Source organism: Gemmatimonadetes bacterium SCN 70-22 (assembly GCA_001724275.1).
Classification (GTDB): domain Bacteria; phylum Gemmatimonadota; class Gemmatimonadetes; order Gemmatimonadales; family Gemmatimonadaceae; genus SCN-70-22.
The window spans coordinates 1-57,671 of the sequence record MEDZ01000076.1; the positions used below are offsets into that span (position 1 = coordinate 1).

At 70.2% G+C, this 57,671-nt stretch carries 42 protein-coding genes (1 of these 42 running past the window's edge); 27 read left to right on the forward strand and 15 right to left on the reverse strand.

The window, feature by feature from the left end:
* From ABS52_19060 to ABS52_19070, 3 genes are all read right to left on the reverse strand, one after another.
* The coding region (locus ABS52_19060; GenBank protein ID ODS99973.1) for a hypothetical protein at nt 1-1,032 on the reverse strand (1,032 nt) is incomplete at its 3' end.
* Between the two features lie 10 nt (nt 1,033-1,042).
* Nucleotides 1,043-1,849 (reverse strand): hypothetical protein, encoded by an 807-nt coding sequence (locus ABS52_19065; protein ODS99974.1) that lies wholly within the window; start codon nt 1,847-1,849, stop codon nt 1,043-1,045.
* A gap of 96 nt (nt 1,850-1,945) precedes the next feature.
* A complete protein-coding gene (locus tag ABS52_19070) occupies nt 1,946-3,451 on the reverse strand; it encodes a hypothetical protein (GenBank protein ID ODS99975.1) in 1,506 nt (501 codons plus the stop codon).
* A gap of 472 nt (nt 3,452-3,923) precedes the next feature.
* Between ABS52_19070 and ABS52_19075 the strand changes: the two genes are divergently transcribed.
* The 11 genes from ABS52_19075 (at nt 3,924) to ABS52_19125 (ending at nt 16,565) form a co-directional block, all read left to right on the forward strand.
* The gene (locus tag ABS52_19075; protein ODS99976.1) at nt 3,924-4,712 is read left to right on the forward strand and encodes a hypothetical protein; all 789 of its coding nucleotides are present in this window, start codon (nt 3,924-3,926) and stop codon (nt 4,710-4,712) included.
* 83 nt (nt 4,713-4,795) lie between these two features.
* A complete protein-coding gene (locus ABS52_19080; protein ODT00033.1) occupies nt 4,796-6,013 on the forward strand; it encodes a hypothetical protein in 1,218 nt (405 codons plus the stop codon).
* 3 nt (nt 6,014-6,016) lie between these two features.
* Nucleotides 6,017-6,787, forward strand: coding sequence for a glucose-1-phosphate cytidylyltransferase (locus tag ABS52_19085; protein ODS99977.1), 771 nt, complete (start codon nt 6,017-6,019; stop codon nt 6,785-6,787).
* Nucleotides 6,769-7,806: a sugar dehydratase gene (locus ABS52_19090; protein ID ODS99978.1), complete on the forward strand. Its 1,038-nt coding sequence runs from the start codon at nt 6,769-6,771 to the stop codon at nt 7,804-7,806. Before ABS52_19085 ends, ABS52_19090 begins: the two co-directional genes overlap by 19 nt.
* Before the next feature lie 14 nt (nt 7,807-7,820).
* Complete coding sequence (locus ABS52_19095) at nt 7,821-9,209, forward strand: hypothetical protein (protein ODT00034.1); 1,389 nt, start codon at nt 7,821-7,823, stop codon at nt 9,207-9,209.
* Between the two features lie 40 nt (nt 9,210-9,249).
* Nucleotides 9,250-10,833, forward strand: a complete 1,584-nt coding sequence (locus ABS52_19100) for a hypothetical protein (GenBank protein ID ODS99979.1) — start codon at nt 9,250-9,252, stop codon at nt 10,831-10,833.
* Nucleotides 10,830-11,789 (forward strand): glycosyl transferase, encoded by a 960-nt coding sequence (locus ABS52_19105; GenBank protein ID ODS99980.1) that lies wholly within the window; start codon nt 10,830-10,832, stop codon nt 11,787-11,789. Before ABS52_19100 ends, ABS52_19105 begins: the two co-directional genes overlap by 4 nt.
* The gene (locus ABS52_19110) at nt 11,786-12,796 is read left to right on the forward strand and encodes a hypothetical protein (GenBank protein ID ODS99981.1); all 1,011 of its coding nucleotides are present in this window, start codon (nt 11,786-11,788) and stop codon (nt 12,794-12,796) included. Before ABS52_19105 ends, ABS52_19110 begins: the two co-directional genes overlap by 4 nt.
* Nucleotides 12,797-12,811: 15 nt before the next feature.
* Nucleotides 12,812-14,446: a hypothetical protein gene (locus ABS52_19115; GenBank protein ODS99982.1), complete on the forward strand. Its 1,635-nt coding sequence runs from the start codon at nt 12,812-12,814 to the stop codon at nt 14,444-14,446.
* Between the two features lie 11 nt (nt 14,447-14,457).
* Nucleotides 14,458-15,168 carry a hypothetical protein gene (locus ABS52_19120; protein ID ODS99983.1) on the forward strand — a complete coding sequence of 237 codons (711 nt, stop codon included), beginning with the start codon at nt 14,458-14,460 and terminating at the stop codon, nt 15,166-15,168.
* A 2-nt stretch (nt 15,169-15,170) separates the two neighbouring features.
* Nucleotides 15,171-16,565, forward strand: a complete 1,395-nt coding sequence (locus tag ABS52_19125) for an amine oxidase (protein ID ODS99984.1) — start codon at nt 15,171-15,173, stop codon at nt 16,563-16,565.
* Here ABS52_19125 and ABS52_19130 read toward each other — a convergent pair.
* Genes ABS52_19130 through ABS52_19150 form a run of 5 tightly spaced genes read right to left on the reverse strand, consistent with a single transcriptional unit; the run spans nt 16,562 to nt 23,391 of the window.
* Entirely contained in the window at nt 16,562-17,569 is a 1,008-nt protein-coding gene (locus ABS52_19130; protein ID ODS99985.1) for a hypothetical protein, read from the reverse strand. The two genes, ABS52_19125 and ABS52_19130, sit on opposite strands and share 4 nt — an antisense overlap.
* Nucleotides 17,566-18,642 (reverse strand): hypothetical protein, encoded by a 1,077-nt coding sequence (locus ABS52_19135; protein ODS99986.1) that lies wholly within the window; start codon nt 18,640-18,642, stop codon nt 17,566-17,568. Before ABS52_19135 ends, ABS52_19130 begins: the two co-directional genes overlap by 4 nt.
* Nucleotides 18,639-19,490, reverse strand: coding sequence for a hypothetical protein (locus ABS52_19140; GenBank protein ID ODS99987.1), 852 nt, complete (start codon nt 19,488-19,490; stop codon nt 18,639-18,641). Before ABS52_19140 ends, ABS52_19135 begins: the two co-directional genes overlap by 4 nt.
* 41 nt (nt 19,491-19,531) lie before the next feature.
* Nucleotides 19,532-21,826 carry a hypothetical protein gene (locus ABS52_19145; GenBank protein ODS99988.1) on the reverse strand — a complete coding sequence of 765 codons (2,295 nt, stop codon included), beginning with the start codon at nt 21,824-21,826 and terminating at the stop codon, nt 19,532-19,534.
* Nucleotides 21,823-23,391, reverse strand: a complete 1,569-nt coding sequence (locus tag ABS52_19150) for a hypothetical protein (GenBank protein ID ODS99989.1) — start codon at nt 23,389-23,391, stop codon at nt 21,823-21,825. Before ABS52_19150 ends, ABS52_19145 begins: the two co-directional genes overlap by 4 nt.
* A 200-nt stretch (nt 23,392-23,591) precedes the next feature.
* Between ABS52_19150 and ABS52_19155 the strand changes: the two genes are divergently transcribed.
* The 6 genes from ABS52_19155 (at nt 23,592) to ABS52_19180 (ending at nt 32,474) form a co-directional block, all read left to right on the forward strand.
* Entirely contained in the window at nt 23,592-25,745 is a 2,154-nt protein-coding gene (locus tag ABS52_19155; GenBank protein ODS99990.1) for a hypothetical protein, read from the forward strand.
* Entirely contained in the window at nt 25,742-27,487 is a 1,746-nt protein-coding gene (locus ABS52_19160; protein ID ODS99991.1) for a hypothetical protein, read from the forward strand. Before ABS52_19155 ends, ABS52_19160 begins: the two co-directional genes overlap by 4 nt.
* 25 nt (nt 27,488-27,512) lie before the next feature.
* Nucleotides 27,513-28,364 (forward strand): hypothetical protein, encoded by an 852-nt coding sequence (locus ABS52_19165; protein ID ODS99992.1) that lies wholly within the window; start codon nt 27,513-27,515, stop codon nt 28,362-28,364.
* Complete coding sequence (locus tag ABS52_19170; GenBank protein ID ODS99993.1) at nt 28,352-30,289, forward strand: asparagine synthase (glutamine-hydrolyzing); 1,938 nt, start codon at nt 28,352-28,354, stop codon at nt 30,287-30,289. The genes ABS52_19165 and ABS52_19170 overlap by 13 nt, the downstream gene beginning before the upstream one ends.
* A 109-nt stretch (nt 30,290-30,398) precedes the next feature.
* Nucleotides 30,399-31,379, forward strand: coding sequence for a hypothetical protein (locus ABS52_19175; protein ID ODS99994.1), 981 nt, complete (start codon nt 30,399-30,401; stop codon nt 31,377-31,379).
* Nucleotides 31,380-31,409: 30 nt separating this feature from the next.
* Nucleotides 31,410-32,474: a UDP-N-acetylglucosamine 2-epimerase gene (locus tag ABS52_19180; protein ID ODT00035.1), complete on the forward strand. Its 1,065-nt coding sequence runs from the start codon at nt 31,410-31,412 to the stop codon at nt 32,472-32,474.
* A 485-nt stretch (nt 32,475-32,959) separates the two neighbouring features.
* Here ABS52_19180 and ABS52_19185 read toward each other — a convergent pair whose 3' ends face one another.
* On the reverse strand, nt 32,960-34,861 hold the full coding sequence (locus tag ABS52_19185; protein ID ODS99995.1) for a hypothetical protein: 1,902 nt from the start codon (nt 34,859-34,861) through the stop codon (nt 32,960-32,962).
* A complete protein-coding gene (locus ABS52_19190; GenBank protein ID ODS99996.1) occupies nt 34,858-35,781 on the reverse strand; it encodes a hypothetical protein in 924 nt (307 codons plus the stop codon). Before ABS52_19190 ends, ABS52_19185 begins: the two co-directional genes overlap by 4 nt.
* Nucleotides 35,782-36,029: 248 nt before the next feature.
* Between ABS52_19190 and ABS52_19195 the strand changes: the two genes are divergently transcribed.
* Together ABS52_19195 and ABS52_19200 are read left to right on the forward strand one after the other, a co-directional pair.
* Complete coding sequence (locus ABS52_19195; GenBank protein ODS99997.1) at nt 36,030-37,928, forward strand: hypothetical protein; 1,899 nt, start codon at nt 36,030-36,032, stop codon at nt 37,926-37,928.
* A complete protein-coding gene (locus tag ABS52_19200) occupies nt 37,928-39,691 on the forward strand; it encodes a hypothetical protein (GenBank protein ODS99998.1) in 1,764 nt (587 codons plus the stop codon). Before ABS52_19195 ends, ABS52_19200 begins: the two co-directional genes overlap by 1 nt.
* A gap of 8 nt (nt 39,692-39,699) precedes the next feature.
* Here ABS52_19200 and ABS52_19205 read toward each other — a convergent pair whose 3' ends face one another.
* The 4 genes from ABS52_19205 to ABS52_19220 form a co-directional block, all read right to left on the reverse strand.
* Nucleotides 39,700-41,541, reverse strand: a complete 1,842-nt coding sequence (locus ABS52_19205) for a hypothetical protein (GenBank protein ID ODS99999.1) — start codon at nt 41,539-41,541, stop codon at nt 39,700-39,702.
* The gene (locus ABS52_19210; GenBank protein ODT00023.1) at nt 41,538-43,355 is read right to left on the reverse strand and encodes a hypothetical protein; all 1,818 of its coding nucleotides are present in this window, start codon (nt 43,353-43,355) and stop codon (nt 41,538-41,540) included. The genes ABS52_19205 and ABS52_19210 overlap by 4 nt, the downstream gene beginning before the upstream one ends.
* A gap of 12 nt (nt 43,356-43,367) precedes the next feature.
* Complete coding sequence (locus ABS52_19215; GenBank protein ID ODT00024.1) at nt 43,368-43,622, reverse strand: acyl carrier protein; 255 nt, start codon at nt 43,620-43,622, stop codon at nt 43,368-43,370.
* 167 nt (nt 43,623-43,789) lie between these two features.
* Nucleotides 43,790-45,676 carry a phosphodiesterase gene (locus ABS52_19220; GenBank protein ODT00025.1) on the reverse strand — a complete coding sequence of 629 codons (1,887 nt, stop codon included), beginning with the start codon at nt 45,674-45,676 and terminating at the stop codon, nt 43,790-43,792.
* A gap of 1,071 nt (nt 45,677-46,747) precedes the next feature.
* Here ABS52_19220 and ABS52_19225 point away from each other — a divergent pair.
* The 8 genes from ABS52_19225 (at nt 46,748) to ABS52_19260 (ending at nt 56,617) form a co-directional block, all read left to right on the forward strand.
* Nucleotides 46,748-47,899 (forward strand): sulfate adenylyltransferase, encoded by a 1,152-nt coding sequence (locus tag ABS52_19225; GenBank protein ID ODT00036.1) that lies wholly within the window; start codon nt 46,748-46,750, stop codon nt 47,897-47,899.
* A gap of 3 nt (nt 47,900-47,902) precedes the next feature.
* Nucleotides 47,903-48,769, forward strand: a complete 867-nt coding sequence (locus ABS52_19230; protein ODT00026.1) for a hypothetical protein — start codon at nt 47,903-47,905, stop codon at nt 48,767-48,769.
* 176 nt (nt 48,770-48,945) lie between these two features.
* On the forward strand, nt 48,946-50,310 hold the full coding sequence (locus ABS52_19235) for a hypothetical protein (GenBank protein ODT00037.1): 1,365 nt from the start codon (nt 48,946-48,948) through the stop codon (nt 50,308-50,310).
* Entirely contained in the window at nt 50,307-50,912 is a 606-nt protein-coding gene (locus tag ABS52_19240) for an adenylyl-sulfate kinase (GenBank protein ODT00027.1), read from the forward strand. The genes ABS52_19235 and ABS52_19240 overlap by 4 nt, the downstream gene beginning before the upstream one ends.
* Nucleotides 50,912-52,312, forward strand: coding sequence for a hypothetical protein (locus ABS52_19245; protein ODT00028.1), 1,401 nt, complete (start codon nt 50,912-50,914; stop codon nt 52,310-52,312). The genes ABS52_19240 and ABS52_19245 overlap by 1 nt, the downstream gene beginning before the upstream one ends.
* Before the next feature lie 177 nt (nt 52,313-52,489).
* Nucleotides 52,490-53,821 carry a hypothetical protein gene (locus tag ABS52_19250; protein ODT00029.1) on the forward strand — a complete coding sequence of 444 codons (1,332 nt, stop codon included), beginning with the start codon at nt 52,490-52,492 and terminating at the stop codon, nt 53,819-53,821.
* A gap of 52 nt (nt 53,822-53,873) precedes the next feature.
* A complete protein-coding gene (locus ABS52_19255) occupies nt 53,874-55,235 on the forward strand; it encodes a hypothetical protein (protein ODT00030.1) in 1,362 nt (453 codons plus the stop codon).
* A gap of 71 nt (nt 55,236-55,306) precedes the next feature.
* Nucleotides 55,307-56,617 carry a hypothetical protein gene (locus tag ABS52_19260; GenBank protein ID ODT00031.1) on the forward strand — a complete coding sequence of 437 codons (1,311 nt, stop codon included), beginning with the start codon at nt 55,307-55,309 and terminating at the stop codon, nt 56,615-56,617.
* Here the strand turns inward: ABS52_19260 and ABS52_19265 are convergent.
* Nucleotides 56,541-57,671: the 3' portion of an asparagine synthase (glutamine-hydrolyzing) gene (locus tag ABS52_19265; GenBank protein ODT00032.1), read on the reverse strand. The gene runs 801 nt beyond the window's last position; the window shows 1,131 of its 1,932 coding nt (coding positions 802-1,932); the start codon falls outside the window, past its right edge; the stop codon is at nt 56,541-56,543. The genes ABS52_19260 and ABS52_19265 overlap by 77 nt on opposite strands.

Genomic DNA, 57,671 nt, shown 5'->3' on the forward strand with positions numbered 1-57,671 from the left:
GAGGGGCTCGCCCGCTGGCGACGCCAGGGGCGTCGAGGCGGTGACGTGCCCCGGGCGCTCCCCCGCTCCGGCAGCGGCCACGGTCTCCGCGGAGGCTCCTCCGAGCATCGCCGTCAGCGCGCGCGGAGTGGGGAGGTAATCGGCGACGCGCGGGTGCGGGGCAGCGTCGGAGTCGTTGACGAACGAGGCGAGCTGGCCGGCGGTGACGGGCAGGCGCGCCCCCAGCACCACCTCCGCCGCGGCCAGCGCGGCACGCACCGGGGCGAGCGGGATGGGAAACGGGGTGCGCGGCGGGAGACCGCGGGCGGCGCGCATGCGCGCGAGAAGCTCGTTCAGCGTGCACCGATCCCCCCCTCCGAGCTCGAGCGTCGTTCCCGAGGGGGGCGGCGAAGCGGTGAGCGCCAGGAGGAAGTCCACCACGTCATCGACGTGAATCGGCTGCACGCGCACCGCCCCGCTCCCGGGGACGACGGGGAGGGGAGCGCTGGCGATGCGCTCCAACCCATCCTGCACCGGGCTCCCCGGGCCGAAGACCATCGTCGGGCGGACGATCGTGAAGGGGACGCCGCACGCGGCGACGACGCGTTCGGCGTCGCGCTTGGCCTCGGCGTAGTGGTACCAGCGGCGATTGGCGAAGCCGGCGGCGATGGAGCTCACGAAGACCAGGTGCGACGCGCTCGCCGCGCGGGCGCCCTCGGCGATCCGCCGCGTCCCCTCGACGTTGACGCGTCGCATCATCGCCGCGGACATCCGCCCGGTGGCAGCCGCCAGGTGCAATACCACGCTCGCGGCCGGGATCGCGTCGGCCGGGATGTCGGCGGTGGCCAGGTCGACCGGCACCACGCGCCAATGCGGCGGTAGCGGGGCGAGCGGCGCCAGCGATGCCGGCTCCCGGGACAGGAGCGTCACCTCGCGCGTGGGGGCGCCGGGCGCAACGCGCAGCGCGCGGTCGCGCAGGGCGGCGACGAGCCGGCGCCCCACGAAGCCGCTCGCGCCCGTGACGACGAGCGGCGGGAGCGCCACGTCCGTCACGGGAGAAGGCTCAGGGGGTGAGGCGCTTGCCCAGCGCGCGCGCCGGGACGGGACGCGCCGAGACGAGCTCGCGCCACAGCTTCCACCGAAGGCGAAGGACCCCCTTGATGTCGTCCCACGCCGTCTTGACGATCTTGACGCGGCTGTCGTCGTCCTCGATCCAGACCACCGGAATGTCGGCAATGCGGTACCCGCGCTTCTCGGCGAGCACCAGCAGCTCGGTGTCGAAGAACCAGCTTTGGTCCTTCACTTCGGGGACGAGTTCGGCCATCGCGGCGCGACTGATCGCCTTGAAGCCGCACTGCGCATCGCTGAACGACGTCCAGAGGACGGCCTTGACGAACAGGTTGTAGCTGCGCGAGATGAACTCCCGCTTGGCCGACCGGATGGTGTTCGATTCGGGGAGGAGGCGGGAGCCGGTGGCGAGGTCGAATCCATCCGCAACGATGCCGTGCACCATCTTGGGGAGGGCGCGCAGCTCCGTGGAGAGGTCGACGTCCATGTAGCACATGACGTCGGCGTCGCTCTGGCTCCAGGCGTGGCGCAACGCGCGCCCGCGCCCCCGTTGGGGGAGCTGCAGGAAGCGAACGTCGTCGTGGGCGGCGACGAGTTCGCGCGCCACCCGATCGGTGCCGTCGGTCGAACCGTTGTCGACGACCACCACGCGCCAGCGGCAAGGAAGCGACTCCGACAGGAAGTGCCGCAGCGTCGCCACGCTCCGGGCCAGGACGTGGGCCTCGTTCAACACCGGGATCATGACGTCGACCATGAGCGAGCGGTCCCAATCACCAACCCGCTCTGGACGATAGACCGGCATGACGATGCTCCGATGGTGGACGAGGGGGCGGGGATGGGCCCCGCCGGGCACGGTCACGCCATGCAGAGGGCGTGCCGCAAGAAGTGACGTGGGGCGTCAGCGACTCGAGGTGTCCGCGCTCGCTCGCCACGGGCGATCGAACTTCCAGATCCCGTAAATGATGGCGGCGGTGAACACCATTACCGGAAGCGCGGACGGGCGGCCGCTCAGCCAGGGGGCGTACTGGGCGGACATCTTCCCCAGCGTATTGAGCCAGGGGAGCTGGAATCCCTCCACGAAGACGCGGATGACGTTCTGGTGCACGCCGTACTGGTTGCGAACCATGGCCATCGACCACGAGACGGTCACGGCGAGGACGACGACGCCGTACGCGGCCGCCCTCGGCAGGCGCAACAGCACCGCCGCCGCGGGGAGAAAGAGGAACGGGACCACCGGCATCAGGTACCGGATCCCCGTGCTCCATTGCAGGCGGGTGTACGCGATCGCGCTGAAGAACAGGAGGTAGGCCACCGCGACCGCGAGACAGACGAGCAACTCTCGCCCCGGGAGGAAGCTCTTGCCGCTTCGAAGCACCCACGGGGCGCCGAGCGCGAGGACCAGGAGGGGGGCCGACACGACCAGCCCGAAGCTCGGATGGAACAGCAGGTCGAGCAGGAGGGCGAGGTTGGGACCGGTCACGCCCTGATAGCCCTGGTCGCTGTAGATCACGGGAGGCATCCAGTGCTGCGGGGGCAGGATGAAGCTGCCGAACGCCGACCACTGGTACCACCAGAGGATCAGGATCATCGGTACCGCGCCGGCCGTATAGAGCGCGCCGGCGCGGATCACCCCTCTCCAGTCCTTCGAGTCCCGAGCCTTCGCGAGGGCGTACAGTCCAAGAATTCCGAGTGAGAGCGCGCCGCTGTAGTCGCACAGGAAGCCGAAGCCGGCGAGCGCGCCGGCAAGTACCGTCCGGCGATCCTCGCTCATCTGCAGGCGCCCGCCCGGATTCCACAACAACAGGAAGGCCATGATGGCCACGATCCCGATCGCGAGGTTCTGGTTGAGATAGGCAGTGCGGAACAGGACCGGCGTCCCGAAGGCGTACAGCAGCGACAGGGCGAGCGCGTGCCGCTCCCCCACCCCGGCCCCTTCCAGCAATCGGTGCACGGCGACCACGCCCAGCGCCGAGAGCGGTGCCATGCAGAGCACCATGGTGATGATGCCGACCAGTCCGAACCGGACGTCGAGCCCCAGTGCGTAGGCCTGCTTGTAGAACCGCACGCGCGCCTCGCGCGGATCATTGTACACCGCGAGCGTGTCGTGCCCGCTCGCGCTGCGGGCGGCGAGGCTCCGCGCCACCACCCGGTCGACGAGGGGGCGAACCGCCGCATACGGAATGGCGGCAAGCATCGAGATCCCCGGGTTGGCACCATGGTGCACGCCGGGGTGTGGCGCCCGGTCGGGGTTCCTGAAGATGTCATCGTGCAACCCGAGGTACTTCCCGAGGTCGAAGGTCGCGTCCTCCGCCATGCTGACGACGAGATAGTGCTCGCGCACGAAGTCGGTCGCGAAGTGCAGGCAGAAGAGGACCCAGCACGTCAGGAAGAGGCGAGTACGCATGGGCGCGGCGGAGGGGACGAGTGGAGTACCTGGCGAGGAGGCCGGATGGGGTATCGTCGGCGTCCGCGATTCTGGACGGGACGACGAAACCGCCTCCGGGGCAATCACGGTGCCCGCGCGACCCGGAGCGACGGTCGCGCCATCCGGTCGGGGAGAATCGCACGCTCCCCGTGGGGAGTCGTCGGGGCGTCCTCCCCACGGCGCTTCCGACCTGTGGTTCGGCCGCTACACTTTCTGCGGGATCGGTCCGCGCCGGCGTTGGCCGAATGCGGCGGTGTCGCGACCGCGCGGGGGCGGTCTGGGCGTGGGCGTCCCGACATCGCGGGTCCGACGGGCACCGGCCTTGCGATGGACTCGGGCTCGACGGGGCGCATCGCACGCGCGGGTCCGGGGCAGGCCGCGCCGGAGCGCCGTGGCGTTTCTGCGCACCGAGTGCATCGTCTTGGGACGACAGATGACCGAACCTTCACACATGCCCCACGCCGAAGTCCTCCCCGACATCTCGTTCGTGATGCCCGCCTACAACGAGGAGGCGATCATCGCGCAGACGATCCGCCGGCTGGTCTCCGCCTTCGACCGTGCGGAGATCCGGCTGCAACTGGTCGTGGTGGACAATGGGTCGCGCGACCGGACGGGCGCGATCGTCGCGGGGCTCGCGCGCGAGATTCCCGGGATCGTGCCGCATCGCGTGGAGACCAACATCGGTTACGGGAATGGGGTGTTGTCGGGGCTCCCCCTGGCCACGGCGCCGTGGGTGGGGGTGATCCCTGCCGACGGCCAGGTGGATGCGGAGGATGCCGTGCGCCTGTACGAAGACGCCGTCGCCACCGGGATGCCGGTGCTGGCCAAGGCACGCCGTCGCTTCCGGATGGACGGGGTGTCGCGGAAGTTGGTGTCGATCGCATACAACGTGTACTTCCGGGTGCTCTTTCCCGGCGTCCAGTCGCTGGACATCAACGGCCTCCCCAAGCTCCTCCCCCGCGAGGTCGTGAACCGGATGCAGCTGACGTCGCGCCAGTGGCTCCTGGACCCGGAAATCATGATCAAGGCGCACTACATGGGGCTCCGGGTGCTGGAGTACAACTGCTTCGCGCGGGCGCGCGGCAACGGGCTGTCGCACGTGCGCGTCACGACGATGTGGGAGTTCTTCGCGGCGCTGCTGCGGTTCCGCTTCTCGGGGACGTTCGCCGAGTGGCGGCGGGAGATCGCCAAGGCGCCGGCGATGGGGACGCTGCCGACCTCGCCGTCGAGGGCGTCGTGAGCACGCCCCCGGTGGCGCCGGCCGGCGCACGCCCGGCACCTCGGTGGCAGGACGTCGCCGGGCGCGCACGCCCCGTGCACCGCGTGCGGCACGAGTGCCGGGCGTGCGGCGCCCCGACGCTGAAGCGCTTCCTCTCGCTCGGCGAGCAGCCGCTGGCCAACGCGTTCCTCCGCGGCCCCGAGGACGTGGCGAGCGAACCGCGCTTCCCGCTCGACGTCTACTGCTGCACGACGTGCGCGTTGGTGCAGCTGGCGGATGTGATCGACCCCGAGGTCCTGTTCGCGGAGTACATCTACCTCACGGGGACCTCGACGACCATCGCCGCGCACAACCGCCAGTACGCCGCGTCGGTGGTGCGCGAACTCTCGCTCACGCCCGATGACCTGGTGGTCGAGGTGGCGAGCAACGACGGATCGCTCCTGCGATGCTTCCGCGACCTCGGGGTGCGCGTGCTGGGGGTGGAGCCGGCGCGCAACATCGCGGCCGAGGCGGTGCGCCAGGGGATCCCGACCGAGGTGCGCTTCTTCGACGCCGGCGCGGGGGCGGCCGTGCGCGCCTCGCACGGCCGGGCGCGGGCGGTGATCGGCAACAACGTCCTGGCGCACGTCGACGACACCGCCGGGTTCCTCCGCGGGTGTGCCGACCTGATCGACGCCGACGGGGGGGTGGTGGTGGAGGTCCCCTATGCGCGCGAGATGCTGCAGGGGACGGAGTACGACACCGTCTACCACGAGCACCTGTGCTACTTCTCGGTCACGGCGCTGGCGCGGCTGGCCGAGCGCGTGGGACTGGGGATCCGGCGGGTCGACGAGGTCCCGGTGCACGGCGGGTCGATCCGGGTCTGGTTCGGCAAGGGGATCGCGCACGCGGAGCAGCCGCGCGCCATGATGCGCGAGGAGACGGAGAATGGCGTGAGCACGCTCGCCGCCTGGGAGGCCTTCGCCGAGCGGACCGCCGAGAACCGGCGTGCCCTCCGCCAGCTGCTCGAGGAGTTGCGCGCCGCCGGCAAGACGGTCGCCGGCTACGGGGCCCCGGCCAAGGGGAACACGCTCCTCAACTATTGCCAGGTCGACACCGGGCTCGTCCCCTTCACGGTGGACCGCAACCCGCTGAAGGTGGGGACGCTGACGCCGGGGATGCACCTCCCCGTCCGCCCCGTCGAGGCGTTGCGCGAGGAACCGGTGGACTACGTGCTGATCCTGGCCTGGAACTTCGCCGACGAGATCATGACGCAGCTGCAATTCCACCGGGAACGGGGCGGGCGGTTCATCGTCCCGATCCCCATGCCCCGCATCGTCTAGCCCATGCACGTCGTGATCCTGGCCGGCGGGCGCGGCACGCGCCTGGCCGAGGAGACCGCCGCACGCCCCAAGCCGATGGTCGAGATCGGCGGGCGCCCGATCCTCTGGCACCTCATGCGCTTCTACGCCGCACACGGGCACAAGGACTTCGTGGTGGCGTGCGGCTACAAGGGCGAGATGATCAAGCAGTACTTCCGCGACATCGCGACGCACGAGAGCGACTTCTTCGTCGACCTGCGCGACGGCTCGGTCGAGACGGTGAACGCCTCGCGCCTGGACTGGAAGGTGGGGCTGTTCGACACCGGGGTGAACGCGATGACGGGGGGGCGCCTCAAGCGCCTCGAGCCGCTGTTGCGCGACGACACCTTCATGTGCACGTACGGCGACGGCCTCTCGGACGTGGACATCGGGGCGCTCGTGCGCTTCCACCGCGCCCACGGGCGGCTGGCCACGGTGACCGCCGTGCGCCCCCCCGCCCGCTTCGGCGGGCTCGCCCTGGACGGCGACGCGGTGCAGGCCTTCACCGAGAAGCCGCAGGCCGAGGGCGGGTGGATCAACGGCGGCTTCTTCGTCTTCGAACCGGGGGTGCTCTCGTACCTGGCGGACGACAGCACGATCCTCGAGCGCGAGCCGCTGGAGCGGCTTGCGGCTGACGGACAGCTCATGGCCTTCCGCCATGATGGCTTCTTTCAACCCATGGACACGGTGCGCGAGCGCGACCTGCTGGAATCGCTCTGGGCGGGCGGGCACGCACCATGGAAGATCTGGCCGTGACCTTCTGGCGACATCGCCGCGTCTTCGTGACCGGCGCCACCGGCTTGCTGGGCTCCCACCTGGTGGCCGAGCTGCTGCGACGCGAGGCCGAGGTCGTGTGCCTCGTCCGCGACTGGGTTCCCGACAGCGAGGCGGTGAGCGCGGGGACGCTCTCGCGCTGCCGGCTGGTGCGGGGGGAGCTCGAGGACTACATGACGGCGCTGCGCGCGCTCAACGAGTACGAGATCGACACGGTCTTCCACCTCGGCGCGCAGACCATCGTCGGGACCGCCTCGCGCTCGCCGCTCTCCACCTTCGAGTCGAACATCAAGGGGACATGGGTCCTCCTCGAGGCGGCGCGGCAGCTCGGGAAGCGCATCGAGCGCGTGATCGTGGCGTCGAGCGACAAGGCGTACGGCGCGCACGACATCCTCCCCTACACCGAGGATGCGCCCCTGGTGGGTCGCTTCCCGTACGACGTCTCCAAGTCGTGCGCGGACCTCATCGCGCTCTCGTACTTCCACTCGTATCGCCTGCCGGTGGCCGTCACCCGCTGCGGGAACCTGTACGGCGGCGGCGACCTGAACTTCAACCGCCTCGTCCCGGGGACGATCCGGTCGGCGCTGCTCGACGGGTCGCCCGTGATCCGGAGCGACGGCTCGTTCGTGCGCGACTACTTCTTCGTGCGCGACGCGGTGGAGGCATATCTCGCCCTGGCCGAGCGCCTCCCGGAGGAGCGGTTCGTGGGCGAGGCCTTCAACTTCGGCACCGAGACGCCGCTCTCGGTGATCGAGATGGCGCAGGCGATCCTCACGGCCATGGGGAAGGGTGACGTGCCCCTGACGATCCTCAACCAGGCCACGAACGAGATCCCCCGGCAGTATCTCGACTGCGCCAAGGCGCGCCAGCGCATGCACTGGGCGCCGCGCTGGACGCTCGAGGCATCGCTCGTCGAGACGGTGCAGTGGTATGGCGACTGGATGGCGCGGCAGCGCGATCGCGCCGCAGGGCGCGGACACGTGCCGGAGGGGAACGCGTGAGCCGGCTCCCCCACATCGTCGTCCTCGGCGGCGGCCCCGCCGGGTGCGGTGCCGCCTACCAGCTGCGCCGCACGCAGAAGGCGACCGTCACGCTGCTGGAGAAGCAGGACGTGGTCGGCGGGAATGCCGCGAGCTTCCAGTGGGGAGGACAGTGGCTCGACTACGGGAGCCACCGGCTGCACCACACCGTCGCCCCCGAGATCCTGGCCGACATCCGGCAGATGCTCGGCGACGACTTCGGCGACTTCGCCCGCCATGGGCGGATCCGCCTGCGCGGGAAGTGGCTGCACTTCCCGATCCAGACCGTCGACCTCCTGAGACGGCTCGACAAGGGGTTCGCGCTGGGGATGGCGCGCGACATGGTCCTGACGAAGCTGTCGAGGCGGGACGAGGGGGACAGCTACGCCTCGGTCCTCCTGGCGAACCTCGGGCCGACGATGAGCCGGCACTTCTACTTTCCGTACGGGCGCAAGATGTGGGGGCGGGAGCCGGAGGAGCTGTCGGGGATCCAGGCCCGCAAGCGGGTATCGGCCGGGAGCTTCGGCAAGCTGATCCGGCGCCTCCTCAAGCCCGTCGGCGGGGGGAACTACTACTACATGCGCGAGGGGTACGGGCAGATCTCGCGCGCGTACGCCCGCCACGCCGAATCGTTAGGCGCGGAGGTCGCGCTGCGTTGGGGGGCGACGTCGATCACCCGCTCCCCCACGCCGGGCTACACCTGGACGGTGACGGCCGAGCGCGACGGCGAGATGCGGAGCATCGACTGCGACCATGTCTGGAGCACGATCCCGATCACGCTCCTCGCCAGGCTGATGCGGGCGCCCGCCGACTCGCCGGTGATGCAGGCGGCGACGCAGATCCACTACCGCGCCATGGTGCTGGTGTACGTCAAGCTCCCGGTGCCGCAGTTCACCACGACCGATGCGCACTATTTCCCCGAGGAGAACGTGCGCGTCACCCGCCTGTCGGAGCCCAAGAACTACTTCCGTTCGACGGAACCGCGCGACTCCACGGTGCTCTGCGGCGAGTACCCCTGCGCCATCGGCGATGCACTCTGGACGGCGAGCGACGCCGAGCTGGCGGGCATCATGGCGCGCGATGCGGCCACGGCGGGGATCCCCTTCCCCGCCGCCCCGACCGACGTCCTCGTCCGGCGCCTCCCCCAGGCGTACCCGATCTACCTGCGGGGGTACGAGGTTCCGTTAGGCACCCTGGACGACTGGGCCGCGTCGCAGCCGAACGTCCTCGTGTATGGGCGCCAGGGGTTGTTCGCGCACGACAACACGCACCACGCCCTGTACATGGCGTACTCCGCCGTCGACTGCCTGGAGGGGATGGCGTTCAACCAGGCGAAGTGGGCGGGGTATCGCGAGGTGTTCAAGTCGCATGTGGTCGAGGACTGACCGCACCGCCACGTCCCCGCCAGCCGCAGGGTGGTGGGGCGTGGCGACGGCCACGCTCGTCGCGCTCGTCGCCCGCCTCATCGGGGTGAACGGGGGACTGTGGATCGACGAGATCTACTCCCTCGTGCGGTCGTTCCGCGCCCCGCTCGGGGTGATCCTCACCGAGTACTGGGGCGACAACCACCACCCGCTGTACGCGGTGCTGGCGCACCTCAGCCGCGCCGCCTTCGGCGAGTCGGCGTGGTCGGTGCGGCTCCCGGCGGTGCTCTTCGGGGTCGCCGCCGTCCCGGCGCTGTACGCCCTGGGGCGCCTCGTGGCGAACCACCGCGAGGCGCTGCTCGCGTCGTTGCTCCTGGCGGTGAGCTACCACCACGTCTGGTTCTCGCAGAACGCGCGCGGCTACAGCGCGATCGCCTTCTTCGCCATCGTCACCATGTGGGCCATGCGGCGGGGGGCGGAGACGGGGCGCCTGCGCTACTTCGCCTGTTACGGCGTGGCGGCGGCGCTGGGCGCCTACACGCACCTCACGATGGTCCTCGTGGTCGCGGGGCACGCGCTGGGGGCGCTCGCCTACCTCGTCGCGCCGGGGGCGCGGGAGACGATCGGGACGTCCCGATCGCCGGGGGCCGCAGGGGCGGCAGGCGCGGAGGGGGGGGCCGGGGCGAACCAGGCGCCGGGCGCCGTCGACCGCCGTACCCTCCTGCGCGGCGGAGTGGTCGCCTTCACCCTCGCGGCGCTCCTCACCCTGGCGCTGTACGCCCCGATGCTGGGGGAGGTGGTCGACTTCTTCCTGCATCGCCCCTCGGGGCTGCGCGGGGTCTCGACGCCCGGGTGGGCGTTCATGGAGACGATTCGCGTCCTCGTCCTCGGACTGGGGGCGGGGCTGGCGCTCGTGGGCATCGTCGTGGTGGCGGCGGGCGTGGTGGTGGGGGGGAGCGGTCTCGCCTCGCTCTGGCGCCGGGAGCGCCTCTTCGTGTTGCTCCTGGCGGGGGCGTGCCTGGCAACGGTCGCCGGCGCCGCGGCCGCGCGCGGCACCATGTACCCGCGCTTCTTCTTCTTCGCCATCGGGCCGGCCATCATCATCGCGGTCCGCGGCGCGTTTGCCTCGTGCGGATGGTTGGCCGGGCGCCTCGGACGCGGGGCATGGGGCGATCGCATCGCACTCGCCGGCGTGGCGGCCGTGATCGCCCTTTCCGCCGCCTCGCTCGGCTTCAACTATCGCTATCCCAAGCAGGACTTCGAAGGGGCGATGCGCTACGTCGTGGCCGAGCGTGGCGCCGGCGACGCCGTGGTGTCGAGCGGGCTGTCCGCCGACCCCTACCGGATGCTCTTCGGGGAGTCATGGCCCGTCGTCTCGACCAGGGCCGAACTGGACTCCGTGCGGCGGCAGCACGCCCGCACCTGGGTCCTGTGGACCTTTCCCCGCTACCTGGAGCGGTCCGCCCCGGAAATCGATGCCGAGTTGAAGCGGGAGTGCCCGACGCCGCGCGTCTTTCGCGGGACGGTGGGGGGGGGCGACGTGATGGCTTGCTTCCTGCCTAGGCTAGAGCCGACGCCGGTGACCGGGGACACCGCCGTGGCCGGCGGCTCGCCGGTGCGTCAAGATCCCGCGAAACCGAAATGACGAAGCTCATCATCCAGATTCCCTGCTTCAACGAAGCCGCGACGCTCCCGCCGACGCTGCGGGACCTGCCACGGTCCATTCCGGGAATCGACGTGATCGAGTACCTGGTCGTCGACGACGGGAGCCGCGACGACACCGCGGCCGTGGCGCGGGCGCACGGCGTGCACCACGTGGTGCAGTTCGAGCGCAACCGCGGGTTGGCGGCCGCGTTCCGCGCCGGCCTCGAGGAGTCGTTGCGGCAGGGGGCGGACATCATCGTCAACACCGACGCCGACAATCAGTACCAGGCCGCCGACATCGCCACGCTGGTGAGGCCGATCGTCGAGGGGCGCGCGGAGCTGGTGGTGGGCGACCGCGGCGTGGGTGCGCTCCCCCACTTCTCGTACCTCAAGCGTCGCTTGCAGGTGTTGGGGAGCTGGGTGATCGGGCGCGCGGCCGAGCTGCGCACCCCCGATGCCACGAGCGGCTTCCGTGCCCTGTCGCGCGAGGCGGCGCTCAAGACCGTCGTGCTCAGTGACTACTCCTACACGCTGGAGTCGCTGATCCACGCCGGCTCGCGCAAGGCGGCGGTGGAGTCGGTGCGCATCGGGATCAACCCGCAGACCCGCCCGTCGCGCCTGATGAAGTCGATTCCGCACTACATCCGGAAGTCGGGGGTGACGATCGTGCGCGCCTACGCCATGTACCGGCCGCTGCGCGTCTTCAGCGCGCTCGGCACGCTCTTCATCCTTGCCGGGTGCATCCCGGGGATCCGTTTCCTCTGGTTCTACTTCACCGGGGAACGCGTCGGGCACGTCCAATCGCTGATCCTGGCGGCCATCCTCATCATCGTCGGGTTCCAGATCCTCCTGATCGGGCTCCTGGCGGACCTCATCGCGAACAACCGCAAGATGCTCGAGGAGACGCTTTACCGCGTGCGCAAGCTCGAGCTCGGGGGAGAGCGCCGGGAGCGATGACCGCTGCTGCCGAAGCACCCGCCGCGCGGCCGTTCCTGAAGCATCCCCTGGTGCGCCTGGGGGGGAGTGCGGCGATGCTCGCGCTCCTCTTCACCGCCCTTCCGTTCGGCGACATCGCCGCCGCCATTCGCAGCGTGCCGCCGGCCGTCTGGCCCGGGGCGTTGCTGCTGTACATGACGTTGCACCTGGTGGGCGTCGCCAAGTGGCGCCTGCTGGTGAACACCGCGGGGGCCGGGCTGTCGTTCCGGACCGCCGTTCGCGCCTACTACATGGGGCTGTTCGGGAACACCTTCCTCCCCTCGATCGTGGGGGGAGACGTGGTACGGGCGGGGGTGGCGCTCCGCGCGGCCCACTCGAAGAGCGGGCTGGTCCTCGGCTCCCTGGTCGACCGCCTGCTCGACATCGTCGGCCTGGCGGCGGTGGCGGGGATCGGGGCGCTCCTCTCGCCGCGCGCCCTGGACGGGCAGAGCCGCCGGATCTTCCTCACGTTAGGCACCCTCCTGGGCGCGGCCGCGATCGGGACGCTGATCGCGCTCGCCGTCATTCCCGTGCGCCGCTTCCCGTGGAAGGTGCGGCGCAAGCTCGTGCAGGTGCGGCGCGCCGTGCGGGCGACGATCCGGCGTCCGCAGGCGCTGGTGCAGGCGTTGGTGCTGGGGATGCTGCTCCAGTCGCTCCTCACGGTGCTCAACTGGTGGCTGGGGCGCGTGATCGGGATCGACATTCCGCTGTATGTCTGGCTCTTCGTGTGGCCGCTGGCCAAGATCGCCGGGCTCCTCCCGCTGACGCAGAACGGGATCGGGGTGCGCGAGGCGGCCCAGGCGGTGCTCTTCGCCCCCTTCGGCGTGTCGGCAGCGAAGGCGGTGGCGACCGGGCTCGTGTTCGAGGTCGTCATCATCAGCGGGGGACTCCTCGGCGGCGCGGTCGCCTTCCTGCTCAGCGGGAGCGGGCAGGAGCGCGCCGCGCTGCGGGTGCGGCCGGCCCCGGGGCACCCCACACACCTCGCGTAACGCGCCGTGCGACCCATGGACGCCCCATTGCGGCAGACGGCCGGCCTCGCGCCCCCCGGGGACGAGGCGGAGCCCCGTTGGTGGCTCCCGCTGTTCGCCGCCGGCGTCCTGATGCTTCGTATCGTTGGAGCTGACTTCGGGCGCTTCTACGAGGGCGATGACATCTCGATTGCCGCGGGTATCGCGGCCCTGGTGCGTGACGCCGCGGGCGACACGTACCGCTACGGCGTGCAGGTGGGCTACTACCACCTGCTGGCCTGGCTCTCGGCGCTGTCGGGCGGGCGCCTGATGAGCATCCCCGATCTCATGACGTGGGTGTCGGTGATTGCCGGCGCGATGATCCCGGTCGTCGCCACGCGTGCCTTTCGGCGCGACCTGTCGCGAGGCGAGCGGTGGATGGCCGGGGCCCTCCTCGTCGCGAATCCCGTCGTGTGGCAATCCAGCCAGTACGGCAACACCGCGACGCTCTCGGTGGCATTGACCCTGGCGACCATCGCCATCCTCTCCAATCGCCCCGGCGTGCTGGGTGAGGGCATCGCGATGGCGCTCCTTGCGGCGGCCATCCTGGTGCGGGCGGATGCGGTCCTGGCATCGGGTGCGATCTTCGTCATCCTGTGGCGCACACACCGTGCGTTCGTGCGGGCCGCCGCCCCGCTGGCCCTGTGCGGCGCGACCGTCGCGGCCACACTCGCGGCCCTTCTCCTCCTCGACCCGCGCATGGACGGCGTCCTGCAGTCGGTCGCCGAGCACGCCCAGAACCCGATCACCACGCGATTCGCCACGTTCCTCCTGTATGGAATGTCGCCCGTGCCGCTCCTCATGGCGTCGGCCGGCGCGCGTGACCTGCAGCGGTCCCGGGGGTGGATCCTGGCCATCCTGGGGGCGTGGATCGTCCCCTTCGTCGCGTTCTACTTCACCAACACCACCACTCCGCGCTACCTGATGCAGCTGATGCCGCCCCTCTGCATGGCGGCGGCGGTGGGGACGCTGGGCTCGCTGGCCAGCGAGGGCTGGGCGCGCCTCGCGACGCGCGTGGTGGTCATCCCCCTCACGTTCGCGCACCTGCTGGTCGGCCTCGGTGAATTCTCGCCGGCCACGCGGCGGGGGTGGCTGACCGAATCCATGATCTCGTCCGACGACGGACCGGCGTGGACGGGAGCGCTCCTGTACAAGACCTTCGTGCGGCGTCCCGATCGGGGGCGCGCCACGCTGCGACTGCGTCACTTCGCCCCCTGGAACGAGGTGGAGCGCTCGCTGCTGCAGGGCTTCGATTCCCTCGCCACGGGGAGTCGCCGGGGACGTCGCGTGACGATCGTGACGGCGGCGGGAACGGGGAACGAGCTGCACTTCTTCGCGCAGGTGGCCGGCGTGCACTTCCGCGACGCCATGCCCGGGCCCGAGTTCGGACGCCGCTGGCACCTGGAGCACGGGGGCACGTCGCTCACCACGGTGGGGATGTACCACCTGCAGGCGACGCACACCCCGGTCCCCGTCGCCGCGGGCGACGAGCTGTGGGGGATATTCGACTCGCGCGGCGCCGCCGATTCGCTCCTCCTCCCCGCCCTCCCCCCGGGCCTCCACGCGCGGCCGCTGCCCGACTGGCCGGGAGCCCTGCGGCTGTGGCGCTACTCCATCGAACGTGGGCCGTGACCCCTGACCAGATGCAACTCAGTGTCGTGATGCCGGCCTACAACGAGGCCGACGGGATCCATGCCGCGGTCGATGCCGTCAGGAGCAACATCCTCGACCGGATCCCGGGCTCCGAGCTGGTCGTGGTGAACGACGGCTCGCGCGACAACACGGGGGCCATCCTGGACGACATCGCCGGGCTCGACCCCCGGGTCCGGGCCGTCCACAAGGCCAACGGGGGGCACGGCCCCGCGATCATGACCGGGGTGGGGGCCGCCCGGGGGGAGTATGTCTTCCTCGTCGACAGCGACAACCAGATCCCGCGCGAGGAGTTCGCCCCCTTCTGGGCCGCGGTGCAGGGAGGGAAGGACGCGGCCTTCGGCGTGCGTCGCGTGCGCCACGACGCCGACCTGCGCAAGGTGCTGACGGTGGTGATCCGGCAGAGCCTGCGCCTGCTCTTCGGCGTGCAGCTGTACGACGCGAACGTGCCGTACAAGCTCCTCCGCCGCTCCCTGTGGGAAGACGCCCGGCGGCTGATTCCCGACGGGACGCTCGCCCCCTCGTTGTTCCTGGCGGTCTTCGCCGCCCGGCGCGGGTATGACATCGCCTTCATCGACGTCACCCACAAGGACCGGGAGACGGGGACCGTGTCCATCAGGCGATGGAAGCTGGTGAAGTTCTGCGCTCGCGCGTTGCGGCAGCTGCTCGACTTCCGCCGCGCCCTCGTCGCCGACGCCCGCTGACCATGCGCATCATCGTCCTGGGAGCCGGCCCCACCGGCATCGGCGCCGCCTGGCGCCTGGCCGAGCACGGACACCCCGATTGGCTCCTGATCGATGCCGCCGACCGCCCGGGCGGGCTGTCGATGTCGGTGGTGGACGATGCCGGGTTCACCTGGGACCTGGGCGGCCACGTCCTCTTCTCGCACTACCGGTACTTCGACCGGCTCATGGATCACGCGTTGGGCGACGCGTGGTGCGAGCACGAGCGCGAGGCGTGGGTCTGGATGCGCGAGCGCTGGATCCCGTACCCGTTCCAGAACAACGTCTGGCGCCTCCCCGACGACGACCTCGTACGCTGCCTCGAAGGGCTGGTCGACGCCCACCGGGCCCCGGCCACGGCGCCCCCCACCGACTTCGCCGAGTGGCTGCAACGCGCGTTCGGGCGCGGGCTGTGCGACGTCTTCATGCTCCCCTACAACTTCAAGGTCTGGGCGTACGAGCCCCACACCATGGGGACGACGTGGATGGGGGAGCGGGTGGCCACCGTCGACCTTGCGCGCGTGCTGCGCAACCTCGTGCTCCGACGCGATGACGTCAGCTGGGGACCCAATGCCACGTTCCGCTTCCCGCGGCGCGGAGGGACCGGCGCCATCTGGGAATCGCTCGTCCGCCAGCTCCCCCCGGAGCGACTCGCCCTGGGGCGCGCCGTCGTGGCGATCGACACCGCGGGACAGCGGCTGCACTTCCGCGACGGCTCCACGGAACGGTACGACGCGCTCATCAGCTCGGCGCCGCTGGCCGACACGCTGCGCATGGCCACCGACCTCCCCGCGCTGCGCCCGCTCGCCGACCGCTTCGTCCATTCCTCGAGCCACATCATCGGCGTCGGACTCGAGGGTACCCCGCCGGACGCGCTGCGCACCAAGTGCTGGATGTACTTCCCCGAGGGCGACACCCCGTTCTACCGGGTCACGGTCTTCTCCAACTACTCGGAGAACAACGTCGCCCATCCCGGCCGGCAGTGGTCGCTCATGGCCGAGGTGAGCGAGTCCCCGGCCAAGCCGGTCGATGCCGCACGCGTCGTCGCCGACGTCGTGGCCGGCTTCCGGCGCGTTGGCTTCATCGACGACGCGGCTCGCATCGTCACCCGCTGGCATCGTCGCCTCGCGTACGGGTACCCCACGCCGTGGCTCGGGCGCGATGCGGTGCTCGACGAGGTGCAGCCGGTGCTGGAGGCGCGCGGGATCCTGAGCCGCGGACGCTTCGGCGCATGGAAGTACGAGGTCTCCAACCAGGATCACTCGGCGATGCAGGGGGTGGAGACGGTCGACCGGCTCCTCCTTGGCACGCCGGAGTCGACCGTGACCGGGCAGATGAACGCCGAGCCGCCGGCGGTGGCGCCGGCGCTGCGTCGTTAGGCAGGGGCATCGGGGGCGGACGCCCCGGCGGCGCGCACGCGCGCCTCGGCCAGGCGCGCCACCGTCCGCGCCACCCCGCCGGCAAGGTCGTCGTCCGGCGCCCAGCGCGTGAGCTCGCGCAGCCGGCGCACCGACACCCCGTCGTGGTGCATCTCCTCCGCGCGGGCGGGCAGCGCGCCAAAGCGCAGCCGCCCGGCCGGGATGCCCACGACGCCCGCCGCCGTCTCGGCGAATTCGCGCACGCTGTGCATCACGCCGGTCGCGAGGTTCACCACCTCTCCTGGCTCGGCCTCGCTTACCGCCAGGCGCAAGAGTCCCTCCGCCACCTCCTCGACATACGCGAAGTCGCGGCGTTGCGTCCCCGCCGAGAGGGGAACCTCGGCGCCGGAGGCAGCGGCCGCCAGCAACGTCGGGAGCAGGCGCCCCTCGTGCTCACCGGGCCCGAACACGGTGAAGAGCCGCGCGGTGCACGCCTCGACCCCATGCTCCGCCGCCAGGTGCTGCAGGGCCAGCGTCCCCGCCAGCTTGCTTCGCCCATAGGCCGTGGTCGGCGCGCACGGCGACGACTCGTGCAACTCCCCGCCCGTGGTGCCGTACTCCAGCGCCGACCCCACGTGGACGAGCCGCACCCCCTCCCAGTCGTCGCGCGGCATCCCTCGCACCACGTGGCCGAGCACCTCGACGAAACGATGGTTGAGGAGGTCGCCTTCCGCCTCGTCGCGCTCGCCGCGATCCACCCCATAGCCGGCCAGGTTGAAGATGACCGACGGACGGAGCGCCGGGACCCACGAGGCGAGCGCGTCCAGGTCCGCAAGGTTGCGCCTGACGACCACCGTGCCAAGTTGCCAGCGCGCGAGTCGCTCGGCGCCCGCGATCGTCCGCACCGCGCAGATCAGGTGGGCCCCCTGCGCGCGCAGGGCGCGGGCCACCCAGTGGCCGACGAATCCCGATGCCCCGAGGACGAGGACGCGGGTGTAGAGGAAGGGCGAGGGAGGGCGCGTCATGTGCTCCGTGCTGTGCTCCGTGCGACGACCGCGAGCGTGGGTGCCACCTGCAGGACGACCCTGCGCACGCCCGGGAGCCGTCGCGCCAGGTGATAGGCGGCAATCGCGAGATCGATGTGCGGTGGCTGTCCCGCACGCTGCGCATCGGCGAAGCGAGGGAGGGCGATGCGGATCGTCTCGAGTCCGCCCTCCCGCAGTGCGTCCACGAGTTCGTGTGGGGAAAAGAGGCGCCGGCGCGGCATCACCTGCCCCGTGCGCTGTGCATGGCGCCGCAATGCCCCGAGCGAGCGCCACCCGCCAGCCAGGAGTCCGAGGTGGGGATCCGGGCCCAGCGAGTACCGGTTCGGCGTGGTCAGCGCCACGGGGCCGCCGGCACGCGTGACCCGCCGCATCTCCGCGATCCCGGCCTCGGGATCGGTGAGGTTCTCGAGCACCGATTCCCCCACCGTCGCCGCGAACCCGCCGTCGCGGAGCGGGAGACGCTCCGCGTTGGCGCAGAGCACCGGGAGGTCGATGCCGCGCTCGGCGGCGCGCTTGCGCGCCAGCACCAGCCATCGCAGCCCTGCATCGATCGCGAGCACCCGATGCCCCGCCGCCGCCATCACGACACCTAACGGCGCCGTGCCGCACCCCACCTCGAGGACGGTACCGGCGCGGTCGATCGTCGCGCCCAGCTCGCGCCAGGTCTCCAGGGTGGCGGTCGCGCGATCCGCCGCGGCGAGGACCCCATGGGTGAAGCGCACCACCTGGTCGTGCGTCACCTTGTCGTTCCCTTCGTAGTACGCGGCGTACAGCGCGGCGAACGACAGCGCGTCCTCCCGTGACGCAAGGGCCGTCGCCGCGGCCGCATCCTCGGCCAGGCCGAGATACGGATCGCCGATCGTCCGCAGGTCCGGGATGCCGCAGGTGACCGGCCATGTCGCCCCGCACCTCGTGCAGGCGAGCGCGCTCACCCCTGCATCGACGAGCGCGCCCTGGCACAGGGGGCACACCACGCCGAGTGCCCCCCAGTCCGCGGCGCGGCGCGGCTGCGCCGCCGTCGCGGGCGCGGTCCGCATCGAGTGTCCGATCATCGCCCCTCCCGCAGGTAGCCTTCGCGCTCCCCCGCCGACCAGGCGAGCGCCGCCCGCACGAGCGGCGGCCACGCGGAGCGCGGAACGCATGTCAGCAGGTGTCGTGCTCGCAGGCGCTGCACCACCCGCCCCACGATCACCAGCGGAAGGGCGTAGGTCGACATGACGAGGCGGACGCGCTGCATGGTCGACATCCCCGCGACCCGCGTCGCGGCGAAGATCCGCCCATGCGCTCGCCGTTCCGGGAGCCACGCGCCGATCGAGACCTCGCGATGTTGGAGGACGACGATGGCCGGGTCCAGCTTCACGCGTACCCCGTGCCGTTCGAGTGCCCAGTGCACCGTGGTCTCGTGGAACTCCTCGTTCCAGCTCCCGGCAACACCTTCCAGCGACTCGCGCGGGTAGGAGACGTTGCAGTCCGACGCATAGGCGGCGGGGCCGGGGCGCAGCGGCGACATGTAGCGTGTGTAGTCGAGGAGGTACGCCGCCCACGCCGCGCCATCGGCCGACGGCGCCTTGTCGATCGCCCCGCCCACGACGGCCTGGTTGGCCGCATGCGCCTCCCTGATGCGGGCGCACCAGTCGGGCGCCGGCGTGCAGTGGTCCTCGGTGCAGGCGACGACGGCGCCGGTCGTGGCGCGTACCCCCAGCGCGCGGAGTCGCGCGGGCGAGGCGCCGGTGTGCCCCGCGACCCACCGTACCCAGGGAAAGCGCTCTCGCAATTCGTCGCTTGGCCCCTCCTTGTCGCGGTGGGCGACGACCACCTCGGGGTCGTCGTCGGTGCGCTGAGGCGCGAGCGCGGCGAGCGACGCGGCGAGTCGATCGCCGCCGGCGAAGCGCACGATCACGACCGACAGCGAGGGCCGCGACGGGGCGTTGGCGGGCGATGTCACGTCCCGCCTCGCTGCGGCGCGTGCCCCGCCGCACTCCCCGCCGTACGCCCCGCCGTGCTCCCTGCCGCGCTCACCGCCGCGCTCACCGCCGCACTCCCAGCCGTGCTCCCTGCCGCGCCCGCCGCCGAGCTTGCCGCCGCGCTCACCGCCGCGCTCCCCTGCGCGCGCCCCGCGGCGCCCTGCGACAGCCCGCGTTGCAGCTGACGCTGCGCCTCGCGCTGCGCCTCGAGTTGCGCCTCGAGTTGCGCCTCGCGGCGACGGATGCTCGGAACCTCGTCCGAACTGGGGACGTCGGGCGCGAGCGAGCCCGGGGGGAGCGGCCCGGCGGCAATGCGGAATCCGTCCCCGGTCACGGTCGGACCATCGATGATGTAGACCGGGCGGTCCGGATAGGCGGCGACCGCCGCGCGACGCACGTCGGCGGAACGGTCCCAGGCGTAGACCGTTCGCGATGTGTCGGCAAGGTCGAGCGGGTTCTCCAGCGATGCCATGTGGTAGTCGGGATGGCGGCGCCCCCGCACCAGGACGAGCGCGCGTCCCCAGTGGTGCGACGCGGCGAATGCGCGCATGTCGCCGCTCATGAAGCGATAGCCGTGGTACTTGTCGACCGCCCGCCAGGGCATCCACGTCAGCATCGCACTCGCGCTGAGGGCGAGCATGGCGACCGTGGCGCGTGCGGCTGACGGGGTTGCCCGGCCGAAGAGCGCTCCGGGGGCGCGCGCCACGAGGACCAGGCACGGAACGACGATGAGGAACCAGTAGCGTGCCGCGAAGTCGGGGCCGCCCGAAAACCAGTAGAAGGCGTGAAGGCCGACGACCAGGGCGATGACGGCCAGCATCGCGACGTCGAGGGCGCGCAGTCGCCGCGAGCAGAGCAGGGCGACGATGAGGACGAGAGAGCCGCAGGCCCACCCCAGCAGCTCGTAGTCGAGCGCAGCGCCATTGAGGAGCGAGTTGAGCACGACGTCGCGCAACCCATGGCCGGGCCACGGATCGAGCCCTCCCCATCCCATTCCTCGGTTCGGGCCGAAGCCCATGTCGTTGGCGCCCGGGGCGTAGTACTTGTCGACGTACATCATGATCGGGAACCGCTTCGCCGATCCGGTGAGCGCCGCGTTGTACGGAAGCGTGAGTGCCGCCGTGGCGACGGTGACCACGGTGAGCACGGCGCTGGGAAGGAGCCGGAACCAGCGATGACGCGCACCGAGTGACCAGACCCCCATCACGAGGGCGACGGCCACCCCTTCCAGCGGACGGATGAGCCCGACGACACCAGTCGCCACCCCCGCCAGCGCCGCCGGGAGCAAGACCTGTCGCTCGCGCGCCAGCGCGATGCCGAGCGCCGCGGCCAGGGCGCACGCCAGCGTGGCGGTATGCGTCATCAGGCTCATCCCGAGGAAGAGGAACCAGGGAGAGACGGCGAGCAGGAGCGTCGCCAGCCGCGCGGTGCGCGGGGTGTCGAGCCGCCGCATGAGCGCGTGCACCAGGAGGATGCACACCCCGCTCAGGATCGGGTTCACCAGCCACGGCGCGCCGACACGGACGCCGAGCGCCAGGATGGCCGGCCACCCGGGCGGGACCGGCGAGAACATGCGCGTGTCGTCGAAGTAGACCAGGTCCACGTCGAATGCCGCCGGCACCGGAGGCGCCGGCAGCTGCAGCAATCCCCGGGCGAGGTAGCGCGCGTGGAAGAGATAGACGATCTCGTCGGGAAGGTGCGGAACCGCCTCGTAGGCGACGTAGGCCAGGAGGGTGCAGGCCGCCACCACGGCCAGCCCGCAGCTGACGGCAAACGGGTCGAGGAATCGCCCGGGGGAGGGACCGTCCTCGCCGCCCAGGAGGCGCGTGAGGCGACCGGCGACGCGGCCGGCTGCGGCGTCGCCGAGCGAGGCGGCCAGCAAGGTTGCCGTCGCCAGCGACAGGAGCTGCAGCGCCGTCGACAGGAGCAACTCGCCGGCGTAGGCACGGGGGTCGCGCGAGGCCACGGCGCTGAGCCCGGCCAGGAAGAGCCCACCCGCCAGGAGCATCCCCGCCGGGGCCAGCCCGCGCAGCCAGGCGAGCGCCGCCGCCCAGCGCCCGCGCATCCCCCACCCGACCGCCGCCAGCTGCACCAGCAGGACGGCGGTCGCGGCGGCGTGCGGCCAGTGGACCAGGCGCGCCAGCTGGTAGTGCGGGTACCAGACGTCCTTTCCGGAGAGGATCAGCGACAGCGAGGCCCCCTGCCCCGCGACCAGGAGGACGAACCACCCCAGGGGAGTCCCTCGGCGCGGGGCGGACGGACCGGCCGTCACGGCCCGCTCCCCGGGCGCGCGATCCAGTACGCCTCGACCTCTCGCGCCATCGCGGTCCCCTGCGCGCGCAGGCGCGCCAGCGCCGCCGCGTCCAGCAGCCGCCCCCGGGTCATGACCATCTCGACGCGCCGCGTGTTGCGGATGTCGCGCGTCGGATCGCCCTGGAGCACCACGAGGTCGGCGACGCGCCCCGGCGCCACCGTGCCTAACGAATCGGTGGCCGCGAGGTACTCCGCGGGACGCAGCGTGGCCGACTGCAGGGCCTGCAGCGGCGACAGTCCGGCCCGCACCAGCAGTTCCAGCTCGTCGTGCAGCGCGAGCCCGGGGGCGGCGTACAGGTTCGGCGTGTCGGACCCCGCCAGGATCGGGACCCCGGCGCGCGCCATGGCCCCGACGACCCATTGCTGCCGCGCGAAGATCCGCGACAGCGGGTGCCCCACGGGCTCTGGCTCGCGGGCCCACCCGCGCCACGCGTTTCGCGGCGGGCGCAACTCCAGCGGCGCCGGGGGGAGGCGTACCGCCGAATCGGCCGAACGGCCCAGGACCCCCATCAGCCGCAACGTCGGAACCTGGTACACGCCGGCCTTCGCCAGGCGCGCGAAGAGCGACTCGGCGCGTGCCTGGCTGAACGATGGCAGCAACAGTGCGTCCGGATACTCGCTGCGCTCCCACACGCCTGCCTTCCAGAGCGCCCGCGCCCACCACGGTCGTTCCCGGTATGCCCGGACCTTCCACCGCACCGATTCGTCGGCCGCGCACGACGCGAGGATGTCGTCCAGGTGCTCCACGACGCTCTGCCCCGCCTCCAGCTGTCGGGCGAGCGTCTCCCCCTCCGGAACGCTCCCTTCCAGGCGCAGGCCGTGCCGGCGACTGGCCGCCGCCAGGACGGGAATGAGCGCATCGTCGAGCGACAGCAGGTACACACCGGTCGCCCCCGCCGCCTGCAACGCCTGCACCGTGGCCTCCACGTCCTCCCGGGAGCGCAACGGGTGAGGGAGTCCGGGCGCGACCGGCGCCATCCCGATCTTGGGGCCGGTGTACACGATGCGCGGCCCCAGGCGCTCTCCGCGCTCGATGGCCGTGCGCCAGCGCCGAAGCACCGACACGTCCCCTGCCACATCGCGAACGCCGGTCACGCCGCTGGCCAGGAAGAGCGGGTGAAAGAGGCGCGCGTTCGAGTCGAGCGGGGCGCCGTCCCTCTCAGGGAGCGCCTGCTCCACGTGCATGTCCCAGAGGCCGGGGATGATGAAGCGTCCTTCCACCCCCACCACTCGCAGTCCGCCCGTGCGGCGCCAGGCGGCACGCGGCACCACCTCACGCACCCTCCCGCCCTTCACGACGACGACCTGGTCCGCGTGCCGGGCACCGGTCGCGACGTCGATGACGGTCGCCCCGACGAGCGCCATCGTCTCGCCCTCGGCCGCGTCCCGTTGCGCCGGCGCCGCGCTCCCCTGCGACCGTGCCTCACCCGAAACACTCGAGACGATCGCGAGCGCGCATGCCAGGCGCACGACGGCGTTCGAGGGGTGCGAGAGAGTGAGGAACCGGATCGGGAAGTGCGCCATTCCGTCGAGAGAATTCGTTGGGTGCACTCCTTGCAAGCGCCGTTCCTGTTGCCGGGGCCGCCGCCCCGGCGTCACCGCCTTGCCGCATCACCTCTCCCAACCTCGCGTCCGGCGTGGTCGTGCGAAGCGATGCCGGCGGCTCGCCCGAGTCCTACCTTGGGGGGCCCGCCCCGACCATCCGTCCACCTCCCGACTCCCGCATGGCGGCTCCCCGCGGCGCACCGATCACCATCGCCATCGACCCCGCCGCGCGCGAATCGCTGGACGAGGTTCGCTACGCCCTGCGCACGCTGGCGCATACGGCCGGATTCTCCACGCACATGGTCTGGTTCGCCAGCGGCATGACCCCCGACGTGTACTACGGCCCCGCGAAGGACGTCGACGCCGCCATTCGCATCCCGGCCGTCCCGTGGGCCTTCGCCACCGCGCCCAATCGGGAGCCGGTGCGTGCCCGCCGGGCCATGGGACTCCCCTTCCTCGAGTTCCCGGGGGAGACGTTCGGGGATGCACTCATCGACGACCGGCGACTCGCGTATCCCTCGGACGTCGCCTTCGCCGCCTACTGGCTCCTGACGGGAGCGGCCGAGCCGTCGTACCCGCGCTCGCGCTTCGACGACCTCGACCTCGACCGCTCCGTCCTCGTGCGCGACGCGCTGCTCTCGCAGCCGCTCGTCTCGCTGCATGCCGCGCAGTGGCGCGCGCGGCTCGACCCCGCCGGGACGCGCGCCCTGCCGTGGGCATGGGAGGAGGGGGAATCCCGCTTCGCCTTCGCCTTCACACACGATGTCGACTACCCGGAACTCATTCGCCCCATCGAGGTGCTTCGGGTCCTGAGGGATCGCGGGCGGCACGGCATTCCCCTCGCCGCGCGCGTCGCGAGCGGACGCAGCCACTTCTGGACCTTCAGGGAGTGGGTGGAACTCGCCGCCACGTACGGCACGCGCCCCTGCTTCTACTTCATGGCGCGGCAGGGGTCGCTGTGGCAATACGCCCGCGGCACCCCGGACGACTTCTACGACGTGCGTGCGCCTCGCTTCCAGCGCCTCTTTGCCGAGCTGCGCGACGCGGGATGCGAGATCGGGCTCCACGCCTCCTATCACGCGCACCGCAGCACCGACATGCTGCGCCGCGAGGTGCAACGCATCGCCGAGGCGGCCGGGGTCGAGTGCGCAGGGAACCGCCACCACTACTGGCACCTCGACCCCGACGATCCCAACGAGACGCTGCGCCGTCACGCGGAGGCGGGGCTGCGCTACGACTCGTCGCTGGGGCTGGAATACTACCCGGGCTTCCGTCGGGGGATCTGCCACCCATTCCGTCCCTTCCACCCGGCGCGTCGCGAGCTCCTTCCCATCGTGCAGCTCCCGCCGGCCTGGATGGACGACCACTTCGACCGCCGGCTCGCGAAGAACCGTATCGACGCCCCCGACGCGGCGGCGAGGGCGCTCCTCGATGCCGCCCGCGCCACGCAAGGGATCGTCGTGGTGGACTACCACTCGCGTGGGATGAACGGCGAGTTCTATCCGCGCTACGGCCCATGGCTCACCCGGTTCGCCCGAGCGAACTTCGATGCGTCCCTGCGCGGGATGACGCCGAGAGAGATCCACCAGGCCTTCCTCGCCCGCGAGCGCGCGCTCGAGGCGGTTGCGCGCGATGACACGATGCCGTCCAGTCCACCACGCGCGTCGTCCTCGGGGCCCACGCTTGAAATCACAGCCATGGAGACCGAAGACATCGCCGCGGTCGCCGCACTGCACCATTCGCTCTTCGGCGACCCGAGGATCAACGGTCACTCCATCGCGACGCTCGGCGCCGGCTTCCTGGCCGACGCATTCTACGCGCTGAACCTGGACAATCCGGGAATCCGGTGCCTCGTCGCCCGGCTCGATGGACGCGTGATCGGGTTCTCGGTGTACGCAATCGACAGGGATTCCGTCTTCCGCCATCTCGTCAGGCGGCACCCGCTCCGCCTCATGCTGGCATCGGCGCGCACGATACTCCGGCGACCGTCCACCATTGGCGCGTTCGTGAGCAATGCACGATACATGGGAAGCGAACGGCTCCCGTTCCTCGACGACGTGCCGGGGTGGTGGATCGTGGCCGGCGTCGAGCCCGAGGCCCGCACACCCGAGTTCGAGGCACGCATCGGCCGCAGGGTCGCCGCCCAACTCTTCGACAGCATGGAAGCGCACATGCGTTCGGTTCGATGCAACGCGTGGTACGGCGTCGTTCGCCCGGACAACCCCCAGATCAACGCCTTCCTTCAGCGTCGCGGCGCCCGGGACGTCGGAACAGCAAGGGCGCAAGGACTCACGATGCGCTACTACGTCAGACGCTACGGCGAGGACTCGTGACCCACGCTTCACATGACGGAGCGGCGGCCGGACGTGCGACGCTGTACCGGCGCGCGGTCCTCGAAGCCACACCACGCCTCCTGGGCCAGCTCGACCGGGAATCACTCTCCCCGACCTGGGGGAGCTTCGATCGCGACCATTGGGCGTGGAAGTTCCGCGACTTCCCGGTCAACATGCTGCAGTTCGGGCTGCTCCCGCTCTCCTGGCTCTATCAGCAGCCGTTCGAGGGCAATCCCTACGCAGGGAGTGCAGTGCTTTTCGGCTGGCTGACCGGGGGCACCGAGGCGGTCCTCACAAGACAGCACCGCAACGGTGCCTTCGATACCGTCGCCCCCAACTCGCAGGACCATGGCGTCACTCTCGCCATGGCCTATACGCTCGCCACAATCCTGCAGCGGCTTGGCGACGAACTACCGGCCACGCTGCGCGATCGTGTCACCGAGGCGGTGCGCCGCGCCTGCACCTTCGCGGCGCGCTCTCATGAAGACTACGCGTTCATCAGCAACCACCAGGCGCTCTTCGCCCTCGCCTGGCTGCGTGCTGGGGAATTGCTGGGCGACGACGCGCTGGTTGCCCGTGCCGAAGCCACGGTGGCCGAGATCATGCGCCAGCAGTCGGCCGACGGGTGGTATCGGGAGTACGGGGGGGCGGATCCGGGCTACGAATCGCTCGGCATCCAGTACCTCGCCCAGTACAGGACCCGGCGCCCGTCCAGTGCCCTCGATCGCTCCCTCGAGAAGGCGCTCCACTTCCACTCGCACTGCATCCACCCGGATGGGAGTGTCGGCGGTGGCTACGGTTCCCGCCACACATCGCTGTGGTACCCGGGAGGGTTCGAGCTGCTGGCTCGCGACTTCCCCATCGCCAGGGCCGCGGCGCGCTTCCTCCGAGAACGGCTCGATGCCGCGAACGTGGTGACCCCGGCCACGGTCGATGCGCACAACCTCGCGTCGCTGCTGAACGGCTATAGCGTGGCGGCCGACGCCAGCGCTGGAGCGCCCCAAGACGAGCCGGCCCCCCCCCTTCCCTGCGAGCGAGACGAAACGTGGCAGGTATTCCACGACTCGGGGATTGTTGTGGCTGGCAAGCCACAGTACTACGCGGTAACGAGCCTGAACAAGGGCGGTGTGCTGGCGGTCTTCGACCGAGCCGCGCAAACGCTTGTCTATGAGGACGGAGGGTATGTCGTCAGCTCCGGGGGCCGCACCTGGTCCTCGGCGCTCCTAGGGGGCGGCCGGGGCGAGGCCGGGCGGGAGCACGGCTCCAGCGTCGCCGTCAGTGCGCGCTTCGGACGGGCGGATCGGGAAGTCCTGACCCCCGCCAAATTCCTGCTCCTGCGACTCCTCAATCTGACGGTCTTCCGGAACGTCGCCCTTGGGGCGCTGGTCCGTCGCATGATAATTGCCAGACTCGTGACCGGCCGAACGGACGGCCCATTCCGTCTTTCGCGTCGCATCGACTTCGCCGAGGACAGGGTGGAGGTGCAGGATGAGGTACTCGCCGAGGAGCGTGACGCGATAACCGGGGTGTGGCGACCGAGCGCGTTCACCGCAATCCACATGGGGTCGGCGCGCTACTTCAGGGGACGCGACCTCATCGATGTCGAGGGGAGGAGGGCGGGCGAAGGGACCGACCTGGCGCAGCGCCTCGCAGCGACGGGACGAATCTCGCTGCGGCTCGTCATTTCGTGCATGGCAGGGCAAGCGGCGCGAGTCTCGCAGTCCGATACCGAAGTCGAGTAGCCGTTGCGCCTCCACCACTTTCGCGATGATCTACGTCCTGCTCCCAGCCTACAACGAGGAAGACGCCATCCGGCCGCTGGTCGAGAAGATCGGCAAGGCGATGGCGAAGCTGCAGGCCGACTATCAGGTCGTCGTCGTGAATGACGGGAGTCGGGACCGCACGCTCGAACGCTGCCTCGAATTGGCGCGGCACCATCCCCTCCACGTCATTTCCCACAAGCTCAATCGCGGCCTTGGCGAGACCATCCGCGACGGGATGGAATACATCGCCGAAGTGGGGAGCCGCAGCGACATCGTCGTGCGCATGGATTGCGACGATACACACGATCCGGAGTACATCATCGGCATGGTGGAGAAGCTCCGGGACGGGTGGGAGGTCGTGATCGCCTCGCGCTACGCGCCGGGCGGAGGCCAGATCGGAGTTGACTGGTACCGGCGAACCATCAGCCGCTGCGCAAACCTGCTGATGAAGACCTGCTTCCCGATGCGCGATATCTGGGAGTACACCAGCGGATTTCGCGCCTACCGTGTCGCATTGATCAAGGATGCGATCGCGATCTTCGGCAATCAGTTCATCGACCTCAAGGGGATGGGGTTCACCGGGACGGTGGAGAAGCTGGTGAAGTGCCGCATGCTCGGGGCGCGCGTCACCGAGCACGGCTTTGTCCTGCGCTATGACCAGAAGGTGGGACCAAGCAAGGTCATTACCTCGCTGACGACGCTGGGCTACCTGATGGTGATCGCGAAGTACATCGTGTACTGGGGCGACGTCGGGGCGCGTTGGAAGCTCGAGAGCGCGGAGCGCCAACGGGTGGCGTACGACGAGCGCGGAATGCCTCGCGAGACCGTGGAGCTGAAGAGCGCATGTGTGGCATAGCCGGGATCGTTTCGCATGACCTCGGAGCTGCGCCCGACTCCGAAATGCTCGGAGCGATGCTCGACGCCATCGCCCACCGCGGTCCGGACGGCGAGGGAATGCACCTCGACGGGCCGGCGGCACTGGGGCACAAGCGGCTCGCCATCATCGACCTCGAGACAGGGCGGCAGCCCATGTCCAACGAGGACGGCTCCATCTGGATCACCTTCAACGGCGAGATCTACAACTACGTGGAGCTGCGCCGCGAACTGGCGCGGCACCATCAGTTCCGCACGCATAGCGACACGGAGGTCATCCTCCACCTGTACGAGGAGCTGGGCGAGCGCTGCCTGGAGCGGCTGAACGGGATGTTCGCGTTCGCTATCTGGGACAGCCGCCGCCAGCGGCTGTTCGCGGCGCGCGACCGCATCGGGATCAAGCCGTTCTACTGGGCCATGACCGACCGGGCCCTCCTCTTCGCCAGCGAGCCCAAGGCGCTCCTGGCCACCGGCATGGTGAGCGCCGAGCCCGACAGCGTCGGACTCGAGGAGTACCTGACCTTCCAGTTCTGCCTGGGCGAGCGCACGCTCTTCCGCGACATCCGCAAGCTGGAACCGGGGCACTACCTCACGTTCCGTCCCGGACGCGATCGCGCACCTGCCGATGTCTGCTATTGGGACTACAACTACGAGCTCGACTTCCACCATACCGAGGACTACTACCGCGAGCAGCTGGTCGCCGTCCTGAACGATGCCATCCGCTTGCAGCTTCGCAGCGACGTCCCGGTGGGAGCCCACTGCTCCGGCGGCATCGACTCGTCCACCGTCGTCTCGCTGGCCGCCCGTCACTATCCGCACACCTTCAAGACGTTCACCGGAGCCTTCCGCGAGGGACCGCAGTACGACGAGACGCGCTATGCGCGGGCAGTGGCCGAGAACGTGAACGCCCACTACCACGAGGTGTGGCCCTCGGCACGGGAGTTCGCCGACACCCTCCCGTGGCTCATCTACATGATGGACGAGCCAGCGGCGGGCCCTGGCCTCTTCCCGCAGTACGCCGTCTCGAAGCTCGCGCGCGACCATGTGAAGGTCGTGCTCGGTGGCCAGGGAGGCGACGAGCTGTTCGGCGGCTATGCGCGCTACCTCGTCGCATACCTCGAGCAGGCGCTCAAGGGCGCGATCTACGGGACCGGGAGCGACCCGCGCTACGTGGTCACCTGGGACTCCATCGAGCCGTCACTGGGGATGCTGAAGCAGTACCGGCCGATGCTCCAGGGCTTCTTCAAGGACGGGTTGTTCGAGGAGATGGATCGGCGCTACTTCCGCCTCGTCTCGCGCATCGAGGATGCCGAGTCGCTCATCAGCGGCGACGTCTGGGGACCCACCGCGCACGATCGGATGTTCCAGTCGTACGCCCAGATCTTCAACAACCCCTCGACCAAGTCGTACTTCAACAAGATGACGAACTTCGACCTCAAGACGCTCCTGCCGGCGTTGCTCCAGGTCGAGGATCGCACCAGCATGTCGGTCTCGCTCGAGTCGCGCGTCCCGCTGCTGGATCACCGCATCGCCGAGTTGGTCACGCGCATGCCGCCCGCCATGCGCTTCAAGGGAGGCGATTCCAAGCGCATCTTCCGCGAGGCCGTCCAGCCCTTCATCCCCGACGTCGTCTTCTCGCGCCGCGACAAGATGGGCTTCCCGGTCCCGCTCACCGAGTGGCTCCACGGTCCCATTCGTGAATTCGTGGGCGACGTGCTGCTCAGCGACCGTGCGCGCCAGCGGGGCGTGTATCGCATAGGGGGGGTGGAACGGCTGCTCGCAGGAGAGGCCGCGTTCGGGCGGCAGTTGTGGGGGCTCCTGTCGCTCGAGCTCTGGTTCCGGGCCTTCGTGGATGGCGAGCAGCTCCCGCGCCGGCGCCTGGGGAGCGCCGCAGCCGTCGTCTCGTGAGCCCGATTGGTCCGACTTCAGACCGGTGCGCTCCCACCGGGGCGCACAAGTCCAGTGCCGGCATCAGGCAGTGCACGGCCGCCCTCCCGCTGGCTGCCGGAGGTGCGCCGTGGCGCTGTCGCTGACGGCCAGGCGGCGCGCGTGGTCGATTGGGCGTGCCGCGCTGGCGGTCGCACTGCTGACCCTGCTGGCGCGCGGAGGACTCATCGAGTGGCCCAAGTTGAAGGGGCTGGTGCTGCATTGGCCGTTGTCGCTCCTTGCCCTCGCCCTGTTGTTGCTGGGGCTGGCGATCGGGTCGTGGCGATTCTGCGTCCTCACCGCGGCGCGCGGCTTTCGCTTGACCCTCGCCAACTCGCTTCGCCTGACGCTGATGGGCAACGCCGCGAACTTCGTCCTGCCGACGATCGGGAGCGACCTGGTCCGCGTCTGGTTTGCGTCTGACGGGCACGCCGGGCACCGCACCGAGATCGCCACAATCTGCCTCCTGGATCGCGTGCTCGGCCTGATGGGACTGCTCCTCCTCCCCGTCGCCCTTGCGCCGTGCTTTCCCGGCATCGTGCGCACGAGCCCCGTCGTCCTTTCGATTCTCCTGGTCTCGGCGGCCGGCGCTGGCGCGCTGGCGGCGGCGATCCTGGTCGCCCTGTCGCGACGCGGGCTCGCGAGCGCCCCCGTCCGCTTCCTCCTCCGCACCTTCCCGCTCGGCGGATACCCCCGACGGGTCCTCGATACCATCCACGTGTACCGCCAGTACCCCGCCGCGCTCGTCTGGGGCGTCGTCTGGTCGGTCGTCTCGAACTTCTGCATGGCGGCCAGCATTGCCGCCCTGCAGCTGGCGGGAATTCCCGTGGCGGTCGCCATGCTCGGGGGATTCCTCGCCTCCCTCGCCTTCGTCCTCAACAACGTCCCCATCACGCCGGGGGGGATCGGTTTCACCGAGGCGGCCGTGGCGTCGCTCTACGGTCATGCCGGCCTGGGCGGCGGGGCGGAAGTGATGCTGCAGATGCGCATCCTCCTCCTCGTGCTGGCGCCGGTCGGCGTGATGCTCTACTTCCGCGGCATGCGAGCGTACTTGACGCCGGCGCGCGCCTGACGTCCCACCCCCCGGATGAAGCGCCCCCGCATGAAGGTCCTGACCGTCGTCGGTGCCCGCCCGCAGTTCATCAAGGCCTGGCCGGTGGGACGCGCCCTCCGCGAAGCCGGAATCGACGAGCACCTCGTCCACACGGGGCAGCACTACGACGAACGGATGTCGCAGGTGTTCTTCGAGGAAATGGGGATCCGCCGCCCGGACCAGAACCTCGACGTCGGCAGCGCCTCGCACGGCATGCAGACCGGGCGCATGCTCGAGGCGCTGGAACGCGTCATGATCGACCAGCGTCCCGACTGGGCACTCGTTTACGGAGACACCAACAGCACCCTGGCCGGCGCCCTGGCGGCGTGCAAGCTGGGGATCCCGATCGCCCACGTCGAGGCGGGGCTCCGGTCGTTCAATCGCAGCATGCCGGAGGAGCACAACCGGGTCCTGACCGATCACTGCTCCGAGCTCCTCCTCTGCCCGACGCAAACGGCGGTGGACAACCTCGCACGAGAGGGGGTGACGCGGCGGGTGCACCTGGTGGGCGACGTCATGTATGACGCCGTCCTCCACTTCGGCGCGATGGCGCGCGAGCGCTCGCGCATCCTCGAGGAATGCCGCGCGGGTGACGGCGGCTACTACCTCGCCACGATCCATCGCGCGTACAACACCGACGGCGGCGAGCGCCTGCTGGCCCTGCTGCGCGCCCTGGACGAGCTCGACGCGCCGGTCGTCCTCCCCCTCCACCCGCGGACGCGCGCTCGGCTCACGGAGCACGCTCCGCGCACCGCATTCTCGCGCCTTCGCCTGATCGATCCGGTCGGCTACCTGGACATGCTGCGCCTCGAGCAGGGGGCGCGCGCCATCATCACCGACTCGGGTGGCGTCCAGAAGGAGGCGTACTTCTTCGGCGTCCCGTGCTTCACCCTGCGCCCGGAGACGGAGTGGGTCGAAACACTGGCCAGCGGGTGGAACACCCTGGTAGGTGACGACGCATCGGCACTCCGCCGCATCGTACCGGAATTCCGACGCCCGTCGACCCAGCAACCTCCGCTATATGGCACCGGAGACGCAGCCCAGCGAATCGCCGCGCTTCTGCTGGACCGATAGCGCTCTGCAGCGATCCGCGAGGTAGCGAGCTTCGCGGCACGCCGGGCGCATTTCGACCTGCACTACGCGGACTTCGAGCAGCGCGATGCCATGCAAGCACGACAGCGCTGCCCCCTGTTTCAGGGAGCAGCGCTGTGTCAGTTGCACGTTAGATGGTCGTGAGACCAGCCGGGGCGAATCCGACCGACCTTTAGGACCTACCCAGACGACTCAGGAGCAGCGAGCGCTGGGATCCGAAGTGCAGCCGTCGTTCCGCGTAGCCGCGCCGTCGAGCACGCCGTAGCGGCCCTGCAGCGTGATCTCGCGAAACGTTCCGAACTTGGTCAGTTCAGGAGACTTGTACATGTAGATAGATCCTCCCTAAGACTCCGGGCACTGGCCCCGGCACCATGCGATCCCCTGTGACCGCAATTCTAAGACACCTCGATCGTTCAAGGCAAGGGCAACTTCCTCCGCTCCCTCCCGGGAAACCCTTGCACCGCGCCCTACTCGGTCGATCGGAGCCACCACTCGGCCTGCAGCGCCGTCAGCAGCGCATGGGCCCGCTCGAGATCGTCCGACCTTCCAGCCAGGTAACTGTCGACCTCCTCCAACAACTTACGGTGGTCTACGACTCCGAGGTCCGCGAGAAGCATGCCAGCCCCGAATCCCTCCCGTCCCTCGCGCAGGTGCGCACGAAGCGTCCGGCCCAGGTACGTCACCGGTGTCCCCGTACGCTCCGCCCGCGGCGCGACGACCTCATCAGGGAGCAGACCCCGCATCGAATATCGCAGCAGGTGCTTGTTCTGTCTCCCGGAATTGCTTTCCCAGCGCGGGCGCGTGGCGGCAAACCGGACAATCCGGTTGTCGAGGAGGGGGGTCCGCAACTCTACACCCTCCCCCTGACAAATCGCGAACACCAACGCCGTGATGCGCTCGGGGTACGAGGCCCGCAGAAACCACGTGCGTCCCAGCGCCGAGAGCCCCTCGCCCCGCCGCCGCGGCCAGTCGATGCGCCGACGCGCCAGGAGGTCGCGACTTCGCCGCAACGGATCGGCAATCCATGCCGGGGGGTGACGCACATGATGGTCGCTCAGCGGGCGTCCGCCACGCACCCACGCCAGCGCGGCAAGAATTGCCGGGGACAGATTTGGCTGTACCGCGGTCTTGAAGACACGGTACGGCGTCACTCGGCCGAGCAGCACCTTCCACTCCCGGCGGAACTCGAGCAGCCGTCCTTGGCGAAGGAGGTCGGCGAGGAATACGGGAGAGGTCGAGAACCAGGGGTCGCCGCCGTTGCCGTTCAGGGCGACGTGCGCCCCTTCATGGCGACACCCACGCGCCAGCGCTCGGTTCCACAGCTCGTACGAATGGTAGATCGGTTCGTCGCGACGGCGGGCCCGGGCAAGCGACGGTTCGAAGTCCGGAACATCGCCGATCGGGATGAAATGTGGCTCCGCCCCCCAACGCCGCGTGGTCGCCTCGATCAGCTCGTCCTCGCGTCCGGGGTCGCCGGCCGGATGAGAGAATGACACCGACCGTAGCGCGGCCCCACTTCCTCCGCTCCCCAGCCGCCAATTTCCCGCGGCATAGATCGCCGGGGAATCGTAGCCGCCGCTCAGCATGACGGCGGTCCCACGCGGTAGATCGGTTCGCTCCGCCACGGCTTCCGCGAGCAGGCGGCGCAGTTCCTCGGCTCCTTCCTCGAACGGTACGCCCGAGTCTTGCTCGAAGACCGGTACCTCCCACCACCGCCGGACGGAACCCTTGCGCTCCGCGCTCCACTGCAACGCATGCCCACTCGGAATGCGATGGATGGCCGTGCAGGCCGTCTCTGTCGGAACGGCGAGGTCGATGTCTGCCGCATCTTCGCACAGCGCAATCACGTTCCACCCGTGCGGACAGCCGGGGACTGCGCGCACCTGGCGCAGCCTGGTCGCCACGGCAATGCCACTGCCGATGTCGGCGTGAAACAGGGTGCGCGCTCCCGAGTGGTCTCGTGCCGCAAAGAGGACGTGCTCCTTCGCATCCCATGCGACGAAGGCGAACTCCCCCTCCAGATGGTCGACGGCACGCCACTGCCACGCACGCACCGCAGCCAGGATCGCCGTCGCGGCCGGAGCCTCGCGGGAAAGCGGCGGCTCGGCCGCGCGCATCAGCGCGGCATTCAGCGCGTCACGATAGAACAAGGCCGCGTGGGCGATCACAGTGTAGCGGCCGTCAGTGGCGACCCTATGCTCCGCGCGCTCGTCCCACGCCGGTGACGCAACTCCGAGAACGACATCGGGAGCGGGACGGTGGAGGGCCACGGTCGCATCGTCCGCCATGCCAGCTGGAGCAAGCAGCGCGCGCACCCCATGGTCGTCGAGCGCGGCCGGGGCGCCCACGAGGGCGAGCAGCGACGTCACGAATGCCAGCCGACGATGGTCCTGGCCACCGATTCGACGGACTCGAGGGTGCGCGCCACCTCGAGCCGGTACACCGGAACGTGCGACGCCAGTGTCGCACAGCGGTCGAAGACGCGGATCGACTCGACGCCGCCCATGAGTACCCCGAGCTTGGAATGCGTCATCAGCGTGACGGTGGCCAGCGCCGCGGGAAGCACGGTGCGCTGTACGAGCGGCGCCCCGGCTCTTCCCTCGACCGGGATCAGCTCGTACAAAGCGGCAAGGGGGACAGGGTCGTGCTGCACCAGGTCAGCGGGGAGCGCGTCGAAGGTGCGTTTCTGGCTGAGGCCCACGCGCCAGTCCCCCAGCGTTCCGAAACGCTCGGCGGCATCGCTCCACAGTCGCACCGAGTGCACCCCGGGCCGCGCGATCGCCTCCCTCGGATCGACTGGCAGCGTGTCGTCGGTGAGGAGCCGTGCTCCGAGCGAGGCGAGTGTCAGCGCCAGCGTCGACTTGCCCGAACCTTTCGGCGCAAGGAAGCCGATTCCGCTCCCGCCGATGGCGACGCCGCTTCCGTGAAGGCACAGGAGACCCTGCTCGTGTGTGGCTACGGCGAGGACCCGGCCGAGGATGTCGATGCGGACGAGTTCCCGGTCGCTGTTCGCAACGGGATACCACGTGACCTCGGCTCCGGACGACGTAACGTCGAAGGTCCCCGTGTCGTCGAAGACGAGCCGAAGTCCACGTGGCGTCTGATGAAGTGCAGCCTCGATCCCGGTGGTCAGTTCGTCACGGCCGACGAGTGTGCAGGGCAGCTCCGGGGGCGGGGAGTCCTCGACGCAAAGCGTCCAGTCCGCCTCCGCGCCATCCTCGACGCTCCGGAGTTCCGGGAATGGGAAGGGAGCCGACAGGACGCCGCCGAAGACGCGATAGCGCAACATGAACGAGTGATGAACGTCGGGAACACAGGGATGGATCGACAGGACGCGCCGCATTGGGCACAGGCATTCACGCCCGATCGCGTAGCGGTACGTGCAATCCGCGCGCCTGCTCCTCGCGCTCGTGATGGCGCGGCCGAAAATTGCGCGCCACGAATCAAGAAAGATATTCGGACAGACCGTGCCATGCGGTCCGCGGATGTGCAGATTTGCCTCCATTCGAAGGCACATCTCCTGCATTGACCAGACGCGTGACCCAGAATCCGGACCCGACAGCATCTCGTTCTGTCCGGGGCGTTCCGCCCGAGGGCGACGTCCCGGCCGCCGCGACCATCGTCTTCAGCGCCGCTATCGCGGCGGGTCTCGGGGAGCTCCTCGTCAGGGTACTGCTGCGGCACGTCGCCTCGACGTTCGACAATTCATTCTACCTCAATCCCCAGGCGATCTGGATGGGAGGGCTCGCGAACCTCCCACTGTTCGCCCTGTTCGGTTGGGTCGCCTTCACGCTGGCGCGCATGCGGGGGGACCCCGCACCGTGGCGCTGGGTTCTTGGCGCCGTCGCGTGGCTGGGGGCGTTCGAGATCGCCCTCGTGTCGCGCCGGTTGCACATCGTGGCGCAGTGCATCGCCGCGGCCGGCATTGCCGCGGTCGCGTTGCGGGTGGCGGAGGGGTCACCCGGGCGGATCGCTCGAGTGGCGCGGCGCGCGACCGTCGTCCTGGCGGCAGTCTCCGCACTCGGGGGTGTCGCCTGGAACGTGCAGCGTGCCATGCATGAGCGGCGGGCGGTGGCTGCCCTTCCGGTCGCCCCTGACGGCGCACCGAACGTCCTGCTCCTCATCCTCGACACCGTGCGGGCTTCGCACCTGAGCGTGTACGGATACGATCGCCCCACGACGCCGGGGCTCGAACGCTTTGCAGTCGACGCCATCCGATTCGACCGGGCCATCGCCGCCGCGCCGTGGACACTCCCCAGCCACGCCTCGATCTTCACGGGGCGCTATCCGTTCGAGCTGCGAGTCGGATACGATGAGCCGCTCGAGCACGACGCTCCGACGCTCGCCGAGACGCTCGGCGCGGTGGGATATCGCACCGGAGGGTTCGTGGCCAACACCGTGTATGGCTCGTACCTGCACGGACTGGATCATGGGTTCCAGCGCTACCGCGATTACCCCATGTCGGTGAGCGAGCTCTTCGGGGCGTCGACGCTCAATCGCTTGCTCATGCGAATCTGGAACCTGGCGACGCAGTCGTACGTGGAGGCCGGCGTGAAGGACGCCCCGGTCGTGTCGGGCGAGTTCACCGACTGGCTCGACGGGATTCCCAGGGGGCGCCCGTGGTTCGCCTTCCTCAACTTCTTCGACGCGCACATGCCGTACGACCCGCCAGCGCCGTACGACCTGATGTTCGCCGCGCGTCCGCCGCGCGTTCGGTCTGTCTACGCCGAGTCGCGCCACCAGCGCGATTCATCGGACGTGCACGGGCTGCGGGACGCCTATGATGGGGCGATCGCGTATCTGGACGCGGAGCTGCAGCGCCTGTTCCGGGACCTCGAGGCGCGGGGCCAGCTCGACAACACCGTGATCATCGTGACCGCAGACCACGGCGAGGCATTCGGCGAGCACGGCTTCCTCAACCATGGTTCGAGCCTGTATCTCCCCGAGGTGCACGTCCCCCTCCTCGTGCGCCTGCCGGGAAAGGCAATGCGTGGCTGCGTCGTGAGCGACTGGGTGAGCCTGCGCGACATCGCCGCCACGATCAGCGAGCTGACGCCGCTGGGCCGCGGTGCGTTCCCCGGAAGCTCGCTCCTGTCGAGGTGCCGCACGGCGGTGAGCGGCGCGGTGGCGAACGGTGGCGCCGAAGCGGCGAGCGATGCGGTGGGATCGCCTGCGTTGTCGATCGTGAGGGCACGCCGGCACCTGAAGCCCTGGTACCCAGCGGCGAGCGGCGACATCCGCGGCCTCATGGAGGGGCGATTCACCCTGCTCGAGCACGAGGACGGGCGCGTCGAGCTGTTCGACGTCGACGCTGACCCCGGGCAACAGCACGACCTTGCCCGGATTCCGTCCGTCGCGGCGGACCGGGCTCGGCTGGAAGGCGAGCTGCGCGCGCACTTCGCGCCACCGCACGCCAACTCACCGGATCGGCCCTGATGGCGACGGCCGACAGCCCGACGACTGCCGACGGTTCCACGCCGCTCCGGTCGTGGCGACTGGTGGCAGTCGGCGCATGGGCCGGCCTGCTGGCCGGACTGGCCGAGGGTGCGCTGCTCGCCGCCACTCGACATGTCCCGACGATCCTCTCGCCGCACAAGGCCCCCCTCGATGTCGTGTGGATTGCGCCACTCGCCAACGCCATCGTCTTCGCCGCCGCGAGCGCTGGGCTGTCGCTGATCGGCACCCTTTGGCGGAGACGGTTGGGTTCGCGGTTCGACACCTTGATCGTCGGCAGCGCGCTGTTTGGGATGCTCGCGATTCCGCTCATCACCCTCGAAGTCCTCTTCCTTCCAAGCGCGCTACTCCTCGCCCTGGGGGCGGCCGTGCTCCTGACGCGCAGGTTCGGGAGCCGGATTGTGTCCGCGACGGGAATGCTCGCGCAGCGGCTGCTTGTCCTCCCCCTCGTGGTCGCCGTCCTGTCCCTGATCACCACGGGGGTGACCCGGTACGCCGAATGGCGGGTTGCGGGTGCGCTCCCCGCCGCCGCCGTCGGGGCGAAGAACGTGTTGATCCTCGTCCTCGACACGGTGCGCCGGGATCGCTTTGCACGCGACGTCCGCTCGATGCTGGCGCCAACCATTGACAGCCTGCACGATGTGGGGACGTGGTACCGGCAAGCCTGGTCGACCTCATCGTGGTCGCTCCCCTCACAGGCATCGCTCCTGACCGGACGCTACCCGCACGAGCATGGTGCCGACTGGCCGGGGATCGGGCTGAGGTCGGAAGTGCCCACGCTCCCCGAGGTGTTGGCGGAACACGGCTACGCGACCGGGGCGTTCTCGGGTAATTCGTCCTGGGTCGTCCCCGAGCATCTCGGGCGGGGATTCGCACGCTTCGAGGCGTATCGCGCTATCGACGTCGTGCAGCGCCTGGCCGGCTACCGCGCCGTGAAGCCGATCCTCATGGCAATGGGCGTGCACGATTCGGGATACGGGAGACAGGCCCCTTCGCTGCGCTCGGCGCTGGCGCGATTCATCGACGACTATCATGGGCGCCCGTTCTTCGCGTACGTGTGCCTCATGGACGTGAACCAGGCGCTGCACCGCCGCCGGCTGTCACACCCCGCCTGGGAGGACGACCCGGACGCCGACCAGGTTCGCGCCGCGTACGATTCATCGCTTCGCGTGGTGGACGGCGAGATCGCGGGCATCCTGGCGGACTTGCGGACGCGAGGCGTGCTCGACAACACGCTCATCGTGATCACGTCCGACCATGGGGAATCGTTCGGGGCGGAGGGGACTCGTGACCACGACCCGGAGGGGCATGGCTCGAGCCTGTATCCGGAGCAGACGCGCGTCCCACTCCTGGTCATCCTTTCCAAGGCGAACCAGCGGGCCGAGATCGTCGACGTCCCTGTCAGCATCCGGGCGCTTGCCTCCACCGTGCTCGAGGCGCTGGGTTTCCCGGACGCGACGAGATTCGGTCGCGGACTCCCCATCCACGGTGCCGCGACGGAAGCCGCAGCGCCCGCCGCCGCCAGCGCGGTGCTCCTGACGCTGCGATATGCGGACGTGCATGAAGACGCGTTGGTGGAAGGGACGTCGTTCCTGCTGCGCCGGGCGGCCGATCGCGGGCAGGAATCCAGACTCTACGACATCGCTCGTGACCCCTTCGCCACGCGCGAGCTCGACGACGAGGAGAAAGTGCAGGAGATGCAGCAGCGTCTCGACTCGCTGCTAGGCGCGTCCTCGGTCCCGTGACGTAAGAACTAGTGCAGCCCCCTACGCGGGGGAGGCCAGGGAGTTCCCAGCGTTTTCGCGATGATCGCGCGATGGGTCGCGATGATGGCTGCGGCTTCTGACGTCGATGCGCGGTCGCGCACTTCGGCGGGATCGTCGCGCCAGTCGAAGAGCTGTTCGACTCCCCGGCCGTCGCGCATGTAGTGCCAGCTGGAGTCGATGATCCCACGCAGTGGCCCGAATCGCGTCGGATTGTTCGGCGAGGGATTCACCGCAGCCGCCGCCTCGGCGAGCGCAGGGCTGGGTGACACGGCGCCGTCGCTTCGCCACGTGACGGCGAGGGAGGTCCCGGGGAGCGAGCGTCCCGTTCCGCCCACCAGGTCGAGGAGCGTGGCCGCGAGGTCGCGAAGGGACACAACGTCCGAAATGCGCCGACCGGCGGGAACTCGACCGGGGGCCCGCACCAGTAGCGGGACCCGTAGCAACGTCCGGTAGAGCGAGTTGGTGTGGCCAAACAGGCCATGTTCGCCCCACTGCTCGCCATGGTCCGAGGTGACGACAAGGATGGTCCGATCCAGGTCACCGCGCCCACGCAGACGCTCGACGATCGTCCCGATCACGCTATCCTCGTAAGCGATCCCCCCGTCATACCGATCCCTTCCCTCACGCCCCCGCTCGAATCGATAGCGGAAGCCATCCGGTGGGTCGTGAGGGCCATGCGCGTCCATGAAGTTCAGCATCGCAAAGTACGAGCGTTCCCCGACACCGTCGCGCCACTGGAAGAAGTGGTCCGCGATCTGTGCAGCGGTCGGTGTCTGGGACGTCCGGACCGTCACGGTGCGCAGTCGAGGATGCGTGATCGCCTCGCGCACGCGCCATCGCTCGCCCTTGAAGATCCCGTCCATGAGGAGTTGCCCCGATCCCGTCTGCGATAGCGTGGTACTCCAGAGCGCCTGTTGCAGGGTGAGGGGATAGTCCTCGTAGTGCGTGAACCCCCGGGACAGACCGACCTGGTAGCCGGCATAGCCCGTGTTGGCCATGAAGGCGCCGGACACGTACCCGCGTTCGCCCAGGCGCTCCGCGAGGGTGGGGAGCGAGTCGTGCATGGGGTGCAGGTAGTCTGCGCCGGCCTGGCTGGCGTAGGCGCCCGTCATCATGCTGGCGTGCGATGGGGCGGTCCACGGCGCAACCGAGTGGGCTTGGTCGAAGACGGACGCCTCGGGCGCCAACGACTCGAGCACCGGGGTCGTGCGACGCTCGTAGCCGTAGAGGCTCAGGCTCGAGGCGCGCACCGTGTCGAGGATCAGGAGGATCACGTTAGGCGCGCCGGGCCGGGCTTCGGGAAGCGATGCGACGCGCCCCGCCTCGCCGAAGCGATGTCGCGCGCCTGCGGCGAGGCCGGCGAATCCCAACACGAACGCCCCCGCGACCGCCAGCGCCCGCGTCAGCCGCATGCGACGCCCAGGTTGCCGGGCAATCCATGCGCCGCACTGGACACCGACCCCGGCGGCGAGGGCCAGCTGGGCATACGAATGCAGCTGCTGCGCGAGGAGGAGCACCGAGAATGCCGTCACGGACGCAAGGACGGACGCCACCAGTACGAGCGGCAGGCGACGTCGCAGCACCAGCACCACGGCGACGACCGGGATCCCCAGCGCGAGAAATGCCACCAGGTAGCCGCCGAGTGCCAGCCATGCGAACTCGCGGCTGACCCAGGTGAGTTGGTGCAGGATCCGATAGCGGAATTCGGTGAAGGCGGTGTGGAGCAGCGCGGCGGCGACCGCGCCTGCCACGGCCAGCCACCACACGTCGACCAGCGTGGCGACTGGACGGCGGGTCGCGCCCTCGGCGTCCCTCGAGGGCGCACTCATCGCGGCACCGAGGTCGCCGACGGCATGGAATCGGCGAGCGCCCGCCGGAGGGCGGAGTCGAGCGCGGGCACGAGCAGGCGATGCGCACCCTTCGCGAGGTTCGACTCCTCGCGTGGGTCGCGTCGGTACGCGTAGAGCTCCACCGACCCGTCTCCATTCCTGATGTAGTGCAGCGAATCGTCGGCCAGCGAGCGCATATTCCCCCACGCATTGAGCGCGCCGGAGTCGGGATTGACGCCGCGACTCACTTCGGAGACGGCGGCACTCCCGCGCGCCTCGGGCGATCTCCACGTCGCGGCGAGCGACGTCCCCCCCAATCCTCGTGGATCGGGGAGGCCGCTGAGCTCGACCAGCGTTGCGGCCAGGTCACGGAGCGAGACCTGTTGCGTCACGCGCCTGCCCGCCGGCACGCGCGACGGATAGCGGATGATGAGCGGGACGTGCAGCAGCTGTTCGTAGAGTGAGTTGCTGTGCCACCCGAGGCCGTGTTCACCGAACTGCTCCCCGTGATCCGCCGTGATCACGACGATCGTGTTGTCGAGGGTTCCGCGCGCCGCGAGCGCGTCGCGAAGGGCGGCGAGGGCGTCGTCGAGGTAGCGGACGGCGCGCTCGTACTTGTCTAGCCCGCGATCGCTGGGACCGAAGAGCGTGTCGTACCGCGCGGGCGATGAGTACGGCCCGTGCGCGTCGAAGAAGTTCAGGAAGGCAAAGTAGGGCCGGTCGGGGTGCTCCTGCTGCCAGCGCAGGAATGCACCCGTGATCATGTCGGCCGACTTGGGAGCATTGTCCGGATAGGAGAACCGCGGCTCGAAGTCGAAGCGGGCGAGCGCGCGCGCCGCCCCACCCATCCAATGCGCGTGCACGAGCTGGTCCCACGCGTCGCGGAGTGAGCCGGCCTGGGCAAGGGTGGTGGACAGGACCACCTGCCCCAGCGAGCGACGATGATCCTCGTAGCGAGCAAAGCCGCGGTCGAGGCCGAAGCCGCGAGGCGTGGCAACCAGGTTGGCAGTGAAGCCTGCCGTGGCGTAGCCGTACGAGGCGAAGACGTCGGCCAGGGTGGCGTGCGCTCCGTCGAGGGGACGCGTCCAATCGCCGGCCTGCTGGCTGGGATAGCGACCCGTGAAGATCGACGCGTGCGAAGGGAGCGTCCACGGTGCAGTCGAGAACGCCCAATCGAAGGTGACGGCCGTCTGCGCGAAGGCGTCGAGCTTCGGCGTTGTCGGGCGCCCCTCCCCGTAGAGGGACATCGAGCTGGCGCGTACCGTATCGAGGATGAGGAGGAGGACGTTGGGCGCCCCCGCGGGAGCCGGACCTAACGCGGCAGTCGCGTTCCGTTCGTGCAGGGCGCGCCGTCCAGTTTGGTATCCCCAGGCTCCCAGCGTAACGAGCGCGAGGAGCAACGCGGTGCGAGCCAGCCGAGGGCGCCAGCGCGACGCATCGGCGTCGATGATCGCTGCCGTTCGCACCCCGATCCCGAGGCCGAGCATGAGCGACGCGTATTGGTGCAGCCGCGGGAAGAGGAGGAGGCCGCCGAAGGCCGCGAGCGAGGCGAAGAGGAAGGTTGCCACGCGCAGCGCGGGGAGGCGGGGGAGCGCCGCGGCGACCGCAACCAGCAGCAAGGCGAGCGGGAGGAAGATGACCACATAGCCCAGCGGCGCCATCCACGCGGTGTCTGGCGACATCCAGGTGCGCAGGAGGTCGTGCAACAGTTCGCGCCGGATCCAGGAGACGATGGCGTGAAACAACCCGGCCGCGAGGGCGAAGGCCGCGGCGGCGAGCAGGACGTCGAGGATGCGGCGCGAGCGAGGGCTCATGGACGATCTCCGCTAGGGCTGGAGCTTTGACCGCACGAGGTCGGCGATCTGCGTGAGCGTGTCGAGGTGGTCGGCGCTCGCCTCGTGCGCGGCGACCGCGATCCGATACTGATCCTCGGGAAATGTGACGAGGCGCACCGTCGCCAGCGAGTCGAGGATGCCGGTCGAGATGAGCGGCGTGTCGTCGGCCAGTTCCGACGGATCGGCGCCGGGAAGGAAGGCGTCGAGGACGTTACTCTTCACGGCAGTGACGACCGGGTCATTCATGAAGCGTGACGGGGTCGGGGTTGGGAGGCGGTCGGCCGCGTCGCCGTCGAGGGGACGCGCCGATGAGCGAGGCGGCTGGGGACGGGACTGTCGTTCGTCCGACGGCACCCTCGGTGGCGCACCCGTCAGTAGCAACTTTGGTGCTACGTGCAGGGGCGGCGTCCGGATCACCGTTCCGCCGCGCGAGAGCAGTGATGGGCAAACCGCGCGCGCCCTTCGTGCACGGGACGCGGGGCAGCTCCGAGCGTGTCGAGGATGCTCGGCGCCATGTCAATCATGGCGAGGTCCGCAGGATCGAATCGGTGGTTCGAGAAGAAGACGCCCGGGACGAGCGCGGGTGAGACGATGTGGTCGCCCCCCCACTTGCGCGTGTTGTCCTCGAACGTGGCATCGCCGAAGCCACCCAGCGCGGTGGCCCACGAGACGCGATATCCGGCGTTGAAGTCGACGACGACGTCCGGTGACTCGTCGGCGTACGTCCCGCGGTACAGCTCGGCTCGCGTGCGTCCACCGAGCACGGCCACCGCTCCACGCGCCGAGTCGTGCAGGCCGGAGAGGGCAGCTGCAATGCGCCCGCCGAGCGCCGGCGCCTCCGTGACCGGAACGATCCCGTCGCGTTCGCGCCCGGCGACGTTCAGGTAGATGCTCCCGAGCCCCAGTGCATAGGCGCGCGTGCGCCCCCAGTCGACCTCTCGCAGGAAGTCTGGGGTGGAGGCGCGCGGCGCAGCGCCCCCGCGCAGGACCAGCAGCCCCTGCTCGTGCAGCCAGTTGTTGAGGTTGAGCCCGCGCTGGAACGAGGCAAAGCCGTGGTCGGAGAGGACCAGGAAGAGGGTCTCGTCGTCCATCGCCGCCATTGCCATCCCCACGGCGCGATCGCAGCGCCGATAGTGTTCCTCGATGACGTGGGCGAGTTCGCGGACGCGCGCGCGGTCCTCGCCGTTGGCCGGGTGCCCCGGCTCGCGGAAGCGCCAGAACATGTGCTGCACGCGGTCAGGCGTGTCGAAGAGGACGAAGAAGAATCCGTCGCGGAGGCGCGCCAGCTCGAACTGCATCATCGTCTCTCGCTCGCGCATCACTTCCTCGCACTGCGCGAGGTACGCCTCCTCGGAGAAGCGCCCGTTGGACAGGCCGGCGTGGTCCTCCACCATCCCCGTGGTGTAGTACGGCCGCCCCAGCGCCCGGGCCAGCTCGGCGGCGTAGTGTGCCGGGTGCGAGATGGGATACAGCGGGGCGCGCGGGTCGAAGTTGGCGGGCGAGGCGTACAGCTCCACGTGCGGCTCGGTGCGCACCAGGAGGAAGCGCATGGTCGCGCGCACGCGTGCCAGGCGCCCGGCGCGGAACGTCAGCTGCAACCAGTCACTCCACTCCCCCAGGCGCACCGACAGGCGCGCGGGCTCGCCGTGGGTTTCCACGGTGGCGATCCCGGCACCTCGATCGACCGTCAGGGTGAGCGGTGCCGTGACATCGACGCGCGTCCTCGGGTGACGGGGCCCCACGAGGTGGCCGTGCAGGCGCTCGCCCGCACGTTCGAGTCGCACGAGGACCTCGCTCTCGCGAGCGCGTGCCGCCGGGTCCTCCGAGAGGATCGTCGCGGTTCCGAGGCCCCCCCGAATGTCGGGGACCCCCATCCCTGACAGGAGGCGCCCCGCGAGCCGGTCCGGGGGATAGGTGGCCGGGCAGCGGAGGACGGTGGCCGGGATCCCCGCGTCCGCCAGGTCCTCCCACAGGGGCGTCCCGCGGCGCAGGTTCACCGCGCGCGGGGGGAGCCAGGCGCTCTCCTGCTCGTACCTGCTGAGCGACAGGTCGGGGAGGTAGGTCGCGGGGTCGCGGCGAAGGAAGTCGAAGATCCCGTGTCCACCGGGATTCACCCCGGTGGCGAAGGTGGACCAGGCGACGGGAGTCTGCGCCGGCGTGGTCGTCGCCAGTCGCGCATAGCCGCCCATGCGGCGAAGCCGCTCGAGGTGCGGAAGCTCACCGCGCTGCAACATGGGCTCGACGATGTCGGGGGCGAACCCGTCGAGACCGATGACGATGACCTTCCGCGCGCGCCGCACGTCCGGATCGGGGGACGGAGGGGGCGGGCGCGCCGCCGCCCCTTATTGCTTGGAGGACAACTTCGACGCGATCAGCTTCACGGCACCCACCACCCGTCGCCAGAACATGAGGAAGAAGCCGGCGATGGCGGCAAAGACGGACGCGATCGGCATCAGGGAGTCGGGACCGATATACACGTAGCTCTCTCCTGGAGTGTTGCGGGGGGGCTGAGCCACCCGTCGTGAAGGCGCGCCGAGCCGCGGTCGCCAGCGGCGAAGGATCGTCCGGGTCGACCTGCGAGGCAACGCTATTGCAAGATCAGGGCACGAACGATCCCCCACCCCCCTCCCGGAGCCTCGGGCACCCTTCGCGCGGCGCGACGTCTGGCGCTGGCCGGCGCGACTATTGTTATCCGAGGGCCCCGTCCACGAGGACGCACGAGGGGGCGAAAGCGTAGCAGCGTCGGCACTTCCATCTCTCCACCAGGTAAAGACATGAGCAGAGGCGTCACCGTCTGGTTCACCGGACTTTCAGGGTCGGGCAAGACCACCGTTGCCCGGCGCGTACATGAATTGTTGCAGGAGCGCCATATCCTGTCGGAGCGCCTCGACGGGGACGTGGTGCGCCAGAGCCTCTGCCGCGACCTCGGCTTCTCCAAGGAGGACCGGGACAGGAACATCGAGCGTGTGACCTTCGTCGCCAAGGTCCTCACGCGCAACGGCGTCGTGGTGCTGTCGTGCTTCATCTCGCCATATGCCCGCATGCGCGACAACGCACGCACCGAGATCGGCGATTTCCTCGAGGTCTACGTCCGCGCGCCCATGAACGTCCTGATCGAGCGCGACGTGAAGGGGATGTACAAGAAGGCCATGGCCGGGGAGATCCAGGGCTTCACCGGGGTGAACGACCCGTACGAGGAACCGGTGAACCCCGAGCTGGTCCTCGACACGGCGGCGGAATCGATCGAGCAGAGCGCCCAGCGCGTCATCCGCCTGCTGGAGGAGCGCGGCTACCTCGCGGCCGGCGTCGTTGCAGCTGACCGTGCCGAGCTGGCGCGCCGGGTCGAGCAGGGGAAGCGCGTTCCCGGCCCCATCGCCCCCCACGGCGGGACGCTCGTGAATCGCGAGCTCACCGGCGAGAAGCGGCTGCAGGCCATCGAGCATGCCAAGGCGCTCAAGCACTTCGACCTCGACGACCGCGAGGCGAGCGACCTGGAGATGATCGGCGTCGGCGCGCTCTCGCCGCTCACCGGTTTCATGCGCCAGGCCGACTACGACACCGTCGTCGACTCGATGCGCCTGTCCGACGGGCTGGTCTGGGCGCTCCCGGTCACCAAGGCGGTCACGAGGGAGCAGGCCGCCACGCTCACGGTCGGGGAGGAGATCGCCCTGCGCGATCCCGATGGGAAGCTGATGGGAATCATGCAGGTGACCGACATCTTCGACTACGACAAGGAGCGCGAGGCGCGAAAGTGCTTCGGGACGGCCGAGACCGCGCACCCCGGGGTCGCCCGCCTCATGGCGCAGGGCGACGTCCTCCTCGGCGGCCCGGTGCAGGTCGTCAACCGCCCCACGCACGAGCTGTTCAACGACTACCGCCTCACCCCGCTGGAGACGCGCCAGCGGTTCGACGAGCTGGGGTGGAAGACGGTCGTCGGCTTCCAGACGCGCAACCCCGTGCACCGCGCCCACGAGTACCTGCAGAAGGTCGCGATGGAGATCGTCGACGGCCTCCTCCTGCATCCGCTCGTCGGGGCCACCAAGTCGGACGACGTCCCGGCCGAGGTGCGCATGAAGACGTACGAGGCCGTCCTCGAGCACTACTACCCGAAGAGCCGCGCCATGCTGGCCGTCTTCCCGGCCGCGATGCGCTACGCCGGGCCACGCGAGGCCGTCTGGCACGCGATCGCCCGCAAGAACTACGGGTGCACGCACTTCATCGTCGGGCGCGACCATGCGGGGGTGGGGAACTACTACGGCACCTACGACGCCCAGCTCCTCATCGACCAGTTCCCGGCGCACGAGCTGGGGATCACGCCGTTCAAGTTCGAGCACACGTTCTACTGCGCGACGTGCGGCAACATGGCGTCGACGCGCACCTGCCCGCACGACAAGACGCACCACGTCGTGCTGAGCGGGACGAAGGTCCGCGCGATGCTCACCGCCGGCGAGCTCCCGCCACCGGAGTTCACGCGCCCCGAGCTGGCGCGCATCCTGATCGACGCGTACGCCACGGCCCGGTAGCCGATGGCGCACGTGCCGGGGCGGTACGCCGACCTGCAGCTCCACTCCTCCGCCTCCGACGGGTCCGACGCCCCCGCGGAGGTGGTGCGGCGGGCCCATGCCCTGGGGTTCGCCGCCATCGCCCTCACCGACCACGACACCCTCGCCGGGGTCCCCGAGGCCATGGAGGCGGCGGAGGCGTTAGGCATCGAGCTCCTCCCGGCCTGCGAGATCTCCACCCTCGACGCCGGCGAGCGCCAGGTGGACCTGCTGGCCTTCGGGGTGGCGCTGGACGACGTCGCCTTCGCCCACCTGCTGCATTCCCTGCGCGACGGGCGCTTTGCCCGCGCCTGGGGAATGGTGCGGAAGCTGAACGAGTACGGGTACGCGGTCTCGTTCGACCGGGTGGTGGAGATCGCCGGGGGGACGGAGAACATCGGGCGCCCGCACGTGGCCCGGGCGATGGTCGAGGCGGGGATCGTCCCCGACGTGAAGTCGGCCTTCACCCCGGAGCTCATCCTCGACGGGGGGCGCTGCTACGTGCAGCGGGTCAAGGTCTCGCCGCAGGAGGCCATCGCCGCCGTTCATGCAGCTGGCGGGGTCGCCGTGGCCGCGCACCCGGGGCGTACCGGCCTCTCCGACGACGACATCTCGCAGTTCGTCGCCTGGGGACTGGACGGGATCGAGGTCCAGTACCCGCAGCACAGCGAGGCGCAGACGGCGCACTTCGCCGCGCTCGCCACGCGGCACGGGTTGCTGGTCACCGGCGGCTCGGACGACCACGGCGACGTCAACGAGGGGCGCCTCATGGGGCGCATTCGCCTCGCATACGAGCATGTGGAGCGGCTGAAGGACGCGGTGGCGCAGCGCGCGTCGGCCCTCCGCCACTAGCCTCGGCGCGACTCCCCATGGGCGTCTTCTTCACCGAAGCCTCGACCGCTGCACCTGGCGGCTCGCCCAGGCGCGGCACGGGGTTCCGCTGGCCGCAGGAGCGACGTCCCACCCCCCCCTCCGGCCCCGCCGTCCCCCCGCCGCCGCCAGCCGGGTGGGAAGACTGGGGGCAGCGCCTGCTCGTCATCGGCGGGATCGTCGCCGCGGCCCTGATCTACCTGGCGCCCCCGGCCGACGGGCTCAGCGCCGAGGGCCAGAAGGCCTTCAGCGTCTTCGTCCTCTGCACCACGCTCTGGATCTCCAACGCCCTCCCCTACGGCGTCACCGCCCTCCTCGCCGTCGCCGGGCTGGGGCTCACCGGGGCGATGAAGCCGTCGGAGGCCTATGCGGCGTTCGGCTCCTCGGCGATCTTCTTCCTCATCGGGATCTTCCTGATTGGCGGCGCGCTCACCGAGACGGGGCTCAGCAAGCGCTGCGCCCTCCTCATGCTGCGCCGCTTCGAGCAGTCCCCCTTCGCCTTCGCCATGGGGATGATGCTCACCGGGGCCTTCGCCACCGTCTGGATGCCGAACCAGGCGACGACGGCGATGCTCTTTCCCATCGCCATGGAAGTCGCCGCCGCCCTGCACCTCAAGCCCCGGGAGAGCCAGTACGGCAAGCTCCTCTTCTTCGCCATGGCGTGGGGGGCCATGGTGGGGGGGAACCTCTCCTTCCTCGGCAGCAGCCGCGCCGCCTTGGCGTTAGGCATGCTCCAGCAGCGCTACAGCCAGGGGATCGCCTTCTCGGAATGGATGCTGGCGGCGGCCCCCGTCGTCCTCCTCGGGCTCGTGACCACGCCCATCATCCTGCGGGCGGCCTTCGACCCCGAGCCCGTCGACTTCGGCGCGGCCCGCCGCGTGATCGAGCGGGCCGTGGAGAACCTCGGGCCCATGCGCCGCCCGCAGTACGTCGCGCTCGCCATCATCTCGCTCACCATCCTCGCCTGGGTCAGCGTCGGCGGGCGCCGCGTGGACCTGGCGGTCATCGCGCTCCTCGGCGCCGTGGCGCTCTTCGCCTTCAAGGTGCTCACGTGGGAAAAGGCGGAGCGCCACGTGTACTGGAACATCGTCCTCATGTACGGCGGGGCCATCGCGTTAGGCTCCGCGCTCGACCGGACCGGGGCCGCGAAGTGGCTCCTGCAAGGGGTGCTCGACGGCTACCAGCCGTCGGCGCACATGACGATCCTCGGGGCGGCCGTCCTGGCGCTCATCCTGTCCGAGGTGATGAGCAACGCCGCCGCCCTGGCCGTGGTCCTCCCGCTGGCCTTCACCCTCGCCAACCACTCCGGCGCCTCGCCCGTGGCGCTCGTCCTCGCCGTCTCGTTCGGCGCCGGGCTCGACTTCATGTTCCCGATGAGCACCGCCCCCAACACGATTATCTTCGCCTCCGGGTACCTGCAGACGAAGGACTTCCTCAAGGCGGGACTCCTCATGACCGTGGCCTCGATCCTCATCCTGCTCGCGGTCGTGCATTGGTGGTGGCCCATCATCGGACTGGTATGACGCAGAATCGCGGGGCCGTGGTCTGGTTCACCGGGCTCCCTTCCTCGGGGAAGTCCACCATCGCGCAGGCGGTCTACCAGCGGCTCCTCGACCGCGGGGTGGCGGTCGAGCTCCTCGACGGGTCGGAGGTGCGCGAAAGCCTGTCCCGCGGCCTCGGCTTCTCGCGCGAGGACCGCGAGGAGAACGTGCGCCGCATCGGCTACGTCGCCAAGCTCCTCTCGCGCAACGGCGTCGTCGCCATCTGCGCCGCCGTGTCGCCGTATCGCGCCACGCGCGACGAGGTGCGCCGCAACACGACCGGTTTCGTCGAGGTGTACGTCGACTGCCCCGTCGACGTCGCCGAGGCGCGCGACCCCGATGGCCTGTACGCGCGCGCGCGCCGGGGCGAGATCGAGGAGTTCACCGGCGTCAACGCCCCGTACGAACCACCCGAGGCGCCCGAGGTGCACATCCGCGCCGAGCGCGAGTCGGTGCACGAAGCCGCGTGGAAGGTGCTGCGCACCCTCGAGATGATCGGCATCATCCCCTCGGCGCCCGAGCAGGCGCGCTCGCAGCAGGAAGAGGACATCCGCCGCCGGCTCGCGTCGTTAGGGTACCTCTGATGCCGCCGCGCGGCATCGGCGCGCGGTTCATGGCGCTGGGCGGCGGCGAGGCGGCCGCGCGCCTGGCCGCCTTCGCCGCCACCGTCTATCTCGCCCGCACCCTCTCCCCCGCGATGTACGGCATCGTGGGGGTGGCGATGGGGGTGATGCTCTACCTCACGCAGCTGGCCGACGGGGGGATCGAGCTCGTCGGCGTCCCCCTCGTCGCCCGCAACCGCGGGCGCCTGGCGGAGCTGGCCGAGCCGATTCTCTCGCTCCGCTTCGTCGCCTCGATCGTTCTCGCGCTCGTCGTCGTGGCGGCGGGGCTCACCGTCCTCCCGCAACCCGACGGCGCCGTCATGGCGTCGTCGGCGCTCGCCCTCGCCTTCACGGGGCTCAGCGTCCGCTGGATCCATCTCGGCTTCGAGCGCGCCGGCGAGATCGCCGTTTCGCGAACCCTCGGCGAAGCCGTTGCCCTCCTGGCCATCGTCCTGCTGGTACACGGGGCCGGCGACGTGGGCCATGTCCCGCTCGCCCAGTTCATCGGCGCCGCCGTCACCGCCATGGTCCTCCTCGCGACGCTGCAGCGCCGCGGCCACCGGCTCCGGTGGCGCTGGGACCCGGTCGCGGCGCGCCCGGTCTTCGCCCGGTCGCGACACCTGATCGTCTTCACCCTGCTCGGCCTCCTCCTCTTCAACTTCGACCTCATCTACCTGCGCCTCCGCAGCGGGGCGGCGGCGGCCGGATATTATGCCGCGGCGTACACGATGGTCGCCTTCGCCGCCAACCTCATCGTGGCCTTCGCCCACACCGTCCTCCCGACCCTGTCTCGCCTGGAGGGGGAGCGCGAGGAGCGCGAGGCGCTGTTCACCACGGCGTGCGCCCAGGCCTTCGCCATCGCGCTCCCGGTGGGTGTCGGGGCCTGGTACATCTCGGCGCAGGTCGTGGGGGAGATCTTCGGCGCCGCGTACCTCCCCGGCGTGGTGGCGCTGCAATGGCTGGCGTGGAGCATCCCCCTGGCCGCGCTGCGCGAGCTCCCGGTGGTGGCGCTCATCGCCGCTGGCGAGGAGCGCGAGCTGCTGCGCGTCAACGCCATCGCCGCGGGGTGCAACGTGGCGCTGGTCGTGGCGGCCGTCCCCCGGTGGGGGCTCGAAGGGGCGGCCGCGGCAACCCTCGCCACGGAGCTGATCCGGCTGGGGCTGGCGGCGCACTACGCGCGGCGAGCGGGGTATCCGGTGGTGCCGCCGCGGCGCCTGTACAAGGCGACGTTGGCCAGCGCGGCCATGGCCGCCGCGTTGATCATCCTCGCCCCCCGGTCGCTCCTGGGCTCCGTCCCCCTGGGCGGGGCGATCTACGGAGCGGTGCTCGTGCTCGTGGGCGGCTTCGCGCTCAGGGGCCGGACCCCGGTGCTGAGCGTGTAACTTGCAGGGGCCTGGCGGTTGCAGGCGGGGTACGGAAACCGTCCTAATGAGGGACACTGACGTGAGGAACCGGTCGACATGAGGGGAGGCGCAGCGGGCTGGCGAACGGCGCGATGGCGGGGGGAGGGAGACGCCGCAGCGGTGCCGCCGGCGGCGCCCGCAACCGCGCGACGCGGCGTGCAGGGGCCGGCGGCGCCGGTCGCCCCACCCACCGGCTTCGAGCGCATCGAGCAGCGATTCACGTGGCCGTGGCAGGGGGTGGACTGGTCGCTCGGCTACGTCGCCTTCCTCGGCTACATCTTCATCATCACGTCGTACCTGGTGAACCTGGGGCAGGTGCTGATGCTGGCGGCCATGGTCGGCGTGACCCTCGGCTCGCGCGAGCGATGGAAGTTCCCGCCGATGATCGCCTGGATGGTGCTCTTCCTGATGCTCCTCGGCCTCACGTACCAGAGCACCGAGTACCGGCAATACGACACCAAGGCGCTGCAGGATATCACCAAGGTGATGATCATTGCGGCCGTGACGGTGTCGGTGCTGACGAACCGTGCGCGCATCCGGTTCTTCATGTTCTTCTACCTGGCCTCCTTCGCGCTCTATCCGGTGCGCGGCGGGATCATGAACTGGTTCGTGTACAACGCGACCACGCAGGGGCGCGTGGCGTGGAACTATGCGTTCGAGAACCCGAACGACTACGCGGCGCTCCTGCTCTTCCCGCTTGGGCTCTGCCTGGCGCTGCTGTACACCGAGCGTGGAAAGCTCATCCGGCAGGCGGCGTTCATCGGGCTCGCGTCGATCCCGATGATCATCTTCATGACGCAGTCGCGCGGCGCGATCCTCGCCATTGGCGTCGCGGTGCTGGCCTACTTCGTCTTGCAGGGAAAGGGTCGGACGCGATCGTTCATCGGCGTGGTGGCCATTGCGGCCGTGGTCATCACGTTCGCGCCGAGCGACGTGTGGAGTCGTCTGGGGAGCCTGAAGAGCGCCGGCGAGTCCGGCGACCTGCGTTCGGCCAACGACCAGCGATCGGCGGAACAGCGTTTCGAGATCTGGAAGGTGGCGTGGGCCGTGCACAAGCAGTTCCCCTGGACGGGGGTTGGCTGGTCCGCGTATCCCAACGCGCACGCCGAGGTTGCCCGGCGCGGGATGTTCAATCCCATCGCGGGCGGGGCACGCGATGCGCACAACACCTACCTGACGGTACTCGCCGAGACGGGGTGGATCGGCCTCCTCCTGTGGAGCCTCATCATCGGGTCGGCGATCACGACGGCCGTCCGCGCCATGCGCCGCGTGCGCCCATATGCCGAGGCATACGCGATGCAGCTGAAGGCGCTGATGCTCGCGTTGCTGGCGTACGCTGCCGCCGGGGTGTTCGGCTCGTTCGCGGGGATGAGTTTCACGTACGTGAACCTGTCGACGCTCCTCGCCCTCGCCCTGGTGACGCGCGAGGAGGTGGCGGCATTCGAGCGCGGGCCGCGCGTGATGCGCAGCGCGCTGCGCCTGACGTGAGCGGGAGGCGACGCGCATCGTGCTGACGCCTCGCGAACTGGTCGGGCGCGGGGTGACGGCCGCCATCGACGTGGCGCGTGCGATGCGGCCGGCTACACGCCGCGGGGAGCGCCACTTCCGGGATGGCTTGCGCTTCCGGCACGACGCACAGGGCTGGAGCGACGACGCGCGACGGGCGTGGACGCTGCGGCGGCTCCGCGAGGTGGTGCGCGAGGCCGCGCGCACCACCCCCTTCTATCGCGAGCGCCTGCAGCGCATCGGCTTCGATGCCGGGCGCGACTTCGACTTCGACGATTTCGCCCGCCTCCCGGTGCTCGAGCGTTCCGACGTGCATCGCGACGTCGACGGGATGCTCTCCCCCGAGGTCGCGCCGCAGGGGCGTCGGCGCGATGGGACCGGGGGGTCGACCGGCGTCCCCCTCGTCTACTACAGCGGCCCACGCGAGCGGGGATGGCGGCTGAGCGGGCAGGAGCACTTCATGCGTCGCCTCGGCGTCCCCCGGGGAGTGAGCACCGCGTTCCTGTGGGGGCACCACCTCGACGCACGCGAGCGCACGGAATGGCGCGAGCGCGTGCGCGATGCCCTCACCAACCGCCGTTGGTACGACTGCTTCCGGCTGGAGCCCGAGGTACTGCTGGCGTATCACGAGGAGATGGCGCGCACGCGTCCCGCGTGCCTCGTGGCGTATGCGAGCGCCCTCGACTCGCTGGCGAGCGTCCTGCTCGAGCGAGGGATGGCGGCGGACTATCCGCAGCATCGCATCGTGACCGGGGCGGAGAAGCTGTGGCCGCAGCAGCGCGCCCGGATCGAGCGCGCCTTTCCCGTCCCCGTGCACGAGCGCTATGGCAGCCGGGAGGTCGGCCTCATCGGCATGCAGGTCGCGACGGGTGAGTCGCCAGCCTTCGAGGTGGACTGGGCCAACCTGCTCGTCGAACCGGATCGCGATGGCGGCGAGGCGGACATCCTCGTCACCAAGCTCAACGCGGATGCGATGCCGATGCTCCGCTACCGGATCGGCGACGTCGGACGCTTTCCGTCGGGGAGCAGGCCCGGGCATCCGGCGCTGCAGCTGACGGAGGTCCACGGCCGGATCCTCGACCGGCTCCACCTCCCCAACGGCCGCTGGCTCCACGGCGTGGGGATCGCGCACCTCATGAAGGATTTTCCGCTGCGCGAGTTCCAGATCCGCCAAGCCGCCGACTACAGCATCGAGGTCGTGCTCGTCCCCAACACCGGCTACGAGCCCTCGCACGGCGATGCCATCCTGGCGGTGTTGCAGCTGAACCTTCCCGGCCTCCCCATGCACCTCACGATCGCGAACGAGATCCCGCGCTCGGGCGCCAACAAGTGGCGCCCCGTGCTGTCGCACGTGGCCGCGGCGGCCCACCCGACTCCTTCATCTCCCGTCCCATGAGTAGCCCGCGAACCGTCGCCATAGCCCGTGTCGATCCGGTCGGATACGACGCCTCCCGGGTCCGGCAGGGAGTGCGCGACGTGGCGCGCGCCCTTGGGTGGAACGGTACCGGAGACGCCCCGGCGTTCCGCGCCCTCCTCCCCGTGGGGGCGCGCGTCCTCGTCAAGCCCAACCTGGTGCTGCACCAGAACCAGGGGCCGTGGGGGGTGGAGCCGCTGTTCACGCATGCATCGCTCATCCGGGCCGTGGTCGAGGAGCTCCTCGACAGTGGCGCGGCGCAGGTCACGCTGGGTGACGCACCGCTGCAGGAGTGCGACTTCGACCAATTGCTGGCCGTGAGCGGCCTGGGGGAGTGGGCCGCGTCGCTGGCTGCGCGCGAGCCGCGCTTCAGCGGTCCTCACGACTACCGGCGCACCACGTCCCGATTCGATGCCGGGCTCCGGCGCGAACGCGAAGGGCTCCTCCCGGTCGATCGATTCGTCCTGTTCGATCTCGCGCACGACAGCCTGCTCGAACCCATCGCCGAGGAAGGGAGGTTTCGCGTCACGCAGTACCCACCGGCCGAGCTCGCGCGGACGCATGCGCCGGGACGTCACCAATTCCTCGTCGCGCGCGACATCATCGAAGCCGACGTGGTCGTCAACCTCCCGAAGCTCAAGACGCACAAGAAGGCCGGCGTCACCTGCGCCCTCAAGAACCTGATCGGGATCAACGGGAACAAGGAGTTTCTTCCGCACCATCGCATCGGAGGATCGGCGACAGGGGGCGACTGCTACCCGGGAAGCGACCCGGTGAAACGCGCGCTCGAGTTCGTGTACGACCAGGCCAACGCCACGCGCTCGATCGCGGCCCGGCGCGCCCTGCGACTCGGGACGCGTGCGTTGCACCGCGTGCTGCACGAACGGGGTGACGAGCTCGGCGTCGAAGGCGCGTGGTCGGGGAACGACACCATCTGGCGCACGTGCCTCGACCTCAACCGCATCCTCGTGTACGGCCGCACGGACGGCACGCTGTCCGAGGCGCCGCAGCGTCGCGTGGTGCACGTCGTCGACGCGATCGTCGCCGGCCACGGTGACGGGCCACTGCGTGCGGAGCCACTCCCGGTGGGGCTCATCCTGGCGGGCGAGAGCGCAGCCGCCGTCGACCTCGTGGGCGCACGACTGCTCGGCTACGACCCGGCCCGCATCCCGATCATTGCCCATGCCTTCGACCGCTTCCGCTGGCCGCTCACCGATTTCACACCAGGCGACGTGCAGGTGTCGGGGGCCCTGGGCGACGGCGAGGCGGCGGAGCGCGTGTCGGCCGCTATCGATCCCGCCGAGGTGCACTACCCTGCCGGGTGGCGTGACGCCGTGGCCGCCCAGGCGACGACGGCGCCGTAGTCAGGCGACGGCGCGAACGCTCCCCGGTGCGTGCTCGGCGCGCCACCAGGCGTCGAGCACGTAGAGATACCACAGGCGCAACGCGGCGCGCCAGCTCGGGGCCCACGCCACGCGGATCGAGCCACCCCGCTGCGGCGAGCGGCGAGTCGTGCAGCGCGGCGCGCACGTCGCCCCCCCATCGTCCCGCGATCCACGACGTCACCGGGATGGTGAAGCCGCGCTTCTTGCCGGTCGCCACCTGGGCGCCGATGCGCCGCTCGGCGATGCGACGCAACACCGCCTTCAGCGTCCCGCCATGCAGGCGCACGTCCACCGGGAGCGAAGCCGCGAACTCCCAGAGGTCCTGGTCCAGGAAGGGGGAGCGCGCCTCCAGCGCGTAGTGCATCGTGGCCCCATCGACCTTGGTCATGTACTCGGCGACGAACTGCGTGCGCACGTCATGCGCCAGGTAGTCGGACAGCACGCGCCGCGCGGCCCCGACCGACCACGGCCGCTGGCGCGCGGGGATGCTCGCCTCTCGCAACCGTGCCCCGAGCAACCCACGATCCTTGAACGCCGGCAGTCCATCGTTTGCGGAGAGGAAGGCGCCCAGGCCGCCCGTGGTGTAGTCGACGAGGTGACGCGCACGCCGCAGCGCGCCGCGCGGCGGGACGGCCGTGCGCAGCGCCCGCCAGGCCGGTCCCGCGGCTCCGGGAATCCATCGCGCCGCCCGCTCGATGCGCCGAAGCATGAGGTGGCGATCATAGCCCAGAAAGACGTCGTCCCCGCCATCACCGGTGAGCAGCACCTTGGCTGCCGAGCGCGACACGGCCCGCGACACGGTGAGCATGCCCAGCGCCGACGAGACCGCGAACGGCTCGGCATAGGCCGCCACCAGCGTCGACACGTCCGCCTCGTCGTCGGCCGACAGCGGGAGGATCTCATGGCGGATCCCCAGCTGCCGCGCGGTGGCCGCCGCGTCGGACGACTCGTCGGCCTCGTGCCCGGGCGTTCCGGCCGTGTAGGCCGCCACGTCACCGCCGAGGTGCGTGATGGCCCAGCAGACGAGGGCCGA

Excerpts from the sequence above, each read along its gene's own strand:
- ABS52_19065 (ODS99974.1), bottom strand. The coding sequence starts at position 1,849 with ATGCCGGTCTATCGTCCAGAGCGGGTTGGTGATTGGGACCGCTCGCTC.
- ABS52_19070 (ODS99975.1), bottom strand. The coding sequence starts at position 3,451 with ATGCGTACTCGCCTCTTCCTGACGTGCTGGGTCCTCTTCTGCCTGCAC.
- ABS52_19075 (ODS99976.1), top strand. The coding sequence starts at position 3,924 with ATGCCCCACGCCGAAGTCCTCCCCGACATCTCGTTCGTGATGCCCGCC.
- ABS52_19085 (ODS99977.1), top strand. The coding sequence starts at position 6,017 with ATGCACGTCGTGATCCTGGCCGGCGGGCGCGGCACGCGCCTGGCCGAG.
- ABS52_19090 (ODS99978.1), top strand. The coding sequence starts at position 6,769 with ATGGAAGATCTGGCCGTGACCTTCTGGCGACATCGCCGCGTCTTCGTG.
- ABS52_19105 (ODS99980.1), top strand. The coding sequence starts at position 10,830 with ATGACGAAGCTCATCATCCAGATTCCCTGCTTCAACGAAGCCGCGACG.
- ABS52_19110 (ODS99981.1), top strand. The coding sequence starts at position 11,786 with ATGACCGCTGCTGCCGAAGCACCCGCCGCGCGGCCGTTCCTGAAGCAT.
- ABS52_19115 (ODS99982.1), top strand. The coding sequence starts at position 12,812 with ATGGACGCCCCATTGCGGCAGACGGCCGGCCTCGCGCCCCCCGGGGAC.
- ABS52_19120 (ODS99983.1), top strand. The coding sequence starts at position 14,458 with ATGCAACTCAGTGTCGTGATGCCGGCCTACAACGAGGCCGACGGGATC.
- ABS52_19125 (ODS99984.1), top strand. The coding sequence starts at position 15,171 with ATGCGCATCATCGTCCTGGGAGCCGGCCCCACCGGCATCGGCGCCGCC.
- ABS52_19130 (ODS99985.1), bottom strand. The coding sequence starts at position 17,569 with ATGACGCGCCCTCCCTCGCCCTTCCTCTACACCCGCGTCCTCGTCCTC.
- ABS52_19135 (ODS99986.1), bottom strand. The coding sequence starts at position 18,642 with ATGATCGGACACTCGATGCGGACCGCGCCCGCGACGGCGGCGCAGCCG.
- ABS52_19150 (ODS99989.1), bottom strand. The coding sequence starts at position 23,391 with ATGGCGCACTTCCCGATCCGGTTCCTCACTCTCTCGCACCCCTCGAAC.
- ABS52_19155 (ODS99990.1), top strand. The coding sequence starts at position 23,592 with ATGGCGGCTCCCCGCGGCGCACCGATCACCATCGCCATCGACCCCGCC.
- ABS52_19165 (ODS99992.1), top strand. The coding sequence starts at position 27,513 with ATGATCTACGTCCTGCTCCCAGCCTACAACGAGGAAGACGCCATCCGG.
- ABS52_19170 (ODS99993.1), top strand. The coding sequence starts at position 28,352 with ATGTGTGGCATAGCCGGGATCGTTTCGCATGACCTCGGAGCTGCGCCC.
- ABS52_19180 (ODT00035.1), top strand. The coding sequence starts at position 31,410 with ATGAAGGTCCTGACCGTCGTCGGTGCCCGCCCGCAGTTCATCAAGGCC.
- ABS52_19190 (ODS99996.1), bottom strand. The coding sequence starts at position 35,781 with ATGTTGCGCTATCGCGTCTTCGGCGGCGTCCTGTCGGCTCCCTTCCCA.
- ABS52_19200 (ODS99998.1), top strand. The coding sequence starts at position 37,928 with ATGGCGACGGCCGACAGCCCGACGACTGCCGACGGTTCCACGCCGCTC.
- ABS52_19205 (ODS99999.1), bottom strand. The coding sequence starts at position 41,541 with ATGAGTGCGCCCTCGAGGGACGCCGAGGGCGCGACCCGCCGTCCAGTC.
- ABS52_19210 (ODT00023.1), bottom strand. The coding sequence starts at position 43,355 with ATGAGCCCTCGCTCGCGCCGCATCCTCGACGTCCTGCTCGCCGCCGCG.
- ABS52_19215 (ODT00024.1), bottom strand. The coding sequence starts at position 43,622 with ATGAATGACCCGGTCGTCACTGCCGTGAAGAGTAACGTCCTCGACGCC.
- ABS52_19230 (ODT00026.1), top strand. The coding sequence starts at position 47,903 with ATGGCGCACGTGCCGGGGCGGTACGCCGACCTGCAGCTCCACTCCTCC.
- ABS52_19240 (ODT00027.1), top strand. The coding sequence starts at position 50,307 with ATGACGCAGAATCGCGGGGCCGTGGTCTGGTTCACCGGGCTCCCTTCC.
- ABS52_19245 (ODT00028.1), top strand. The coding sequence starts at position 50,912 with ATGCCGCCGCGCGGCATCGGCGCGCGGTTCATGGCGCTGGGCGGCGGC.